Below are 56089 nucleotides of genomic sequence, written 5' to 3'. Positions count from 1 at the left end.
CGGCCGGCGTCGAGCGCCTCGCGCGCCTTGACCACCGGCACGTTGAAGCGGTTCTGCTTGACGATGAACATCTTGACGCCGGCCTCGTCGCAGGCCCGGATCATGTCGTCGGCATCCTGCAGCCGCAGTGCCATCGGCTTCTCGACCACGACATGCTTGCCGGCCCTCGCGCAGGCGATCACATGCGCGGGATGCAGCCCGCTCGGCGTCAAAACCGCAACCGCATCGATATCCTTGCGCGCCAGGAACTCGTCCATGTCGTAATGAGCCGGGACGCCGAACCTGCCGGCAACCACATCGGCGCGCGCGCGAATCGGATCGCAGACCGCGACCAGGCTCGCCCCCGCGATGTGATTGCCACCCAGGAGATCGGAGTGACGCTTGGCGATACGCCCGCATCCGAGCAGGCCAAATCTGATCATCGCAAACTGCTACCATTTGAAAAATATGAGGACCAGCGCGACTATCAAAACTGGCGAAAAGCCAAGCAACATAGATCCCCAAAAATGCAGCTCTTTTCGAGCAGTCGCACGCCCACCCATTGGCTCACTCCAACCTTCACTCAAATACTCGCTCAGAGTTCCCCGCCAAACCAAGACCTACGTGAACTCCGTAATAATACGGGCACTCTTCGCAAAAACTACGAGCTGGTGTTTCAAGCTATATTCAGCAACTATCGAGACGCTATACAGGTTGCTCCAAATAGAAGCCACGACCAAATTACCCCCTTGCATGATTATTGCGCTCATCCTCGCTGCTGCAGTTGTTATCGGACTTCTCGTAGTTTCCTGTTTGATCGCGTATCGAATGGGTGTGCGCGAAGGTCGAGAGAAAGGCCTGTCCGAATCCTACCAACTCTATGGTGGGTTACGGCGCACGGGCGAGGCTCTGCGATCTGAAGATCCCCAAAAAAGTGCCGCCCTTTAAGTCGTTCAGTGCTCGAGTGACGATCGGCTCCACCTTCTACTCTTTGGCTGCAAGTGGGGTTTCTCTACCTGATCCCAGCACAGTGGCCCGATCATCGGATCCGTGGAACCTTCCAAGGCAATGCCTCGCCACTGTTGTGAAGTACCCTCTTGATCGGCTCCAATCAGCCCGTCTGTATGAGGACGATAGACCTCTAGGCCCGCCAAATAGCGACCCGCGGGACGTCTGGTCCAAAGGCCGCGGCCTGTATAAGCTCTGCCGCCTTGAGAACGACACTGCTCCTGTCCTCATGTTTTCATCCAGTAACAATAGCGACCCTAGGACAAACGGGCACAAATATCGCCTAGAGCGACCCCATATTTTAGGAGCATAGTCATGAGGATTTCGACTCGGGCCATCGTAATTGCGGCCCTTGCTCTCAATCTGATTTCGATCGGGTTATCTGAAATTCAACGGAGGCAGCTGATGCAGACAGGCATCGAGGCCACCTTCGAATTGCGCAATATTGAACGGCAACGCTTGGCACAGCAGACGGTTGAATTGGACCGGACATACAAACTGATCAACGAGATCAACACCCGAGTTAGCAATCTCGAAGCCGAAATTCAAAAGGCGAGGTAAAAGGCGGGATAACGTGAACGAATTGATCCTGGCCTCGCTCAACGGCGTAGCCCCTTATGTGATGATTGCTATCGGCGTCGTGCTCGTTTTGACCGGCCTAATCGCCCGATCGCGGCAGAAGCGATTTGAGGTAGACCAAGGCCAAGAAGAGTTGGGGTTGCCAAGACCGCACGTCGCACCACTTCCACATCTGCTTTCACCTGAACGAAAAAAAGAACCGGACGATAGTTGAGGTGCCGGTGTTCTTTAAGTCGTGCAGCGCGCAGGTCACACTCGGTTCGACCTTAACCCGTCTTAAGTCGATGCGACGATCAGTCATCCGAAAGGGTTAAATCGGTGCTGCTGCTGACCTCCCTCCTCATTCCGCTTTTCTGCGCAGCGCTGCTTTGCTTCTGTTCGTACCTGACCTATCGGCTCGGTCTCAGCGAAGGGCGGCAACGCGGCATGTCGGAAGCATATAGCTTCTATGTGTCGGCCGGCGCTCTTAAGGAGGACCAGCCCTCGGACAGGCAGCGCGAGCCTTCGAGCACGCATATCGTGATCGGCTCAATGCTGTTCGCTCTAGCGTCGTGCGCGTTCCTTGCCATGATACCTCCGAAGCCGGTCGATTACAGCTTGCACGGCGTATTCCGACGCTGGCAGGGCCATGCATGGGTTATGGTCGTAAAATACCCGATCCTGCAGCTGCGAGAGGCGAAGCTCTACGAGGACGGGGTTCTGATCGGCCCCGCAAACAGCGATCCGCAGGAAATCTCTGCGAAGGGCCGCGGCCTCTACCGGCTCTACAAGGAAGAGGATGAAAGCGCGCCAATACTGATGTTCTCGACAAGCGACAACAGCGACCCAAACACCAACGGCAGAAAGTATCGGCTCGATTGAGGCGGCCTCAGTTCATCTTGCTGGCCGCTCGGCGCTCTGGCCCAGCAGCTTTTATGGTGACGGCCCGTACACCAAGAGCAGCGCAAACCAGGACTTCGCCGAAGTCCGCAAACTCGCTTTCGGGCCGGCCGAAGTGCGGCAACTCCAGGACATGCGGCGTTCCAGCGCGGTCGAGGGTGACGTCGGCGGCGCGACGGGCGAGGATCAGTCCAACAAGATGGCAAAAACGGTCGACCGCAACGAGAAGCTGCGCGAGACTTAGAACCCGGTGAACGTCGGTAGCGCCCGCCGATTTGATCAAGCGCCCATCATCAGGGCGAAGCTGCTGGAGGAACAGAAAGGGGCGAAAGTACTTCCGCGAAGCCCCAAGAAATACTCTTGGGAACCGATATTTCTGCTAAGTTATTGAAACAACTGGCGCGAGAGACGGGACTCGAACCCGCGGCCTCCGCCGTGACAGGGCGGCGCTCTAACCAACTGAGCTACTCCCGCGGATGCTGATCATCGGACTGATCCGCGCAGGACCGAGGGCATAAAGGCCCGCATCCCGTTAGTCAAGGACGTTCCGGACCCCTGCACGGCACCGCCGATTTTACGCTGTGGGACGCACATTGTCGGCTATTTTCAGGGGAAACGGTGGTGTCAGCAAAGCCCCGAATCAAATAAGGCCTGATACGTCTGGGTTTCCTGTGGCCGGCCCGGCGCTGCCCGTCCCCAGAACTGGCGGCTTTCAGGACTTTTCCGGTCACGTTTTCCCGACGCGAACGGCGCGCCATTCGCGTGAAAGCAGCAATCCAGCCATTCAGCAAAGAGGAGGGCCACACATGGCGAAGAAAGCAGCGACCCCGGCGACGATCACGCTGAAGCACCTGGCGGCGGCCATCGCCGAAGAGCAGGAACTGTCCAAGAAGCAGGCCGAGGCGATCCTGACCGACATGGTCACCCGGATCACCAAGCACCTCAAGAAGGGCGAGCGCATCAGGATCGTCGGCCTCGGTATCCTCCAGGTCCGCAAGCGCGCCGCCCGCATGGGCCGCAACCCGGCGACCGGCGAGCAGATCCAGATCAAGGCGAGCAAGAAGGTCGCCTTCCGCGCCGCCAAGGAGTTGAAGGAAGCGATCTAGCGGCTTTGCTCTCCCTTGATCTCAGCGCCATTCCGGCTCGTGCGCGGCCCCGGAGTGGCGCTTTTCTGTTATAGCTCTGTCTCCTGATGCATCCTGCCTGCGCGAACCAAACCCGCCCGGGCGCATTATTCCCGTCCCCTCTCCTTGCGCGGTCTTCATGCTGGCACCGGCCCTCGACTTCAAGCACACCGTCACCGAGCGCTTCCTGCGCTATGTCGTGATCGACACCCAGTCCGACCCGGATTCCCCCACCACGCCCTCCACCGAGAAGCAGAAGAATCTCGGCCGCCTGCTGGTCGCCGAATTGCAGGCGATGGGGATATCGGACGCGCATCTTGATGCGCACGGCTACGTCTATGCGACGATCCCGGCCAACACCGACAAGGCGGTGCCGGTGATCTGCTTCTGCTCGCACATGGACACCTCGCCGGATTGCACCGGCAAGAACGTCAAGCCGCAAATCGTGAAGGACTACCGCGGCGGCGACATCGTGCTGCCCGCCGACGCCTCGCAGGTGATCCGCGCCGCCGAGCACGAGGCGCTGGCCGACCAGATCGGCAACGACATCGTCACGACCGACGGCACCACCCTGCTCGGCGCCGACAACAAGGCCGGCCTCGCCGAGATCATGGACGCCGCGCATTTCCTGGTCACCAACCCGCAGGTGAAGCACGGCACCATCAAGATCCTGTTCACGCCGGACGAGGAGATCGGCCGCGGCGTCGACAAGGTCGACATCAAGAAGCTGGGCGCCGATTTCGGTTACACCATGGACGGCGAAACCGCGGGCCATATCGAGGACGAGACCTTCTCGGCCGACGGCGCCAGCATCATCATCGAAGGCCTCGCGACCCATCCGGGCTTCGCCAAGGGCAAGATGGAGCACGCGATCAAGATCGCGGCCGCGATCGTCGATCGCCTGCCGAAGGACACCTGCTCGCCGGAGACCACCGAGGGCAAGGAAGGTTTTCTGCATCCGGTCGCGATCTCAGGCGCGCTGGAGACCGCGCGGATCGATTTCATCGTGCGCGATTTCACCGAGGCCGGCCTGAAGCAGAAGGAAACGCTGCTCGAAGCCATCGTGAAGGACGTCATGAAGGGCTATCCGCGCTCGACCTACCGCATGGAGGTCAAGCAGCAATACCGCAACATGAAGGAGGTGATCGATCGCTATCCGCAGATCGTCGCCTATGCGATCGAGGCGATCGAGCGCGCGGGCCTCGTGCCAGTGAAGACCTCGATCCGCGGCGGCACCGACGGCTCGCGGCTGTCGTTCATGGGATTGCCCTGCCCGAACATCTTCGCCGGCGAGCACGCCTTCCACTCGCGGCTCGAATGGGTCAGCCGCCAGGACATGGAGAAGGCCGTGCAGACCATCGTGCATCTGGCGATGATCTGGGAAGAGCGGGCTTGATCAGGCCCGCGCCGTCACGATCCAGATCGCGCCCGGCAGCAGCACGGAATCACCATTGACGAAGGGCGTGAGCGCCTCGCGCATCGAGGCGATCGCGGCCGCGCGCACCTCATCCGGATGTCCCTCCAGCGCGCGGCTGGCCGGTCCGAGCTCGAGCGCGCCCTGGATCGCCGCATCGATACCGCGGCCGGTTGCGACATCGAGCTCGACCTTGCACGGCTCCATCGCAATGCCGGAGAAGCCGGCTTCGCCGAGGATCCGCTTCACCCGGGCCTCCGAGGCAAACGAAAACGGACCGGGATCCTCAGGCCCGAGCTGCGGCAGCTTCGGCACGTGCTTGTAGACCGCGGCAAGTGGCGCCATGAAGAACGGGTTCTCGCGCGGCTCCTGCCAGCAGGCGAAGGCAAGACGGCCAGTCGGCTTCATCGCCTTGTGCAGATTGGCAAAGGATGCCGCCGGATCGGCAAAGAACATCACGCCGAAGCGCGACGCCAACAGATCAAAGTTTTGGGGCGCGAACGGATGGACCGTCGCGTCGGCCAGCGCGAACTCGACCGGCAATCCCTGCGGCGTGCTCTGCCGCGCCCGCGACAGCATCGGCTCCGAGACGTCGACGCCGAGCACGTGGCCATCAGGCGCAACCTTTGCCGCGAGCGCGAAGCTCGAGGCGCCGCTGCCGCAGCCGACATCGACCACGCGCTCGCCGACCTTCGGCGCGGCGCGATCGATCAGGAGGTCGAGCACCGGCTGCAGCACGATGTCCTGCGCGGCCTGCCGTGTGGCCCAGCGCTGCCCGCCCGGCCCGTTCCAATAAGCAATCTGATCGGCGTTTTGCGGATGGCCTGCGTTCATCGGATCAAACCTCGTTGAGGAAGCATCCGGCGATGCTAGCAGCTCTCGCGCGTCGCGGCGCGCAGCATCGGGATGACCTGATAGCTGAATCCGGCATTGGCCTTGGTGACGGGATCGTTGGCGACGATCTCGCCCGGATCGGCATCGTCGGATAGTTGCAGCACGCCAAGCCCCCAGACGCCGGCGGGATCGGCGACCGGTCCGAACACCAGCGCCTTGCCGGCCCGCAGCAGCTCGCCGCAATAGGCGACGTGCGCCTGCATGATGGCGGCCTCCTGCGGCGTCATGTCCTGCGGAAATGTCGGGCGCGGTCCGGTCAATTTGCAAACGTAGTACTTCATCGGCCGGCTCCGCAGACGGGAATCATTTGGCGGCTGCGCTCGCGGGCTTGGCCTGCTTCGGCGCGGCGCTCTTCGCGGCAGCGCCCTTGGGCGCGTCATTGCTGCGCGCAATGCCCCACGGGTCGGTCGGCTTCCGGTCCGGCACGCCGCTCAGCGCACGCTGATAGGCGCGCTGCTGCCGCGCCTCGTTGGCCAGATCCGCCGGTGATTTCTCGACCTCTTCGCGATAGCGCTGGACGTGATCGTCCTGCGCGAGTGCCGGTCCGGCAATCATGGTGAGAAGAAAAATCGCGACGAGTTTGCGCATGCATCAAGTTCCCGGTTAGGCGGCGAGATTAGCATCGCAGCAGCGTCAGCATCAAACCCGCACCGCATCGCGCCGGCAGGAACCCGCTCTCGGACGAAAGCGTGACTTTCGGCATCTTTCCCCCGGTCGGAGATCAAATAGCGTTTGCGCACCAGCGCGGAGCAAGCGCGATCCCGGCCACCCCACAACTACCCCAAGGCCGGGATCGCGCCCTCTTCCCGCGCGCATGGAGGCCGAGCCATGGCCTTGCTACGTAGAGCTCATCAGCCCGAGGCCGCCCTTGCAACTCGTGAAACACCGCGCCATCGTCATCCTGCGCGAGTACGTGCAAATGGAAGCTGAGCTGGTCGGAAGGGCCGTGGCCCTCACCGATGGCACTGCCGGGACTGTCGAGGACGTGTTTCTGGACGAGTCTCATGGGCTGCGCATATCGATCAAGGGTCATATCGGGAAGTGGCCGATCTCGACAATCAGGATGCTGCAACCATAGGCCAGTACCAGAGCGATGGAGCCGGTCCGCCTACGCTCTTCGAGCTTCGGCGCGACAGCCTTCGCCCTGCGGTACCGAACAAGCGGATGAATTCGTGCTCAAAGGCTGGCTTGCCAAGCCGTAGCCCGCGAGGTGCGAAGGCTGGTGGGCGGTGAGAGGATCGAACTCCCGACCAATGGTGTGTAAAACCAGTGCTCTACCGCTGAGCTAACCGCCCTGCCTGCGGCGCCTCTTTAGCCTCGCCCGCCCCTGAGGTGCAAGGCCGCTTCAATCCTTTTCAATCCATGGGCCGTGCCGGCAATCCCTTGAGATCGTTGATCCAGGGTGCGGCCGAGCGGCACCAGAGCTGGCGTCGCGGGGTCAATTGGCCGCGCTGGCGGATGCTGCCCCAGCGGATGCCCCAGTCGTCGGGGCCGCCACCCTCGCCGCTCGTGAACAACGGCGAGCCGCAATCGGCGCAAAAATGCTGGAAGCGGATCCGGCCGTTATCGCCCCGCTTGCCGTACACCTTTGGCTGACGCCCGGTGAGCTGGACCTGCTCGGCGGCGCAGATCACCGTGACGCGAAAGGGCGAGCCGGTCAGCGCCTGGCAGTCCGTGCAATGGCAGATCGACACAAGCTCGGGGTCGATCTCGGCCCGATAGGTCACCGCCCCGCAATGGCATTGGCCGTCGATCCGCATCCGCGTTCTCCCAATTCCGTCAGACAAAGTCACTCGCCGGAGCCGGGTTCCCCCCTCTCCCGCCCCGGCCTGCGGCCTGCCACGCCGGAACGCAATTCTGGTATCCCGGATCGGCCTTGTTTGGGATACCAAATCGGGATACGCCGACGACCTGACCCAGGACGGCCCCATGTCACAGATGCTGCAAATCCACGACCAGCTGCGGGAAATGATCCTCTCGCTCGACCTCGGCCCCGGCGAACGGCTGACCGAGCGCTGGCTGGAGAGCCGGTTCGAGGGATCGCGCACCCCGATCCGCGCCGCGCTGGTGCGGCTCGAAGGCGAAGAGCTGGTCCGCCGCGACGGCCGCAACTGGATCGTCGCGCCGATCGACCTCGGTGAGCTCGAAGCGCTGGCCGAATTCCGGATCCCGCTGGAGACGACCGCCGTCCGTCTCGCCTGCGCGCGCGCGAACGCGGCCGATATCGCCGCGGTCGAAGAGATGCTCGATGCCTGCCAGTCCGGCGCGCCGCGCGAGGAGTGGCACCGCGTCGGCACTGATTTCCATGTCGAGATCGCGCGGCTGTCCGGCAACCCCTTCATCGTCAAGGCGATCAAGGGCGCCATGACCCGGCTGTCGCGGGCGCGCTGGCTCGAAGTGTGGACCGAACCGTCGCGCGAGCAGGCCTGGCGCGAGCACCGCCGCATCCTCGGCTTCATCAAGGCCAATGATCCGGAGGCCGCCGCGCGCGAAGCCGCCGATCACATCAAATACACCCGCGATCGCCTGCTGCGTTCGCTGAACGAGGATCGCCGCGGCCTGCGCGCGCGCGGCTTCGCCGTCATCGGGCTGCGCTGACATGGATATGGAAATCGATCGCGAGGCCCTGCTCGACGCGGGCCCCTGGAAGCGCAACCTGATCGTCTGCGTGTTCGGGTCCTTCACGACCATCGTCGGCATGACGCTGCTGCTGCCGTTCCTGCCGCTCTATGTCGAGCAGCTCGGCGTCAGCGACCACGCCGCCATCGTGCAATGGTCGGGCATAGCCTATGGCGCGACCTTCTTCAGCGCGGCGCTGACCGCGCCGCTGTGGGGCCGGCTCGCCGATCGCTACGGCCGCAAGCTGATGCTGATCCGTGCCAGCCTCGGCATGGCGATTGCGATGTCGCTGATCGGCATGGCGCATAACGTCTACGAGCTGGTCGGCTTGCGGCTGCTGACCGGCCTGCTCGGCGGCTACGCCTCGGGCTCGACCGTGCTGGTCGCGGCGCAGACGCCGAAGGCGCGGTCCGGCTGGGCGATCGGCGTGCTGTCCGCCGGCATCATGGCCGGCAGCCTGGTCGGCCCCTTGATCGGCGGCGTGCTGCCGAACCTGATCGGCATCCGCGCCACCTTCTTCCTGATCGGCGGCGTCATCTTCTTCACCTTCCTCGGCACCACCTTCCTGATCCGCGAGGAGCCGCGTCCGAAGGCGGCCCGAGGCAGCAAATCGCGCGGCGGCTGGGCGCTGGTTCCGGACAAGCGCCCTGTGATCGCGATGTGGGGAACCGGCCTGCTGCTGATGATCGCCAACATGTCGATCGAGCCGATCATCACGGTCTACGTCGCGCAACTGGTCGAGGCGCCGCAGGTGACGTTCGTCGCCGGCCTCGTGATGTCGGCGGCGGCGTTCGGCAGCCTGTTGTCGTCGTCGCATCTCGGCAAGCTCGCCGATCGCGTCGGCCACTGGCGGATCATCACCATCTGCCTGGCGGCCTCGGCAGCGCTTCTGATCCCGCAGGCCTTCGTGGTCAGCGGCTGGCAGCTGATCCTGCTGCGCTTCCTGATGGGACTCGCGCTCGGCGGCCTCCTGCCCTGCATCGCCAGCGTGATCCGCCACAACGTGCCCGACGGCGTCACCGGCAGCATGCTCGGCTACTCGATCTCCGCGCAATATGCCGGCCAGGTGATCGGCCCGCTCGCCGGCGGATTCATCGGCGGCCATATCGGCATGCGCGCAGTGTTCATCGGCACCAGCGTGCTGATGGCGCTCGGCGCGCTCGGCAATTTCGTCGTCGAGAAGAAAGAGTAGTAGCGGCCGTCTCGTGGCCGGCCCACTGCTCAAACAAAAACGGCGCCCGAAGGCGCCGTTTTCTATTTCGACTGGAGCTCGCGTCAGTGCGCCGTCAGGCCGCCGGAGGCTTCGTCCGAAGCGTCGGGCTTGACGTCGACCTTGCTGGTCTCCTCTTCCCAGACGATCGGCGCGGGCACGCGGACCAGCGCCTTGGCGACGACCTCATCCAGCCGCGAGACCGGGATGATCTCCATGCCGCCCTTGATCGCATCGGAGATCTCCGTGAGATCCTTGGCGTTGTCCTCCGGGATCAGCACCGTCCTGATGCCGCCACGCGCGGCAGCCAGCAGCTTCTCCTTCAGACCGCCGATCGGCAGCACGCGACCGCGCAGCGTAATCTCGCCGGTCATCGCGACATCGTGGCGGACCGGGATGCCGGTCATGACCGAGATGATCGCGGTGGCCATCGCGACACCGGCGGACGGACCGTCCTTCGGGGTTGCACCCTCCGGCACGTGAACGTGGATGTCGCGCCGGTCGAACAGCGGCGGCTCGATGCCGTAGTTGATCGCCCGCGAGCGGACATAGGACGCCGCCGCCGAGATCGACTCCTTCATCACGTCGCGCAGGTTGCCCGTCACCGTCATCTTGCCCTTGCCGGGCATCATGACGCCTTCGATGGTCAACAGCTCGCCGCCGACATCGGTCCAGGCCAGACCCGTGACGATGCCGACCTGGTCCTCGCTGTCGATCTCGCCGAAGCGATATTTCGGCACGCCGAGGAACTCTTCGATGTTCGCCTCGGTGACCTTCACCGACTTCTTCTTGGAGATCATCAGCTCCTTCACCGCCTTGCGGGCGAGTGTGGAAAGCTCACGCTCCAGGTTACGCACGCCCGCTTCGCGGGTGTAGCGGCGGATCATCAAGAGCAGGGCCGCGTCGTCGATCGACCATTCCTTGGAGTCCAGACCGTGCTTGGAGAGCGCGCTCGGGATCAGATGCTTGCGCGCGATCTCGACCTTCTCGTTCTCGGTGTAGCCGGCGATCCGGATGATCTCCATGCGGTCCATCAGCGGGCCCGGAATATTCAGCGTATTCGCGGTCGTGATGAACATCACGTTGGACAGGTCGTAGTCGACCTCCAGATAGTGGTCGTTGAAGGTCGAGTTCTGCTCGGGGTCCAGAACCTCGAGCAGCGCCGACGACGGATCGCCGCGGAAATCGGCGCCCATCTTGTCGATCTCGTCCAGCAGGAACAGCGGGTTCGAGGTCTTCGCCTTGCGCATCGACTGGATGATCTTGCCGGGCATCGAGCCGATATAGGTGCGGCGGTGACCGCGGATCTCGGCCTCGTCACGCACGCCGCCGAGCGACACGCGCACGAACTCGCGCCCCGTAGCCTTGGCGATCGACTTGCCGAGCGAGGTCTTGCCGACGCCGGGAGGCCCGACCAGGCACAGGATCGGTCCGGTCAGCTTGTTGGCGCGCGACTGCACCGCGAGATACTCGACGATGCGGTCCTTGACCTTCTCGAGCCCGTAGTGATCGGAGTCCAGCACCGCCTGCGCGGCCTCGAGATCCTTCTTGACCTTGGACTTCTTGCCCCACGGGATCGACAGCAGCCAATCCAGATAGTTGCGCACGACGGTCGCTTCCGCGGACATCGGCGACATCTGGCGCAGCTTCTTCAGCTCGTGCTGGGCCTTCTCGCGCGCTTCCTTGGAAAGCTTGGTCTTGGAGATCTTCTCCTCCAGATCGGCCAGCTCGTCGCGACCTTCGTCGTCGCCGAGCTCCTTCTGGATCGCCTTCATCTGCTCGTTCAGGTAATACTCGCGCTGGGTCTTCTCCATCTGGCGCTTGACGCGCGAGCGAATGCGCTTCTCGACCTGCAGCACCGAGATCTCGCTCTCCATCAGGCCGAGCACCTTCTCCAGGCGCTGCGTGACGGACAACGTCTCCAGGATGCCCTGCCGATCGGCGATCTTGACCGCGAGATGCGACGCGACGGTGTCGCCGAGCTTGGCGAAATCGGTGATCGCCTGGACCACGCCGACGACTTCGGCGGAGATCTTCTTGTTCAGCTTCACATAGCTTTCGAAGTCGGACACCACCGAGCGCGCCAGTGCCTCGGCTTCGACCGAGTTGGCGTCAGTGTCGCCGAGCGCGACCGCGGTCGCCTCGTAATATTCGCTGCGATCGGAATATTTCTCGACCCGCGCGCGCTCGAGGCCCTCGACCAGCACCTTCACGGTGCCGTCGGGCAGTTTCAGGAGCTGCAGGACGCTGGCGAGCGTACCGGTCTCGTAAATTGAATCGGGAGCCGGATCGTCGTCGGACGCGTTCTTCTGCGTCGCGAGCATGATCAGCGCGTCGCTCTTCATCACCTCTTCGAGCGCGCGGATTGATTTCTCGCGACCGACGAACAGCGGCACGATCATGTGCGGGAAGACGACGATGTCGCGGAGCGGCAGCACCGGATAGGAGTGGCGTTCGCCGTGGACAATCGTTGGCCGGGGTTTTGAGGTCGTCATGGCCTTATCCTTTTGTTTTGCCCCCTTGCTCGCAGCCCGCCTGCTTGCGCAACCGCCACAAGGTGCCTTGGTGACCCGGAATCAGATTGCCGTCGGCAACGCATATTCCGCGTCGTGAAGCAACGAATCTCAACGCGTGAGATCCCTCACCGATAGCATTAGGTGGCTATCATGCAGGGGGGTGTCAAGTCTGAGAAGTGCCCGGAAATTCAGGCTAAACAGGCATTTACTGCAATGCCGCAGCGCCGCTTGTAATGCGCCGCAACGGCCGCCGGATCGTCCGGCAGCCGCGCGATTTTTCCGCATCAAGACGTGTGCCGTCAGGCGCTCGCGCTGGTCTCGACAGCGCGGTCGGAACGATCCGCATAAATGTAGAGCGGGCGCGCCGTTCCCTCGACCACTTCGCGCGAGATCACGACTTCCTCGACGCCTTCCAGGCCCGGAAGGTCGAACATCGTCTCGAGCAGGATGCTCTCCAGGATCGAGCGCAGGCCGCGCGCACCGGTCTTGCGCTCGATCGCCTTGCGGGCGACCGCGCCAAGCGCCTCGTCGGCGAAGGTCAGCTCGATGTTCTCCATCTCGAACAGCCGCTGGTACTGCTTCACCAGTGCGTTCTTCGGATCGGTCAGGATCTTCTTCAGCGAGGTCTCGTCGAGGTCTTCCAGCGTCGCGACGACCGGCAGACGGCCGACGAATTCCGGGATCAGGCCATACTTCAGCAGGTCTTCCGGCTCGACGTGACGGAAGATCTCACCGGTACGGCGGTCCTCCGGCGCGAGCACCTGCGCCGCGAAGCCGATCGAGGTCGAGCGGCCGCGCGCGGAGATGATCTTCTCGAGGCCCGAGAACGCACCGCCGCAGATGAACAGGATGTTGGTGGTATCCACCTGCAGGAACTCCTGCTGCGGATGCTTGCGGCCGCCCTGCGGCGGGACCGAGGCCACCGTGCCTTCCATGATCTTCAGCAGCGCCTGCTGGACGCCCTCGCCCGACACATCGCGGGTGATCGAGGGATTGTCCGACTTGCGGCTGATCTTGTCGATTTCGTCGATGTAGACGATGCCGCGCTGCGCACGCTCGACGTTGTAGTCGGCGGCCTGTAGCAGCTTCAGGATGATGTTCTCGACGTCCTCGCCGACATAGCCGGCTTCGGTCAGCGTCGTCGCATCGGCCATGGTGAACGGAACATCAAGGATGCGCGCCAGCGTCTGCGCCAGCAGCGTCTTGCCCGAGCCGGTCGGACCGATCAGCAGGATGTTCGACTTCGCGAGCTCGACGTCGTTGTGCTTGGTCTGATGGTTAAGCCGCTTGTAGTGGTTGTGGACGGCGACAGACAGCACCTTCTTGGCATGGCTCTGGCCGATCACGTAGTCGTCCAAAACCTTGCAGATTTCCTTCGGCGTGGGGATGCCGTCGCGCGACTTCACCAGCGAGGACTTGTTCTCCTCGCGAATGATGTCCATGCACAGTTCGACACACTCGTCGCAAATGAAGACAGTCGGTCCGGCAATCAGCTTGCGAACTTCATGCTGGCTCTTGCCGCAGAACGAGCAGTATAGCGTGTTCTTGGCGTCGCTCGTGCCGACCTTACTCATTCATTATCTCCGTCCGCCGTTCGATCTTGTTTGCCAGATCGACCCAATCCGGCACAAAACCGGGGTCTTGGGTAGATAGAGCAAATTCCGTACCAAAAAAGACCCTACGCAATACTGACCATTGCAATCACGGTTTATTCGAATCTCCGCGATCATAGCCGATGCATTACAGCCAACCATGCTGGCATCCGACTATCAAGAATTCGCTAATCGGATGGCAGGCTCAAGACCGTGACAATACCGTGATTTTCCACGACCGCACGTGGAATACACGTCGAAATCCACGGAACGTTGCGGGATTACCACGCCGGCCAATGAGCACGAAAGAGGAACTTTCCGCTCTCGCCCATGCACTTGCGGGGTACTCCGCCGCCCCCTGCTTTGCCGGTTATGTGAGGCGTCAATGTGGTGGTCACACCGACGCCTCGGGATCTCTACCAGGATCAGGCGGCCTTCACGGAGGCCGGATCATCGGGACGCTTATCGATCACCTTGTCGACGAGGCCGAACGCCTTGGCGTCCTCGGCGGTGAGGAACTTGTCGCGCTCGAGCGCGTCCTCGATCGCCTTGTAGGTCTGGCCGGTGTGCTTCACGTAGATCTCGTTGAGGCGCTTCTTGAGATTCAGGATCTCCTGCGCGTGCAGCATGATGTCGGTAGCCTGGCCCTGGAAGCCACCGGAGGGCTGGTGCACCATGATGCGGGAATTCGGAAGCGTGAAGCGCATGTCCTTCTCGCCGGCTGCCAGCAGCAGCGAGCCCATCGAGGCCGCCTGCCCCGTGCACAGCGTCGACACCGGCGGACGGATGAACTGCATCGTGTCGTAGATCGCAAGGCCCGACGTCACCACGCCGCCCGGCGAGTTGATGTACATCGAGATTTCCTTCTTCGGATTCTCGGCCTCGAGGAACAAGAGCTGCGCGACGATCAGCGTCGACATGCCGTCTTCCACCGGACCGGTGACGAAGATGATGCGCTCTTTCAACAGGCGCGAGAAAATGTCGTAGGCGCGTTCGCCGCGATTGGTCTGCTCGACGACCATCGGCACGAGGTTCATGTAGGTTTCAACGGGATCGCGCATGAAAGAACCCAGGGGTTAGGGGTGATGCAGAACTGACTTAAGGCTTAACCCAGATATGGGCCAATTTCCGACCGACAAGACCGGGCAGTTGGCCGCACTACCCATCTGGGCAGGTCGCAAAAGTTCAAGCTGATTCGCGTCGACACGCCTAGCGACGGGACCCGTCGCGAGGCGCGCTTTCGCGGTTCATCATTAACGCGAGGTGCCGGAATTAGGCGGCAGTTTTCTCGGCGTCTTCATCCTTGAACAGCTCCTCCTTGCTGACCTTCTTCTCGGTCACATTGGCGAGCTCGAGCACGAAGTCGACGACCTTGTCCTCGTAGATCGGGGCGCGGAGCTGCGCCAGCGCCTGGGCGTTGCTGCGGTAGTAGTCCCAGACTTCCTTCTCGCGGCCGGGCGTCTGGCGCGCGCGCTCGATCACGGCGCGCGACACCTCGTCGTCGGTCACGGTGATCTTGTTCTTCTCACCGATCTCCGACAGCACCAGGCCGAGGCGGACGCGGCGGTCGGCGATCTTCTGGTACTCTTCCTTGGCCGCTTCCTCGGTGGTGTTCTCGTCGGCGAAGGTCTTGCCGGACGAGTCCATCTCGGCCTTGATCGAGTTCCACATCAGATTGAACTCTTCGGCGACCAGCGACGGCGGCGCCTCGAATTTGTGGCTCTCGTCGAGGCGGTCGAGCAGCGCGCGCTTGACCTTCTGGCGCGCCGCGCCGGCGAACTCGGCCGTCAGGCGCTCTCGCATCAGCTCCTTCAGCTTGTCGAGCGATTCGAGGCCGAGCGTCTTGGCGAACTCCTCGTCGACCGTGACCTCCCCGGGCGCCTCGATCAGGGTCGCGGTGGTCTCGAACTCGGCCGGCTGGCCGGCGAGCTTTTCGTTGAGGTAGTTCTTCGGGAACGGCACCTTCAGCGTGCGGGTCTCGCCCGAGCCGATGCCGATCAGCTGCTCCTCGAAGCCCGGAATGAACTGGCCGGCGCCGAGCACGACCTGGATGCCCTCGCCGGTGCCGCCCTCGAAGGCTTCACCGTTGATGGTGCCCTTGAAGCTGATGGTGACGCGATCGCCCTTCTCCGCCTTGGCGCCCTCGGCCTTGGCGTTGTACGGGCGGCTGCCTTCGGCGATCCGCTTGATCGCATCGTCGACGTCGGCGTCGGAGACCTCGACCACCGGCTTCTCGACGGAGAACGACTTGAAATCGGCGAGCTGGATCGGCGGCACGACTTCGATCGCGACCGTGTAGGTCAGGTCGGTCTTGCCCGACAGCAATTCCTCGACCTCGGCCTTCTCGGTCGGCATGGTGATCTTCGGCTCGCCGGCGAGGCGGAAGCCGCGATCTTCGAAGATCTGCCGGTTGGTGTCGCTGATGGTCTGGTCGATGGTCTCGGCCATCACCGAGCGGCCGTAGATCTTCTTCAGATGCGCCACCGGCACCTTGCCGGGACGGAAGCCGTTGAGACGGACCTTGTCCTTGAGGTCGACCAGCTTGGCGCCCGCCTTGGCATCGAGATCGGATGCCGGAACGCTGATCTTGAATTCGTGCTTCAGTCCCTCGTTGAGGGTCTCGGTGACCTGCATGGTATCAATCTTCTTCCGCTTTTGCCGCGGCTTGAAGCGCCGCGGCAGTGTTCAATCTGTGCGACGCTTAAGCCTTGCGGCCTGACGCCTGTGGGTTCGGCGAACCCTCGTCCCCATCGGGGCCCAAGGTTCTCCAAGAATTCGTCATGCAAACGCTGTAAGCGCTTGGTGCGGGCGGAGGGACTCGAACCCCCACAACTTTCGTCACTGGAACCTAAATCCAGCGCGTCTACCAGTTCCGCCACGCCCGCGCGAAAAGCATCCAGTCCGGCCGCGATGCCGCGGGCGGCCGGGCTTATAACATGCGCCCACCGGTTCGCAGCAAAAAAATGGCCATTGGAGAGCCCGCCCTGCGACCGATCGCGACTGGACAGGTACGTTCTAAAATGGTCCGCATCGGCCGGATGGCAAGTCCCGCAACACGTCCCGAATTTTCGCTCACCCGGCGTCACCTGGTCGCCGTCCTCGGCGCCACGGCACTTTGCCCGGCATGGCCTGCTACCGGCTCGGCACAGGGCCGCACCGCGGTCGCGCTGCAGGCCAAAACCGACCGCATCGCGCTGCGTCCGGACGGTCCGGAAACCCCGGTCTGGTCGCTCGGCAGCGGCGAGCTCCGCTTCAAGCGCGGCGAGGTTCTGGATGTAACCTTTGGCAACGAGCTGCCGGTCATGGCCGCGCTCGATTGCCGCGGGGTCGATGGCGTCCCGGCGGCAGAGCCGCTGGCCTCCCGGGCGCCCGTCGCCACCGGGGCAAAGGATACTTTTCAGCTGCCGCTTCGCCATGCCGGCACCTTCCTGTGCGAACCACTGTTCGGCGACGGCGGCGCGGCGCCGACGCGGCCGCGCCCGCTGATCGTCGCCGGAGCTTCCCCGGTCGCGGTCGATCGCGACGAGGTTTTGTTGATCGAGGAATGGCGCCTGCGGCCGGACGGAACCGCGATCCCGCCCGGCGGCGATCCCAAAGATTCAACGTCGATTCATACAATTAACGGCAAAACCTCATACGATGTCTCGGCACCGGCCAATACCCGGCTCAGACTCCGCTTCATCAACGGCAGCCAACGCAGCGTGCTGGCGGTGAAGCTGGAGAACCTGGACGTCCGGGTGATGGCGATCGACGGTCGGCCGGCCGAACCGTTTTCGGCCCGCAACGGTGCGCTTGTACTAGCTCCCGGCAGCCGCACGGACGTATTTGTCGACGCGGCCGGGCCTGCCGGAACCAGCTTCCCCATCCTGCTGCACGACGGCAAGCAGGCCCACCCGGTCGGCAAGCTCATTGTCTCGACCGAACCACCGGTCCGGCCGGCGCCGTTCCCGCCTGCCCCGCCGCTGCCCGGCAACGACATGCCGGCCGCGCTCGATCTCAAGAGCGCCGCGCGATTCGATCTCACGCTCGGCACGCCCACCGATTGGTTCCGCCCGGCGGAGTTCAGGCCGTCGGCCGCGCCGGCGTTTCAGGCCAGGACCGGCCGGCCGGTGGTGCTGGCGCTGACCAACCGCGGCGCGATCGCCAGCGTCTTTCGCCTGCACGGCCACCACTTCCGTCTGCTCGATCGGCTCGACGACGGCTGGAAGCCGTTCTGGCTCGACACGCTCGCGGTTGAGCCCGGCCAGACCCAGCGCATCGCCTTCCTCGCCGAATACCCCGGCCGCTATCTGATCGAGCAGGTCGCAGCCGATTGGGCCGCTCCGCGGCTCGTCCGATGGTACAGTGTCCAATAACAGCAAGAGGAAACGTTCATGGGCCAGACAGTTGCAGCGATCCGCGGAGTGAAGGCGCGAAGCGTCGTGGTGCCGCTCAAGCGTCCGGTGAAGAACGCCTTCGGGGTGATCGATTCCGGCCCGCTGGTCCTGATTGATGTCGAGACCGATCAAGGCGTTACCGGCCGAACCTACATCTTCGCCTACAGCAAGCTCACACTTAACCCGCTTTGCTATCTGATCGAGGAGATCGGCCGTGAGCTGGTCGGCAGGCCGGTTGCGCCGTTCGATCTGATGAAGACGATGGACGCCAAATTCAGGCTGCTCGGCTGGCAGGGGCTGGTCGGCATGGCGGTGTCCGGCCTCGACATGGCCTATTGGGACGTGCTCGGCCAGATCGCCGGTCGGCCGCTGGTCGAGCTGCTCGGCGGCTCGGCAAAGCCGATCCGAGCCTATGACAGCTACGGCGTGGTCGATCCGGTGGCTGACGAGCGCGCGCTGCGCCGCTCGCTCGACCAGGGTTTTCGCGGCATCAAGATCAAGGGCGGCGACGGCGATGCCGCCAATGACGAGCGCGTCGTCAAGGGCGTGCGCGCCCTGCTCGGCCCCGACGTCGCGCTGATGATCGACTTCAATCAGTCGCTCGATCCGGCCGAAGCGACCCGCCGCATCGCCCGGCTCGCCCCCTACAATCTGCACTGGATCGAGGAGCCCGTGCCACAGGAAAGCCTGTCCGGCCACGCCAAGGTCCGCGAGACCTCGCCGACGCCGATCCAGGCCGGCGAGAACTGGTGGTTTCCGCGTGGCTTCGCCGAGGCGATCGCCGCCGGCGCATCCGACTTCATCATGCCCGACGTGATGAAGGTCGGCGGCGTCACCGGCTGGATGCAGGTCGCGGGACAGGCCGACGCCGCCTCGATCCCGATGTCGAGCCATCTGTTCGGCGAGGTCAGCGCGCATCTGCTGGCGGTGACGCCGACCGCGCACTGGCTCGAATTCCTCGACTTCGCCGGCGCAATCCTCACAAGGCCCGCCGAGATCATCGACGGCGCCGTGACCGCGCGCGGTCCGGGGCTCGGCATCGAGTGGAACAAAGCGGCGATCGCGAAATATCTCGCCAGCTAGCAAGCAATGGGTGGCGCGCTGCGTGCACTTCACCTTTGCGACGCATTGATATAGGCCAACGGGACATCGGAGCGCCCATGTCCACCACCAACAAGCTGACGCTCAAATTCCGCTGTCCGGCGGAGCTCGAGGGACTGATCCCGCGGCCCATCCCGGCGGCGCAGGGCGTTCCCGACTGGCTCAAGGCGATGCCGGCGACGGCGTTCTCCTCCATCAACCTGCACGACGACGACACCATCAAGCGCTGCCCGCCGTTCGTGGACGCGATGACCTGCGGATTCCTGCTGCCGCTGGTCTGCGATCTCAAGATCGAGGACGGCGAGATCACCTGGGACCACGACCTGCCGCCGGGAGGCAATCCCGAATTCCCGCGCTCGCCGATCGGATTTCACGATCCCGGTCAGGTCACCGGTACACCCCTGTTCGAAGAAGACCGCTTCTTTCTCAAATTCCACAATTTGTGGACCGTCGAAGCCCCGGAAGGCTACGCGGTCTACTTCACGCATCCCGTCAACCGGTTCGACCTGCCGTTCACCACGCTCACGGGCCTGGTCAATTCCGATCTCTATACCGACAATTGGGTGCACTTTCCGGCATACTGGCACGACAGGAATTTCAACGGCGTCCTGCCCAAGGGAACTCCGATCGCGCAATGCATTCCGGTGAAGCGCGACAGCTGGACCGCACAGGCGTCGCCGTTCACCACGGAAGAAGCCAAGCGCGTCGGCGAATTCCGCGGCGAGCTCAAGCGAGAGCGCAACCTCTACCGCAGAAAGTTCAGGGCCTAGATCATGATGCGTTTCCACGGAATCGCATCATGATCTCATCTCTTTGTTAGAGCATGATCTTTTCGGAAAACCGGTATCCACTTTTCCGGATCATGCTCTAGAGTACGACGAGATATCGTCCGCCGCGCTCAGCCTGCGTCATCACCGAGGAATTTCGCAGCCGCGCGCTGGGAGAAGAAGAAGCGGCCGTGCGACCCCGCGGCCATGACGGATGCCGCGCGTCCCAAGAGTTGGGGCTGCCCCCGGACGACGGCGCGCAGGGCCGACTCGGCTGCGCCGCGCTCACCCCTGTTCGAACAGGGATGTCGCGAGATGGGCACGGGTCAAGCGGTCGTCCGGATACAGCGCAAGCGCGCGGCGCAATGCATCCGCGGCCGCGGCGTAGTCACCGTGAAGGATCAGGACTCGTCCGAGGTCGCTGAGCACGTCCGGACGTTCCGGTGCAGCACGATGCGCGGCAGTCAGGATGCTCACCGCCCGCTCGATCTGGCTGGCATCACGCAACAGGCGTCCCAAATCGTACTTCAGGTCGACGCTGTCAGGGGCCAGCGCAAGGGCGGCCTCGATCGTGCTGATCGCCGCATCGTGCTCGCCGGTCTTGGCGAGCTGCCCGGCGAGTTCCCGAAAGGAAGGCAGGTACGGCGGCCGGCGCGCTGCTGTACGGCGAAGCTGCGCCATCCCCTCCGGCACGCGACCCGCGCCACACAGCAACGCGCCAAGAAAGGTTTCAACCTCGCCGTCCTCGCCGCGTCGCGCAACCCGCTCGAGCGGCGCGATCGCCTCGTCGCCCCGCTTCTGTCCCATCAGCGCATGCGCCAGCAGCAGCGCGGCGTGTCGGTCCGTGCGGTTCGATTTCAGGATATTGGTCGCGATCTGCTCGGCCTGAGCAAACTGCTGCGCCCGCAACGCCAATGCGCCTTGTTGCAGCGCCTGAGCAAGGAAATTGTTCTGCCTGCCACTCACGAGCGAGATTCACGGTGCCGAGGGAAGCATTGGGCTTTAGCCCGCATCTCCCCGCGCGTCCACCGAAAGTCTGGCGAAAATCACATGGACGCCCGGCCGACCTTCTCGCCTACCCGTCCGTTGCTGTATGATCGGGGGCAACCCGACACCGGGCGGACTCAGATCGGAGAACAGGGATGGCACAGTGTATCGTCATCGTTCAATTCGACCTTCCGAAGCGAACTGAGGAACAGGCCATCAGGAGCGGCATGGGCACCGCGCCTGTCTATCGAATGCTCGCGGCAAAAGGGTTGATCCGCAAAGACTACCTCAACGGCGAGGCCGGCACCGGCGGCGTCTATCTGTGGGAGACTCGAGAGGCGGCCGAGGCGTGGTTTACCGAGGCCAAGATAGCCGAGCTCGCCGACCGGTTCGGAGTCCGGCCGCGGCTGACCTGGTACGATACGCACGTCACCGTCGACAATCTCAAGGGCGAGACTCGGGTGAACCAAACCCTGATCTCTGCAGCGGAATGAACGGGCCAGAGCCATCTGCCGAAGGTCCGCACCTGATCGCAGTGCGGGCCCTCGACGTGGCGAACGCCGTTCGGTCTCTTTCGCGGCCGGGGTTCGCCTTGGCCTGCCTCATCGGATCGTGCCTCGCCGGACCTGCATTCGGCAAGGACAGCGATAGCGACGCCACGAATACGGCAAACGCTTCGCCGAACATCTATCTCGATTTGCGAACCAGCTACGCAACGGTGCCGGCCGGCGCCTTACCGATCGGCTTCGGCAGCTCGGCGCTGCTGACCGCGCTGCAATCGCTGGCGCTGACGAACGGCACTTTCCTGTCGTCCCGGCAATCCCTCGCCGTCGATCTTCCGATGACGGTGGATGTCACCGACAAGGTCTCGCTCTACGCCGGTGTTTCCGGCACGTCGACCTACGCTCAGACGCAGGGCTGGTCGTCCTTCGACGTCACCAGCTGGAACATCGGTTTCCAGGCAGAGCTCTACAGCCAGAATGGCGGCTCGATTCCGACCCTCACCTGGCAATCCACGATCACGCAGTCGATCCCCAACGGGCCGACCGGAACAACGACATTCAACAATATCTTCGAATTCGGCTACGCCTTCGACAAGGACGAAACACGCGGGCTGCTGGCCGGCATCCAGGATACCCGGGTCGAGGTCGCGACCGCGCTCGCCCGCATTGATCCGAGCATCATCGGCTATGTCGGCGGCTATTATCAGTGGCCCAACAACTGGAAATTCACCGGCCGCGTCGGGATTCAGCATTTCGGCGGCGCGCAGATCCTCAATCTCCCGCCGGTTCAGTCCTTCACCGAGCCGATTTTGCGGCTCGATCTCGATCGGATGGACGACAACGACAATCGGTTGTTCGGGGTCACGGCCGAGATATTGTGGGTGCCCAAGCCGTCCTACCAGCTGACGCTGAGGACGCCGCTTTACTTCGTGCGCAATTCGACGCCGTCGCCATAGCCCTGCGCGGCTGGCAGCGCATCGTCGAGCGCCGACGATGCACGCGCGCGGCAGCGTCCATGTCGGCAAGGGCGAGCCGCCTAATACTCAATCCCGAACTCGTCGTAGACACGGCGGAATACGGCCGGCAACACCTCGGTGAGATCCTCGGCGATCAGGCCGGGCCCTGCCTCTCCGGCCGCCTCGCCGTGCAACCAGACGCCGATGCTGGCGGCCTCGAAGGCCGCGACACCCTGCGCCAGGAAGCCTGCGATGATGCCGGCGAGCACATCGCCGGCGCCGGCGGTGGCAAGCCAAGGCGGCGCATTGGCAGCGATGGTGGCGCGGCCGTCGGGCGAGGCTATCACCGTATCGGCGCCCTTCAGCAGCACCACCGCGCCGGAGCGCTCGGCCGCGGCGCGGACGCGCTCGAGCTTGGAGCGGCCGGGATGCTTGTTGGAGATGTCGCTGAACAGCCGCGGAAACTCGCCCTCATGCGGGGTCAGCACCACCTGCTGGCCGTCGCTTGACTTGATCGCCTCGAACAGCCGGTCCGGCGAGCCGGCAAAACTCGTCAGCGCATCGGCGTCGAGCACCAGGTGGCGCTGCGCCGACAGCGCGGTGTGCACGAAGTCGCGGGTCCGCGCGCTGACGCCGGCACCGGGGCCGATCACGCAGGCATTGAGGCGCTTGTCGCCGAACAGTTCGGCGAACTGGATCGGGTTGTCGACCGCGCGCACCATCACCGCGGTCAGCGCCGCCGCGTTGACGGCGAGCGCATCGCGCGGCGAGGCCAGCGTCACCAGGCCGGCGCCGGCACGCAGCGCCGCGCGCGCCGCAAGCCGCGCCGCGCCGGTCGAGGCGACATCGCCCGACACCACGACGGCATGCCCCCTCGCATATTTGTGGCCGTCGATCCGCGGCACCGGAAACGACCAGCGCCAGGCCTGCGGCACGTTCTCCGCGGTCAGCGGCTTGATCTCGTCGAGCACCTGCGCATCGATCCCGATGTCGGCGACGCGGACCCGGCCGCAATGCATCCGGCCCGGCAGCAGCAGATGCGCGGGCTTCTTGCGGAAGAACGTGACGGTTTCGGTCGCCTGCACGGCCGCGCCCATCACGGCACCCGTGGTGCCGTTGATGCCGCTCGGCAGGTCGACCGCCAGCACCGGCGCACCGTTGGCGTTGATCGCCGCGATCATCTCCAGCGGATCGCCCTTCACGGGCCGATTGAGGCCCGCGCCGAACAACGCGTCGATGATCAGCGCCGGCTTGCCGAGTGCCTGCGGGTTGAACGGCAGCACCGGATATTTCCAGCCCTTGGCCGCCAGTGCCGCGTCGCCCTGCAGGCTGTCGCGCTCGCAGAGCAGGATCACCGAGACCTCGCGGCCGCGCGCGGCAAGCTCGGCGGCGGCGACAAAGCCGTCGCCGCCATTGTTGCCGCGGCCGGCGACCACGACGATCGGCCCCTCCTCGACCAGGTCCATCGCGGCTTCAGCGACGGCCTGGCCGGCACTCATCATCAACGCAAAGCCCGGGGTGCCGGCTGCGATGGTCAGCCGGTCGGCGCGCTCCATCTCGGTGGTGGTCAGAACGTCCATGCCGAATCCTCAATCGCTTCGCCTTTTCGAGAGGCAATTCCTGTGGCGTTCACAGGGCTTCTCACAACCGAATGCATACGCATTGATCTATTTGCCTATTTGTTAGGCTCGGATATCATGGCCCATCGGGTTCGATATCAACCGATTGCCCTTAAAAGGCTGATAACGTTCCGAAATCGGCGACCTTAACAACTTGGCATAGACCCTGCTTTTGAGGAAGCCGCGCGCAAGGCCGCTTCATGCGACCATTGCGCGTATTTCCGCCCACAAGCCGGAAAGCTTAAAACCAACCTGACTGCGCCCCACGCGCATCGAACTCGACCCTGCAATCTGCAATGCCCGGGAGGCGCTCAGTGAAGAAGATTGAAGCCATCATCAAGCCCTTCAAGCTCGACGAGGTGAAAGAGGCGCTCCAGGAAGTCGGACTGCAAGGCATCACCGTGACCGAGGCCAAGGGATTTGGCCGCCAGAAGGGCCACGCCGAGCTCTATCGCGGTGCGGAATACATCGTCGACTTCCTGCCCAAGGTGAAGATCGAGATCGTGATCGGCGACGAGCTGGTCGAGAAAGCGATCGACGCGATCCGCCGCGCGGCCCAGACCGGGCGGATCGGCGACGGCAAGATCTTCGTCTCCAACATCGAGGAAGCCATCCGCATCCGGACCGGCGAATCCGGGCTGGACGCTATTTAAGGGCGGTGCTATCCGGAATTTCTGACGGCAAAAGAGAAAAAAGGCTGCTTCGGCGGCCTGATTTCGTTTGAGCAGTCACACGAACCCGCCAAAAGCGGGAATAACGTCGCTCACCGCTGGAAACCGACCCGCACATCCATAAGGGGTATTCATGAAGACCGCCAAAGACGTCCTGAAGATGATCAAGGACAACGACGTCAAATACGTCGACCTGCGCTTCACCGATCCGCGCGGCAAATGGCAGCACGTGACCTTCGACGTCGGCATGATCGAAGAGGACACCTTTGCCGAAGGCCAGATGTTCGACGGCTCGTCGATCGCCGGCTGGAAGGCGATCAATGAATCCGACATGTGCCTGATGCCCGATCCGGTGACCGCGACGATCGATCCGTTCTTCGCCGAGACCACCATGGTCATCACCTGCGACGTGCTCGAGCCGACCACCGGCGAACCCTACAACCGCGATCCCCGCGGCATCGCCAAGAAGGCCGAGGCGATGGTGAAGTCGATGGGCGTGGGCGACACCGTGTTCGTCGGCCCCGAGGCCGAGTTCTTCGTGTTCGACGACGTGCGCTACTCGGCCGACCCCTACAACACCGGCTTCCGCCTCGACTCCTCCGAGCTGCCGATCAACTCCTCGACCGAGTATGAAGGCGGCAACCTCGGCCACCGCATCCGCACCAAGGCCGGCTACTTCCCGGTGCCGCCGCAGGACTCGGTGCAGGACATGCGCTCCGAGATGCTCGGCGCGATGGCCAAGATGGGCGTCAAGGTCGAAAAGCACCACCACGAGGTCGCCTCCGCCCAGCACGAGCTCGGCATGAAGTTCGACACGCTGACGCTGATGGCCGACCAGATGCAGATCTACAAGTACTGCATCCACCAGGTCGCGCACATCTACGGCAAGACCGCCACCTTCATGCCGAAGCCGGTCTATGGCGACAACGGCTCGGGCATGCACGTCCACCAGTCGATCTGGAAGGAGGGCAAGCCGACCTTCGCCGGCAACAAATACGCCGATCTGTCGGAGACCTGCCTGCACTACATCGGCGGCATCATCAAGCACGCCAAGGCGATCAACGCCTTCACCAACCCGTCGACCAATTCCTACAAGCGTCTGGTCCCGGGCTATGAGGCGCCGGTGCTGCTCGCCTACTCCGCGCGCAACCGCTCGGCATCCTGCCGGATTCCCTACACGGCGAACCCGAAGGCCAAGCGCGTCGAGGTCCGTTTCCCCGACCCGATGGCCAACCCCTATCTCGGCTTCGCCGCGATGCTGATGGCCGGCCTCGACGGCATCAAGAACAAGATCGATCCGGGTCCGGCGATGGACAAGGACCTCTACGATCTTCCGAAGGAAGAGCTGAAGCAGATCCCGACCGTCTGCGGCAGCTTGCGCGAAGCGCTCGAGAGCCTCGACAAGGATCGCGCCTTCCTCAAGAACGGCGGCGTTTTCGACGACGACTTCATCGACGCCTATATCGAGCTGAAGATGACCGAGGTCGCCCGTTTCGAAATGACCCCGCACCCGGTCGAGTTCGAGATGTACTACTCGCTGTAAGCGTTACGGCACCGAGAAAGGCGAAAGGCGCTTCCATTGGAAGCGCCTTTTGTTTTGAACGGTGCGTAGGATGGGTAGAGCGAAGCGAAACCCATCAATTGTATCCGCGCGGCACGATGATGGGTTTCGCTTCGCTCCACCCATCCTACGGTTCTGCGCACCTACCTTCGCGGCTTGCGATCATTCGACACCCTGCTCGCAAATCCCTGGGCCGCCGCGATCAGCGTCTCGATCGCGCGTGACGACCGCCCCTTGTTGGGCTTCGCCAGCTCCTGCAACAGCACGCCGTCGATACCGGCCAGCATGAAGCGGGCGACGTCGGCGCATCCCGCCGCATCGAGCTCGCCGGTTCGCACCGCCACGCCCTGCAGGATGTCCTGATAGACCTTGATGTAGGCGTCGTACTGATAGGCCGCGAGTCCGGCCGCGTCGTCACGGCGCAGCGCATAGAGCGTGAGTTCGTACTGCACGATCTGCAGCTCGAGCGTTCGCGTCAGATAGCGCCAGCCGGCGCGCAGGGATTCGCGGATGCAGCTCGCGATATCGGCTGTGTCGCCGGTTTCCTCGCGCAGCGCCGCGGTCGTCTCGTCGATCAGATGTTCGAGCACCGCGAGCAGCAGCGCGCTCTTGCTCTCGAAATGATAGTGCAGCGTGGCGAGGCGGACGCCGGCGCCGGCCGCGATGTCGCGCGTCGTCGTCGCCGCGACACCGCCGGTGCCGAGCGCCTGCAAGGCGCCCTCGATGATCTGGCGCCGCGTCCGTTCGCCCTTGGCACCGACCGCCTCACGTCCTGCAATTGCCATCCGTTTCTCCAATGCGCTCAACGATTGCTTATCCCGTGCCGCACAAATTTGCATATTGCACAAAATTGGTCATTTGACCAATTTTGACTCCTGTGTTTATCCTTGCGGCAATGAGCACCGGATTAACCGGGGACAACAATCGTCGAGAGGAACGGGAACATGACCGCAGCAGCTACTCGCAACAACGACACGCTGACCCGTCACGTCGTCTACCCCTTCGCCAATGCCAACTTCCTCGCCGAGAACCCGCCAATCTGCATCGAGGGCGGCGAAGGTGTCTATGTCTCGGACGGCCATGGCGGCCGCTATCTCGACGGACAGGCCGGGCTCTGGAACGTCAATGTCGGGCATGGCCGCCCTGAGATCAAACAGGCGATCATCGAGCAGCTCGATCGTCTCAGCTTCTATTCGACCTTCGGCAACACCACCAACAGTCCGTCGGTCGCGCTCGCCGACGAGCTCTGCCGGCTGGCTGCGCCGGAAGGCATGGTGCGCGCGTTCTTCTCGTCCGGCGGCTCGGAAGCCAACGAGGCCGCGATCAAGCTCGCCAAGCAATATTGGCGGCTCGCCGGCCAGCCGCTGCGCACCAAGATCATTTCGCTGCGCGGCGCCTATCACGGCGTGACATTGGGCGCGCTGTCGGCCGGCGGCGTCAACGTCTACAAGGAGCAGTTCACGCCGCTGCTGCCGGGCTTCTTCCAGGTTGAGACGCCGCACGTCTATCGCAACCCGTTCACGTCGGACCCGGAGGCGCTCGGCCGGCTCTGCGCCGAATTGCTCGAGCGCGAGATCGTCTATCAGGGGCCGGACAGCGTCGCCGCCTTCATGGCCGAACCGGTGCAGGGCGCCGGCGGCGTGATCGTGCCGCCTGCGAATTTCTGGCCGCTGCTGCGCGAGGTCTGCGACCGCCACGGCGTGCTCCTGATTGCCGACGAAGTCGTCACCGGATTCGGCCGCTCGGGGAGCATGTTCGGCAGCCGGGCCTGGGGCGTCAAACCCGACATCATGGTGTTCGCCAAGGGGATCAACAGCGGTTACATCCCGCTCGGTGCCACCTTGATCAACGCGAAGGTCGCAGCCGCCTTCCAGTCCGACGACAAGTCGCAATTCACGCCGCGCGCCTTCATGCACGGCAACACCTATGCCGGCCATCCCCTCGCCTGCGCCGCCGCGATCGCCAATTTGCGCATCGTCGAACAGGAGGAACTGCCGGCCAATGCCGGCAAGGTCGGCGCTTATCTGCTGGCACGGTTGAAGGACATCCAGAAGCGTCATCCGAATATGGGCGACGTACGCGGCAAGGGACTGATGCTCGGCATCGAGCTGGTCGCCGATCCCGCGACCAAGCGGCCGTTCGATCTGGCGGAGAATTTCGGCCAGCGCATCTGGGAGCGCTGCGTCGCCAAGGGCGTCCTGATCCGCAACCTCGCCGACACGTTCATCATCTCCCCGCCCCTGACCTTCACCACCGAACACGCCGACAAGATCGCGGATACGTTCGACGAGGCAATCAGCGCAGTGGAATAGATCGACACGAGGCGAGCGCGACAGGCACAAGGGATCGTTCGCATGGCTACTGGGTTCGTCTGCCATGAACTTTACATGTGGCACAACACCGGCAACTGGGCCCAGGTGTTTCCGCCGGGACTGACGATCCAGCCCGGAACCCATGCGGAGAATCCGGAGACCAAGCGTCGCTTCCGCAATTTGGTCGAGGTCAGCGGCCTGCTCGATCATCTCGTGCAGATCAAGCCGCGCCCGGCGACGGTGGCCGAGCTCGCCCGCGTCCATACGCCAGAGCATATCGCCCATATCAAGCGCCTCAGCGACGCCGGCGGCGGCGATGCCAGCCAACTGACGCCGCTGGGTGCCGGCAGCTACGAGATCGCATTGCTTGCAACAGGCGGCGCCATTGCCGCGGGCGAAGCGGTCGCGTCGGGCGCGGTCGAGACCGCCTATGCGTTGGTCCGCCCGCCGGGACATCATGCCCGGCCCGACCTCGGCATGGGGTTCTGCCTATTCGCCAACGCCAGCATCGCGATCCGGCATTTGCAGGCCACCGGCCAGGTCGCGCGCGTCGCCGTGGTCGACTGGGATGTCCATCACGGCAACGGCACCCAGGCGGTGTTCTACCAAGATCCCAGCGTGCTGACGATCTCGCTGCACCAGGACAACCTGTTCCCGCCCGACTCCGGCTCGCTTGCCGAGAACGGTGACGGCGCAGGCGACGGCTACAACATCAATGTCCCGCTGCCGCCCGGTTCCGGCATCGGCGCCTATCGCTCAGCGTTCGAACGCGTCGTGCTGCCTGCGCTGCATCGCTTCGCACCCGACATGATCGTGGTGGCATCCGGCTTCGATGCATCGGGCGTCGACCCGCTCGGCCGCATGATGCTGTCGTCCGCGGCGTATCGCGAGATGACGCGCATGCTGCGCACTGCTGCCAAGACGTTGTGCAACGGCCGCATCCTGATGACGCACGAAGGCGGCTACTCCGAAATGTACGCTCCCTATTGCGGGCTCGCGGTGCTCGAGGAGTTGTCCGGCATCAAGACCGATATCGCGGATCCCTGGGAGCCGTTGATGGCCGCGTGGGGCGGCAACGAATTGCAACCGCATCAGGCCGCGGTGATTGACGCGGCTGCCGCGCTCGTCAACCGGCTACCGGCTGCGCGCTAACAATGGGATTGATTGCCGGATGCCATGGCACGGTTCGTGCAGTAACCGCTGCAACAGCCGCGGCCGTGCATTCCTGCTTTGAGAGGAAGGCGTCGGATAGTCCGCGCCGGAGACGAAGGGTACTGACGATCATGCTTGACCGACGTTCACTTCTCGGCGGCGTTGCCGCCGGCGCAGGTTCAATTGCAATGCTGGCGAGCTTGAACAGTGGCGCGCGCGCCGCGGGCGGCCCGGTCAAGGTAGGATCGGCGTTGCCGATGTCCGGCTTTGCCGCCGCTGACGGCATCGAGTTCAAGAACGGCCTCACGCTCGCCGCCGAAGAGATCAACGCCGCCGGCGGCATCCTGGGACGTCCGATCCAGATTGCGATCGAGGACACTAAGGAGATGGGCGCCGATATCGTCACCCAGGCGATGCAACGCCTGATCGATCGCCACTCGGCCAGCGCGATCATCAACGGCTACAATGTCGGCACCAACATGGTCGAGATGGACGTCGCCGCCGACAACGACGTGATCTTCGTGCACTACAACACGCTGATCTCGCACAACACGAAATTTCTCAGCGATCCGCAGCGCTACTACTCCTGCTTCCAGGGTGATCCGCCCGAGTTCTACTACGGCCCCGGCTTCCTGCTGTTCCTGAAATCGCTGATCGACAGCAAGCAGTGGAACCCGCCGAACAAGAAGATCGCGATCATCCCCTCGGCCAACGAATATTCGATCGTGATCGCCAACGCGATCCGCGACCGCGTCAAGGAATTCGGCTTCGAGCTCGGTCTTTACGAAACCGTGCCCTTCCCGACCAACCAATGGGGCCCGACGCTCGCCAAGCTGCGCCAGGACCCGCCGGCCGCGATCGCGGTGACGCACTTCCTGCCGCAGGATCTGGCGCAGTTCATGACCCAGTTCCTGCCCGAGCCGACCCAGAGCCTGGTCTACATGCAATACGGGCCGTCGCTTCCGGCGTTCCGCGAGATCGGCAAGGAAGCCGTCAACGGCGTGATCTATTCCACCGTGATCGGCTGCCTGCCGGACGAATTCGCCGCGGCCTATCGCAAGACCTATCGCGAGAAGTTCGGCGCCAATGCCGCCTTCATCACGGGCTCGCAGACCTATGACGGGCTGTGGCACTACGCACTGTCGGCCGCGATCGCCGGCGGCGCCAGCGAGCCCAGCAACAAGGAGCAGACCCGCAAGATCTCTGAAGCGATGAAGCGGCTGATCTATCGCGGCGTCAACGGCATCTACCACGCCGATCCGAAGGGCCAGTCTGCCTTCTGCTATCCGACCCAGATCAAGGATCCGTCGCTCGGCATGGCGCACCAGTTCCTGCAACACCAGGACTACCGCACCGATCCCAAGCTGATCGCGCCCGCGCTCTACGCGACGGACACCATGAAGCTGCCGCCGTGGATCAAGGCGTAAAGGCTGACGCGGTGACCTCCCCGGACCAGACGAACGCCCCGCTGCTCGTCTGCGAGGACGTGACCAAGACCTTCGGGTCGCTCCGCGCCGTGGATGGTCTGTCCTTGAGTGTTCGCCCCGGCGAAGTGGTCGGGCTCGGCGGACCGAACGGCGCCGGCAAGACGACGTTCTTCGACGTCGTCACCGCCGTCACTGACATCACCGAGGGCCGCATCCTGTTTGCGGGGCGCGATATCACCGGACTTGCGGCGCATGAAGTGTGCCGCGCCGGCATCGCCCGCACCTTTCAGCTCAACGCGGCGTTCGACAGCCTTTCGGTGCAGGAGAATATCGAGGTCGCCGCGCATTTCGGCGACAGCAATCGCCGCTTCCCGGGCTTTGCGGTCAGCCGGGCCGCCCGGCAACGCGCCGCCGCAGCACTCGATCTCGTCGGTATCGCCGGCCGGCAGCGCATCGCGCGCGACCTGCCGGTGCTCGACCGCAAGCTTCTGATGATCGCGGGCGCGGTTGCGACCTCCCCGCAACTGCTGCTGCTCGACGAACCGGTCGGCGGCCTCAGCCCATCGGAAGTCGATCGCATCGCCGACGTCGTCAGGCGGCTGTCGGCATCGGGCATCGCGATCCTGCTGATCGAGCACGTCATGCGCTTCCTGCTCTCGCTGTCGACGCGCGTGGTGATCATGCACCACGGCAAAGCGATCTTCGAAGGCGCGCCCTCGGCGGTCGCCGATGACCAGACCGTGGTCGAGACCTACCTGGGCAAGGCCGCGACCAGCCGGCTGAAGGCCTTCTTCGTCAAGCAGCCGGAGCTCAGTGCCCATGGCTGAACCGTCCAATTCCCCCGGCCTCGTCGTCAACGGGCTCGTGACCGGCTACGACGGCCGTAATGTGCTGACCGGCGTGTCGCTGTCGCTCGATCCGGGCGAGCTCGTCACCGTCGTCGGCCCGAACGGGCACGGCAAGACCACGTTGCTGCGCGCGATATCCGGCCTGCTGCCGGTGCGCAAGGGCTCGGTGTCGTTGCACGGCCGCATTATCTCCGGCCAGCCGGCGCATCGGGTCGCGGCCAGCGGCGTGATCCATGTGCCGCAGGGCGATCTGTTGTTTGCCGGCATGAGCGTGCTCGAGAACCTGCTGATGGGCGCCTATCTGGATTCCGACCAGGCAGCGGTGGCACGGCGGCTCGATGAGGTCTTCACGCTGCTGCCGAAGCTCGCCGAGCGGCAGACCCAGATCGCGGCCAGCCTGTCCGGCGGCGAGCGGCGCATGGTCGGCATCGGCCGCGGATTGATGATGAAGGGCACGGTGATGCTGATCGACGAACCGTCGCTCGGCCTCGCCCCGATCATCATCGAGCAGATCTACGAGGTGATCGGGCGGTTGAAGGCCAGCGGCCGCACCATCCTGCTGGTCGAGGAGAACCCGGCGCGCGTCGCCGACATCGCCGACCGCATTCACCTGCTCGACAACGGTGCCTTCGTCTGGTCGGGCGAACCATCCGTCCTGTTGCAGCGCGACGAGCTGCTCGCAACCTATCTCGGAGGCTGATCGCGTGGAGATCATAGGACCCGTCATCGTCTCCGGGATCACCACCGGCGCGCTGTACGCGCTGGCGACGCTCGGCCTGTCGCTGGTCTGGGGTTCGCTCGGCATGCTGAACATGGCGCACGGCACGCTGCTGACGCTCGGCGGCTACGCCGCATTCACCGCCGCCAGCCAGCTTGGCTTGCCGGTGCCGCTTGCGGTGCTTGCCGCCGCCGCGGTCGGCGGCGTGATCGGCGCACTGATCTTCATGCTGGTCGCCTACCCGCTGTCGCGCCGCAGCCCGGAGACCTTCGAGACCACCATCATGATCGCGACCTTCGGCGTCGCGCTCACGCTCGAGAATGCCGTGCTGCGGCTCTATGGCGGCCAGCCGCTGGGACAGCCGCTCTCGGTCGGCGGCTCGATCAATCTCGGCGGCTTCGTGCTGCCCTGGCAAAACCTCGTCATCATCGTCAGCGCCATCGCGCTGATGGGGGCCACCGCGCTGTTCCTGACCCGAACCAGGACCGGCCGCGCCATTCGCGCCACTGCGCAGAATCCCGATGCCGCCAAGCTGATGGGCGTGCCGGTGGCGCGGGTCTATCTCCAGGTCCTGATCCTGTCCGGCATGCTCGCCGGCGTCTGCGGCGTGCTGGTGTCGTCAATCACCCAGCTCTCGCCCTCACTCGGCGCCGATCCGATGCTGAAGGCCTTCATCATGTGCGTGGTGGCCGGGCTCGGCAACCTGCCCGGCGCGATCATCACCTCATTCGGCCTCGCCATCGTCGAGGCACTGGTCCAGTTCCTGGCCGGCGCGCGCTGGGGTTTTCCGGCGCTGCTGGCCATCGTGATCCTGGTGCTGATCCGCCGGCCCGGCGGGCTGTTCGGCCGGGTCGAAGTGCGGCGTCTGTGAGGCCGATGTGAAACGCAGTGATCTCGCCCACCTCCTGATCGGTCTCGTCGTTCTCGCTGCGGCGGTTGCGCTGCCGTTCTATGTCGACAGCCGCTACGTGATCGGCCAGATCACGCTCGGCCTGTTCTATGCGATCGTCGCTTCGCAGTGGAACCTGCTGTTCGGCTTCTCGGGCGTGTTCTCGCTGGCGCAGATGGCGCTGTTCGGCTTCGGCGGCTACGCCACCGCGATGCTGTGTTTCTATTTCGGTCTCAACGTCTGGGCCGCGATGCCGCTCGCGGCCATCGCGACCGTGCTGTTCAGCCTGGTGATCGGTGCGGCGTGCCTGCGCCTCAGCGGCGCCTATACCGCACTGCTGACGCTCGCGGTCGCGCAGGTGATGTATCTGTTGATCGTCACCGACACCGACTGCTTCGTGATGGTCGGCACCCAGTGCCGGCAACTGACCGGCGGCGCGGTCGGCTTCGCGCGCTTCGGCGATCTCGGCACCCGCGCGATGTTCAAGGCCAAGTTCCTGGTCGCGGACTACGCGCTGGTGGTGGCGCTGTTCGCGATCACGATGCTGTTCACCTGGGCGATCATCCGCGGCCCGATCGGGCTTGCCTTCCGCGCGCTGCGCGACAATCCCGGCTGCGCCATGGCCCGCGGCATCAGCCGCTTCCAGATGCAATTGCTGGTGTTCGGCCTGTCGGCGTTCTTCACCGGGCTCGCCGGCGGGCTCTATGCCGCGCATTTCAATGCGATCGGCCCCGGCGTGCTGTCGTTCTCGCAGCTGTTCTTCATCATCGCGATGGTGGTGGTGGGCGGCATCGGCCGGCTGTGGGGGCCGCTGGTCGGCGCCATCGTGCTGGTCGCCGCCGACGAGGCGATGCGCGAGATCGGCGAATTCCGCTCGCTCGGGCTCGGCATCATCATCGCCGCCGTGATGGTGCTGATGCCGAACGGCTTGATCGGCCTGTTTGAGAGCATCTGGGACCGCTTGCGCCGGCTGCGCTCGCGCAGTCCCGCGATGACGGCAGAAATATCCGGCGACACGCCGGCGTGACCGATGGAGTGACAGATGTACGATACGATCATCGTGGGCGCAGGTTCGGCCGGCTGTGTGCTGGCCAATCGGTTGTCCGCCGACCCCGCTCGCAAGGTGCTGGTGCTGGAAGCGGGTCGCGCCGCTCCCTTGGCATCGGACATCCCGTCGGACTGGCCGACAATGTTCAACACCGCAGTCGATTGGGGGTTCTACACTGAGCCCCAGGCCGGTTGCCGCGGCCGCCGGGTGTTTTGGCCGCGCGGCAAGATGGTCGGCGGCTCCGGTGCGATGAATGCAATGATCTACATCCGCGGCCTGCCGTCAGACTATGACGGCTGGGAAAAGGCCGGCTGCACCGGCTGGGGCTGGCGCAACGTGCTGCCTGACTTCATCGCCTTCGAGAACAATGCCGACTTCACCGACAGCCCGCTGCACGGCACCAAGGGCCCACTGTATGTCGCCCATGTTCCCTTCGTCGATCCCCATGAGGAGCTCTGGCTGGAAGCGGCGAAGGCCGCCGGTCATGCGCACAATCGCGACTTCAACGGCGCGAGCCAGGAAGGCGCCGGCTTCTTCCAGTTCGTGATCAAGCAGGGCGAGCGGTTCGGCACCGGCAAGGCCTATCTGCGCCCGGCGCTGGAGCGCGCCAATCTGACGGTCAAGACCGGCGTGCGCGTGATCCGCGTGATCGTCGAGAAGGGCCGCGCCACCGGCGTCGACTATCTCGAGAACGGCCAGCTCAAGACCGCACATGCGGCGAGCGATGTCGTGATGTCGTCAGGCGCGATCGGCTCCGCACAGCAATTGCTGCTGTCGGGCGTCGGCCCTGCCGATGAACTGAAGGCCGTCGGCGTCACGCCGGTGCACGATTTGCCCGGCGTCGGCAAGGACCTTCAGGACCACATCAACATTCCCATCACCTTCTACACCAAGGAGAAGATCGGCGTCGGCGCCTGGACCGACGAGAGCCTGGAAGCCAGCCTGAAGGAATGGCAGGACAGCCGCAGCGGTCCCCGCTCCTCGCCCTGGGTCGCCGCCGGCGCCCATGTCCGCAGCCGCCCCGGTGTCGAGCCCGATTTGCAGCTCTATGGCGCCATCAGCCCGCACCGCGACTACGTGCGCTTCCTGTCCTCGAAGCCGGGCATCACGCTGCATTCGACCTTGCAGCGGCCGAACAGCCGCGGCGAGCTGACGCTGCGCTCGGCCGATCCGCTGGAATACCCCGCGATCGATCCGCGCTATTTCTCGTCCGATCCAAGCGGCAGCGACATCGCAACGCTGATCGAAGGCGTAAAGATCAACCGCCGCATCGCGGCGCAGTCGCCGCTCAAGGAGCTGATCGAGGGCGAGATCACGCCGAGCGCGGAGGCGACCAGCGACGCAGACATCGCCGACTACATCCGCGGCCATTGCACGACGCTGTACCATGCGTCCTCGACCTGCCGCATGGGCAATGACGGGATGGCGGTGGTGGATCCTACAACCTTCAAGGTGCATGGCCTCGAAGGCCTTCGCGTCGCCGACGCCTCCGTGATCCCGATCATGATCTCGGGCAACATCCAGACGCCGACGATCCTGATCGCCGAACGCGCCGCCGCCGCGATCGCCGCCTGACCTATCTGCGCCCATCTTCCCGATCGCGCGTACAAAAGGCGCTTCCGGCGGAAGCGCCTTTTGTCGTCGTCGCGGCCGTTACACCTTCACTTTCGCAATCCGCCGCCCGCCGGCGTCAAGCGGCCCGAAATTGCCCGCGATCATGTCCGGTGACGGGATCATGCCGCCGAGCGACCAGCTCGCCGGCTCGCCCTCCTCGATCTTGACCCAGACGTTGCGGCGGAACTCGGGGTTGCCCTGGCCCTCGATCTCGACCATGAGATCGGTGACGCGCTCGAGCATCGCGCGCTTCTGCGCGACGTCAAAGATGCCGCGGACGGTAGAAATGGTGACGTAAGGCATGGTCTCTCTCCAATTGCTGAGGTTGTGACAGCGCCACGAAGATGGACCGGCGGTGGCGCAATCAGGCAGTGGCCGATAAGACAGAGATCGGGCAATATCTGCCATCGCCGATCGTGCCGATCGGGTAGGATGACGGCAGATTCGGAGGTCCCATGAAGCTTGCGATCCTTGCGCTGGAAGGCTGTATGCAATCGGCGGTCGCCGGCATCGCCGACATCCTCACCCTTGCCAACCATGTGATGCAGCTACGCGGCGGCAAGGCGCGCTTCAGCTGGCAAACCCTGTCGCTCGACGGCAAGGCGGTGCGCGCCGGCGGCGGCAAGCTGCTCGCCGTCGATGGCGCCATCGGCAAGCGGATGGCCTGCGATGCGATCATCGTGCCAGGCAGCCTGGTCGACCATCTGACCGCCGAGCGCCTGCAACCGCAATACGACCGCGCCGGCGCCTGGCTGCGCCGGCAACACGCGGGCGGCCGGCTGATCGGCGCGTTCTGCAGCGGCGTGCTGCTGCTCGCCAATGCCGGCCTGCTCGACGGCCGCCGTGCCACCATCACCTGGTGGCTGCAGAGCGAGCTGCGCCGCCGCCATCCCAAGGTCGACCTCGCCGGCGATGCCGTCATCACCCAGGCCGACCGCCTGGTTTGCGCCGCCGGCCCGATGTCGTGGGTCGATCTGCTGCTGCGGCTGATCGAGCTGGTCGAAGGAGCAGAGGTCGCAAAGGTCTGCGCCGACTATGCCGTGATCGACACCGCGCAGCGCACCCAGGCGATCTTCATGCCGCTCGGCTACATGTTCGGGCAGGACCCGCTGCTGATCAAGGCGGACATGCTGGTGCGCCGCGCCGGCAAGGCGCCGGTCACGGTGCGCAGCCTCGCGCATGCGCTGGGCCTGAGCGAGCGCACCCTGAACCGCCGCTTCCGCGAATTGACCCACGAGCCGCCGCAGGCCTTCATCATGCGACGCCGCGTCGAACATGCCCGCACGCTCTTGGAGACCACGGCGCAACCGATCAAGGCGATCGCCCGCGCCACCGGCTACGAGGACGAGAGCAGCTTTCGCAAGGCCTTCCGCAAGCTGACGCTGCTGTCGCCCCAGGCCTATCGCGCGCAGCGCGTGATGCGTGCGGCGTAGCCACGGAGTTTCCCGGAAGATTACGGTCAGCAACACTGACAAACTGCGCGACGTGATGCGACGCGGCACGCACGCTTTGACGTTCGGAATCGACAATGATCGGTGCCGGGTGTTCACTCAGCGGCAAGGCCCCGAAAGCGGTCGCGATACAACAGACACGCTCATTTTGCATTTGGGAGAAACGAAATGTCTTTCGTCGCTCGACGAATGGCGGCGCTTTCGACCGCCATCACTATTATCGCTGTCTGTTCCGGCAGCGCATTTGCCCAGAAGAAATATGACACCGGCGCAACCGATACCGAAATCAAGATCGGCAACATCATGCCGTACAGCGGGCCGGCATCCGCCTATGGCACCAGCGGCCGAGCTCAGGCGGCCTATTTCCGCAAGATCAATGCCGAAGGCGGCATCAATGGCCGCAAGATCAATTTCATCTCCTATGATGACGGCTACAGCCCGCCGAAAACGGTCGAGCAGGCGCGCAAGCTGGTCGAGGGCGACGAGGTCTTGCTGATCTTCGCCGCGCTCGGCACCGCGTCCAACGGTGCCATTCAGAAATACATGAACACGAAGAAGGTGCCGCAGCTGTTCATTCAGACCGGTGCCACCAAATGGAATGATCCGCAGAACTTTCCGTGGACCATGGGCTGGCAGCCCAGCTATCAAAGCGAGGGACGGATCTACGCCAAGCACATATTAAAGGAAAAGCCGAACGGCAGGATCGCCGTGCTCTACCAGAACGACGATTACGGCAAGGACTATCTCAAGGGCCTCAAGGACGGCCTTGGCGACAAGGCGGCATCGATGATCGTTGTCGAGGATGCGTATGAGGTCGCCGAGCCGACCATCGACACGCACATCGTCAAGATGAAATCGATGAATGCCGATGTGTTCGTCGACATCGCCACGCCGAAATTCGCGGCGCAGGCCATCAAGAAGGTAGCCGAGATCGGCTGGAAGCCGTTGCACATCCTCAATTCGGTCGGCTCTTCCCTCGGCGCCGTGATCCAGCCTGCCGGCTTCGAGAACGCGCAAGGCATCATCTCGGTCGCCTATCTGATGGATCCGCTCGATCCGCAATGGAAGGACGACCCCGGCATGAAGGCGTTCGACGAATATCTCGCCAAATACTTCCCCGAAGGCAACCGGGCCGATGGCCTCGTGGTGACGGGTTACAATGCCGCCCAGACGCTGGTTCAGGTGCTGAAGCAGTGCGGCGACGATCTCACGCGCGCGAACGTGATGAAGCAGGCGGCGAACCTCAGGGCTTTCCGCACCAACAACCTGCTGCCGGGAATCACCATGAACACCAGCCCGATCGATTTCGCGCCGATCAAGCAGATGCAGCTCAGACGGCTCAAGGGCGAGCGATGGGAGTTGTTCGGGCCCATGCTCAGCGCGGAAGTCGGAGGTTAGCCGACCGCAGGCCCACCCGCATCGTTGCCCCGGCATCCGCCGGGACGACGAGGTGATTGACGTCTATACGCGAAACAGCTTCGCGTACCTTGCCTTGATCTCCTCGCTCTGCGCCTGCACCTGGGCCGGATCGGCTTTCAGCATCTTCAGTTTGTCGAGCGGCACGTGGCCGGCCTTCTCCTTCACCTTGCCGTGGAACGAGCGGTGCGCGAACTCGTCGGCCAGCATCTGCTGGGTCTCGGCGCTGAACAAGTAGCTCTGGAACAGCCGTGCCGCATTCGGGTTCGGCGCGTTCTTGAAGATGCCGCTCGGCACGATGATCAGCGGCGCGCCCTCGGCCGGATAGACCACCTCGACCGGCTTGCCCTGGTCCTTGGCCAGCACGAGATTGTAGTCGTTGCCGTCGGCCATCACGGCGCGCTCGCCGAGCAGGATCTTCTTCGGCGGATCGGCGGCCGACTGCACCTGCATCACCCGCTGCTGCGAAAGCTTTTCCAGATACGGCCAGCCGAGGTCGCGCGCCAGGACGAAGGTCGCGGTCATGATCGCGCCCGAATAGCCCGGGTGGCCCTTGACGATCTTGCCGCGCCATTTGGGATCGAGCAAATCGGCGTAGCTCTTCGGCGCCTCCTCGCGCTTGACCTGCTCGGTGTTGTAGCCGATCACCTCGAACCAGGCGCAGGACGTCGCCGACGTGCCGTCGGGATCGATCTGGTCGGCGGGAAAATTCCTGGCGACCTCTTCCGGCAGATAGGCCGCGAGCCAGTCGTTCTTCTTCCAGTCGAGATAATGCGCGGGATCGGTCGAATTGGCGACGTCGACGGCATGGATGCCGCTGCCCTGCTCCTGCGCGATGCGCTGGAAGATCCGCTCGGCACCGGAACGTTCGACGCGGACGCTGATCCCGGGATATTTCTGCTCGAGTCGCGCGCGAGCCGTTCGGCGGTGTTCAATTCCAGCGCGCTGTAGAACGAGATCTTGCCTTCCTTCTTGGCCGCCGCGATCAGCTCCGGCGTCACCGCTTCCGCCGGCGGCGCCGCCGCCCGCAACGGTTCGGCGAACACCATGCCGGCCGCGGTCGCGGCCGTCACCTTGAGCCAGTCGCGTCTCGACCATTTGCGGTCCTGCATTCCATGCTCCCCAAAATCGGGCCGTTGACCGGCCGCGCCTTTGTTGCAGGAGCATAGCAGCCTGGGCGTCCTACGTCTTCTCCGGCGGGTTCTCGCGCAGGAAGCGTTCGAGATCGGGCTGCACGGAGTAAGGCTGCGGAACCGGATCGCCCTGGAAGTCGACCTGAAGATCGAGACAGCGCCGCAGCATCCGCGCCAGCTCGCTTCGCCGATACGGCTTGGTCAACAGCGGGATGCCGTGACCGCTGCGGCCCTGCTGTGCCGGCAGCACGCCGTCGCTGTAACCCGAGGTGAACAGCACCCGCAGCGCCGGCCGCCCGACCATCAGCCAATCGGCGAGTTGCCGGCCGTTCATGCTGCCGGGCATCACGATGTCGGTGAACAAGAGATCGAACGCGGTGCCGTGATTGACGATCTCGAGCGCGGCGTCCGCATTCGCGGCCACCAGCACCTTGTAGCCGAGGCTCTCGAGCTGCTCGGTGACGTAGGCGCGAATCGTGGGATCGTCCTCCACGCACAGGATGGTCTCGCTGCCGCCCCTGACCGGCTGATCGTCCTCCTCGGCTGGGCGCGGTGCGACGCCATCGGCCTTGGGCAGATAGATCCTGAAGATCGCGCCGCGTCCCGGCTCGCTCTTGACCTCGATCCCGCCGCCGCTCTGCTTGACGAAGCCGAACACCATGCTGAGCCCGAGCCCGGTGCCCTGCCCGACCTCCTTGGTGGAGAAGAACGGATCGAAGATCTTCTCCAGATGCGACGGCGAAATCCCGGTGCCGGTGTCGCTCACCTCGATCACCAGATGGTCGCCGGCGCGCTCGACGCCGTGCGCCACGGCATCGGGAACGCCGAGCTGGACGTTGCGGGTCGTGAACGTCAGCGTGCCGCCCTCGGGCATCGCATCGCGGGCATTGATGGCGAGATTGACCAGCGCAGCACCTAGCTGGCTGCGGTCGACAAAGGCGAGCCAGGCGCCGCGGCTAAGCTCGGTCCTGATCTCGGTCTGCGAGCCGAGCGTCTGCGATAGCAACCGCACCACCTCGCCGATCAGGTCGTTGACGTCGGTCTCGGCGGGCTGCAGCGGCTGCTTGCGCGCGAAGGCCAACAAGCTCGTGGTCAGCTGTGCGCCGCGATCGGCGGCATCGCTGATCAGCTTGGCGATCGCGGCAAGCTGCGGGTTGTCCTTGACGCCGTCGGCAAGGATCTCGACCGTGCCGGTGATCACGGTCAGCATGTTGTTGAAGTCGTGCGCGATGCCGCCGGTCAACCGCCCGAGCGATTCGGTTCGCTGCGCCTGGATCAACTGCTCCTCGGCGATCCGACGCTGGGTGATGTCGCGCACGAAGGCATTGATGACGTAACCGTCGCCGCGCCTCAGCGCATTGAGCGACACCTCGACGAAGAACCGGTGTCCGTCGCGGTGCACGGATTCGGACTCGTACCGCATTCCCATGCCGCCGCCGGCGGTCTCCTGCAGGAATCGGGCGATCCGCTGCCGGTGCGCATCCCGAAGCTGCTCCGGAAACACCAGTTCCACCACCCGGCAGCCGACTGCCTCGGAGCGCGTCCAGCCGGTCAGCACCTCGGCCTGCGGGCTCCAGTCGAGCACGATGCCGTCCTGATCGGTCTGGACGAAGGCGTCGAGCGCGGTCCTGATGATGGCCTGCGCCATCTGCTCGCTGTCGACCAGCGCCTGATGCGCCCGGCGTTGCGCGGTCACATCGTGCAGCACCGCCACCGCGCCGCGCAGCTTGCCGGCGTCGTCGCGCAAGGGCCTGGCGTTGGCGACGATGCAGACCTCCGGATCCGGCGACAAGGGCCTGACGATCAGCTCGAAATCGTCGACGTCATCGCCGCGCAACGCGCGCGCCACCGGTGTGTCCGAGATCGGCATCACGGTCGTACCGTCGGGAAAATAGTTCTGGAAGCTGCGAACCCCGGTCAGGGTGTCGAAGCCGGGCTCGACCTTGTACAGCCGCCGCGCCGCGGCGTTGGCGATCACGACCACCCCATGCTGCTCGACGACCACCACCGGATCGCGGATGCTCTCGATGGTCTTCTCCAGCAGGTTCTGCCTGCTGCCCAATTGCGCCGACAACTCGGCAAGCGTCGCGGCGAGCCGCGCGGCCTCGGGATTGCCATCGGGGCGGATCGGCGCCGGCTCGCCACGCGACAGCGTCTCCGCCGCCCGTGTCATCTGGGCGAGCGGCTCGGACGTTGACCTCGCAATCCCCTCAGCACTCATCAATACCACCGCAACCACGCCACCCGCGAGCCGGATGCCCGGTCAGGTGACGCCATGGATGAAGCCCAGCGCAAGCAGCAGCACGACGACCGGAAGCATCATCCCGGCCGCCAGACGGCCCGACAAATCCCGACCAACTCATCGCGAGCCGCTGCACCGGAAATTGGAAAAGGAAAACAGTGTCAGAAAAGACGTTCGCGCCGGGGCAATATCGGGTGGCTTACCCCTTTGCTTAGCCGAGTCCGGCCCGCCAATCCGCCACTTTCGTGTCCGTATAAGTACGGAGAAAACCCGCAAGCATGCGCGCATGCCGGATCCATCGGTTCAAGCACGGGGCGGATCGGGTCGATTGAGGGGATTTTCGCGTGGTCCGCCGGCCCTGCTCAGGCGACGGCGGAGACCTTCACCAGCTTGCCGGAGCGAACCTCAGCCGGCCTCCTCCAATGCGCGTCAACCCCGAAGTCACAAAAAGCGGCGCGCTCGATCAACGCCGCCTGAACTCCGATCGCCGCATGAGTGCCCGCGGCGATGTCGCGGAGCCGATCAGGCGAGTCCGAGTTCTTGCAGGAGAGCGTTGCGATCGGCATCGAGCTCTGGCGCAGGCCGATAGTCTGCGAATTGTTCGCCGGCGAACCGGATGGGACAGGCAGCGGTTTTCAACACCATGCCCCCGGAAGCCTCCAACGGGACGAACATGTCGCGCGCATTGAGCTGCGGATCACGCAGTACGCCGGCGATGTCGTTCATCGGTCCGCAGGGAATTCCGGCTTGCGTCAGGATGGGGAGCCATTCCTCGGCGGTTCTGGCTGCCAGCGCCTCTTCGATCCGCTCGGCGAGAGCACGATGATGTTCGCATCGCGACGAATTGGAGAGGAATCGCGGATCGGCTTTGACGTCCTGCATCTGCAGCACATCGCAAAGATCTCTGAACTTCCGGTCGTTGCCGGCGGCGATGATGAGATGCCCGACCTTGCTCTTGAAGACGCCAAATGGCGTGATAGAGGGGTGCCTCGAGCCGATGGGCCCAGGAAAGACTTGCTCGACTTGATAGCGGACAAGGGCATTCTCGAGCAGAGAGATCTGCGTATCGAGCATGGAAATATCGACGTGCTTACCGCGACCGGTGCGGGCGCGCTCGATCAACGCCGCCTGAACTCCGATCACCGCATGAGTGCCCGCGGCGATGTCGCCGATCGATACTCCGACGCGCGTCGGCGGGCCTCCCTCCTCGCCCGTCAAGCTCATGACACCGCCCATGGCCTGAACGACCATGTCGTAAGCCGGCAGTTCGCGGTAGGGCCCGGTCTGACCAAAGCCCGATATCGACGCCAGAACCAGCCGGGGAAAGCGCGAGCTGAGCGCCTCCCAGCCGTAGCCGAAACGGTCCATGGTACCGGGCGTAAAATTTTCCGCGAGGACATCGGCGTCCAGCAATAGTCGCTCGAATATCGCGCGGTCGGCAGCATCCTTGAGGTTCAGCGCGATCGATTCCTTGCTTCGATTGATCGAGAAGAAATAGCCTGAACTCGGCAAGCCATCGGCGTTCGAGATGAAGGGGCCGATGTGCCGCGCGTCGTCGCCGATGCCCGGCATCTCGACCTTGATGACCCGCGCGCCGAGATCCGCGAGCATCATGGTGCAATACGGTCCGGCCAACACGCGGGTGAGATCGATCACGATCAGTCCAGCGAGTGGCCCCTTTGACCGCGGCTTCAGCGCGGACGCCGGTGGTGAGTGAGGTCCGGTCATCGGCCGTCCAGGTCGGCGCCGAAGCGCGGGGGGCGCTTTTCGGCGAAAGCCGCGCTGCCCTCGCGCAGCTCGGCGCCCACGAGGCTGTCGCGGTAACGCTGATCGGCAGCAGCACGATCGAACGAGTTTCTGGCGATCTCGTTGATGGCGCGTTTCATGCCCCGCATGGCGGCCGGCGCATTGGCAGCGAGAACAGAGGCGAGCTCCTTCACGCGCGCATCGAGGCTGCCCGCAGGAACGGCTTCATCCAGATAGCCGATGCGCAGCATCTCGGCTGCGTCCAGTTTCAGGCCAGTGAGGAACAGCTTCTTTGTCGCCGCTACGCCGAGGCGCGACGCAAAGCGCATGAGACCGCTGCTGTAATAGTGAAGGCCGAGGCGCGCGGCCGGCATGAACATCTCGCAACTATCTACGCCGATCCTGAAATCGCAGGCGAGCGCAAGATCGGTCGCGCCGCCATAGACTCCGCCGTTAAGTCTGCAGATGGTCGGTATCGTCAGCGTTTCGAGCTGATCGACGACGTTCTCAAAACCGGAAGCATGAACATCTTCCTTGGACGACACTCGCACAGCGATGTCTCCGAGGTCGTATCCGGCGCTGAACGCGCGTCCCTCACCGGTCAGGATGAGAACTCTCGCACCTGCCGTCGCAATGCTGGCGAAGTGGCCCGACAACACGGCGAGATCGGCTGCGGTGATCTTGTTCATCTGCCGCGGGCGATTGAGCTGGATCGTCGCGGTAGGCCCATCCGTCTTCAGCAAAGGGGCGCCGCTCAAATCCACGGAAGTCGTCATCAGCGTTTCCTGTTGTCTTCGTTCTTTGCCCGGATTATATGTATTTCTTTAAAAGGTCTACGTATACATAAAGGCGTGAGCGTATACATAAGGGCAGCCAATGCGGGTTCGCGTCTCCGATGAGCTTTGTCGCCGGATCGAAAGCGATATCGCCGAGGGACGGCTTCTCCCGGGCGACAAGCTGGACGAGCAGAGCCTCGCCAGACGCTTTTCGGTCTCGCGCACGCCGGCGCGGGAAGCGCTGCTTCGCTTGGCCAATGAGGGTCTCGTCAAGTTCAGGTCGCGCCAAGGCGCAACCGTCGCGAGCATGACACCCCAGCGGGCGATCGGCATGGTGGAAATTCTCACTGCGCTCGAAGCGGAGGCTGCAGGTCTCGCGGCGCGCAGAATGACTGTCGCCGAACGAGCCGGCCTGCGTGAGATACACGAGCAGTGCGCACAAGCCGTGCACACCAGCAACACGGCGCGCTACGTCGAACTCAACACCGCATTTCACCAAGCCATCTACGCTGGCGCACGCAACACGCCCTTGGCCGATCTCGTGACTGAAACTCGCCTTCGGATGCGGTTCTTCCGGCATCAGAGCTTGTCGCGACCGGCTCGCCTGGCGGCATCATTCGGCGAGCACGCTCTGATCGTCAGGGCGATTGAAACAGGGAGCGAAAGCGAAGCACAGCAATCGATGCGCGCTCACATCATCGTCGGAGGCAACCTCTTTGCCGACATGGTCGCTTCCATCAAGTCCGAGTGACGGTCCCGCGCCCCGCGCCTAGCTCGAAACTATCGAATATCTTCTCTGTCGATGCAGATGAAGTACGGAACGCTCGCGAACACCGGAATCCAGGTATCCCGAATTACGTGGGGTGTTCGAGCACGGTAAGCGAGGAATTTCGGTTACCGCCTCTGCATCGACGGGCAGTGTCCCCTTGCGCGCGTGCCACTGAGTTGCCACGTCGCAAGCCGCAACCTCCTTCGTCATTCCGGGGCTCGCGAAGCGAGAACCCGGAATCCATCGGGCCGCATCACGTGTGGTGAAATGGATTCCGGGCTCTCGCGGAGCCTGTCATCGGGCCGCGCTTTGCGCGGACCCGTTGGCGCGCCCCGGAATGACGAGGCGGAGAAAGCGGCGGGCCCATACATCTGAGTTGCCCGACGGCGCAAGCCCCCTCGATGAAAATATTTCGCTTTATCCGAAGCGCAACTCGGTGTATGAATCTCCCGTCTCGCCCGGCACGAGGGGCGCTTCGCGGTCGTCACGAACGCGGGTCGAGATGCGGTGGACGCCGATTGCGCAGTCGACGAACGTGCATGAGGCGGACGGCGAAATCGTGCAGGCCTGACGCCCTAGCGGTAGGTGTCTCTTCCGATTGCGCAAATGCGCGTCGCGAAGACGGTGACAACAAAGCCAAGTCTCGCCGGGGAGAGCACGTATAAGCCGTAAGCCATCGCGCAGGGAAAGCCGGATTGCTCCGGTTACACCTGTGGTCCTACCCCCGAGCTTTCTACCCCATTGCTCGGGGCCCATGGGTGCGATCGGCACCCGGCTTTCCCTGCGCCCTCACCAACGGAGAGGGCGGAAAGAAAGAGCAAAGCTCGGACCAAAGATGTCGCGAGAACGCGGACGTATGACCAAGTCAGTCCCGTCATCCCCGCGCAAAGGCAAAGCCTTTCATCCTTCGAGACGCCGCTTCGCGGCTCCTCCAGCGACAAAGGCAAAGCCTTTGCGCCGAGATGACGGGATTAAAGTAGTGACAAGCCGATATGCCGCCCTACGCCGCCCGCCGCCGCTCGCGCAGCGCGTCGCCGAACGCCTCGAACAGGGCGCGGTTGATCGGGTTGCGCTGCGGATCGTATTCGGCGTGCCACTGCACGCCGAGCGCAAACCCCGGCGCGTCCGCAATGCGGATCGCCTCGATGGTGCCGTCCTCGGCAATGCCCTCGATCACGACGCGCTTGCCGGGCTCGAGGATGCCCTGGCCGTGCAGCGAATTGACCCGGATGGTGTCGCGGCCAAGGATTTTTGCGAAGGTGCCCCCCGGCGTCAGCGCGACGTCGTGACGGTCGGCGAACACCACCGTCGGATCGGGATGGATCTCGCCGTTCTCGAGCCGCGGCATGCGGTGGTTCATGCGGCCCGGAATTTCGCGGATCTCGGGATGCAGCGAGCCGCCGAACGCGACATTCATCTCCTGCAGGCCGCGGCAGATGCCGAAGATCGGCACGCCGCGCGCGACGCAGGCCTCCGACAGCGCCAGCGCCACGTCATCGCGATGGATGTCGTAGGGCTCGTGGGCGGCGCAAGGCTCGGTGTTGAAGCGGGTCGGATGGACGTTGGCGCGGGCTCCGGTCAGCACGACCCCATCGACCACGTCGAGCAAGGCGCCGACGTCGGTGATTTCGGGGCTGCCCGCGAACATCAGCGGCACCGCACCCGAGACCTCGGCAACCGCGCGCAGGTTGCGCTCCCCGACCATCTGGACTGTGAAACGATTTTCGATGCGATGGGCGTTTCCGATCACGCCGACCACGGGCCGTCTCATTATTGGGGTCTCGCGCAATGATTCTTCTAAGTTTGCGTCGTTGCGGAGAGGATCATGCCTTCGAGTTCCCGCCGGATCAACCGTCTATTCCTGCACAGGGGGGCTTGCAGTCCTGCACAGATTGGCGCCCCGGCGGGCCGAACTCCGGCCGGACGCCCGGCAGATCGTCCCCGTCACGACGGGGCGTCAGCGGCAAACCGGCATGGCCGGCCCAGCTTGATCCCGGTGGGATTTTCGCCAAAGACTGCTCCGGACACCGTCCGTGAAGGGGGAATCACCCGTGACTGACTCGGCTGACAATCGCCTGCAGGCCCGCAACGACCTGGCGTGGGCGATCGCCGTCGGCGGCATCGGCATCGTGCTGTTCGCCGCCCTGCTGCTGTTCGCCTGGCAGTTCGCCGCGACGCTGTTCCTGCTGTTCGCGGGCATGCTGCTCGGGGTCGGCCTCAATGCCATGACCACCCTGCTCGGCCGGCTGACCGGGCTGCCGCACGCGCTGCGGCTTGCGATGGTCTGCCTGGCGATGGCGGGACTGTTGTCCGGCATTGTGTTCCTCGGCGGCACCACCATCGCACAGCAGGCCACGGTTCTGAGCAACACGATCAAATCGCAGCTCGGCAGCGTCAAGGAATTCCTCGAGCAGCACGGCGTCGATACCAGCTATCTCGATTTCACCAATGCCGCCGGCGAGGCCAAGGGCGAAGGCACCGCGGTGGCGACGACGACCCCGGCGGCGTCCCAGTCCCATGGCATCCCCGGCGCCGGCGCGCTGGCCTCGAGCGGCGGCGCCATCATCAGTCAGACGCTGAAGGTCCTGCTCGGCACCGTCAGCGTCGTCGGCAACTTCTTCATCGTGCTGTTCCTCGGGCTCGCCTTCGCGGCACAGCCCGGCATCTACCGCGCCGGGCTGTTGTTCATCGCGCCGGCCAAATACCGCGCGCAGGCGACCATTATCGTCGACCGCATCGGCGAGACGCTGGAGCGGTGGCTGATCGCCCAGATCATCACCATGGCGGCGGTCTTCCTGGTCACCTGGATCGGGCTTGCCATCATCGGGATTCCGAGCTCGTTCATCCTGGGCATCCAGGCCGGCCTGCTCGCCTTCATCCCGACAGTCGGCGCCATCCTCGGCGGGCTGATCGTGGTGCTGGCGAGCCTGGCGACCGGCTGGATCGCGGCGCTGTCGGCCTTCGTCCTGTTCCTCGGCGTGCACGCGCTGGAAAGCTACGTGCTGACCCCGATCATCCAGCGCCAGGCGCTCGACATTCCGCCGGCCACACTGTTCGCGTTCCAGATCCTGCTCGGGGTCGTGTTCGGCGTCTGGGGTCTGGCGCTGGCGCTGCCGCTGATGGCGATCGCCAAGGTGATGATCGATCACTTCAAGGCAGAGGATCAGGCACCTGCCAAAGCCGCCTAAATCGGCCTCAGGTGGTCAGCACGACCGGTTGTTACCGCACCTAGACCCGCACGGTCGCGGGCTTCTGCCGCGCCGCTGCGGGCAGGCCCGCCGTCTTGCGCCGCCAGTTCTCCAGCGACAGCGGCAGCTCCTCCGCCGCCTCGACGCGGTTGCGGCCGCCGCGCTTGGCCTGATAGAGCGCGGTGTCGGCCGAGGCCAGCAGCACCTCGAGCTCGGTTCCGGCGGGACCACCGGCGACGCCGATGCTGACGGTGGTTTCGACCGCGCCTTCCTCGCAGCTGATGTTGCTGTTCGCGAAGGCTTCGCGCACGCGCTCGGCGACCAGGACGCCCTCCTCCAGCGAGCACGGCAGCAGCGCCGCGAATTCCTCGCCGCCGATCCGGCCCGACAGATCGCTGATCCTGAGATTGTTGACCACGACGGCGGAGAACAGTTTCAGGATCTCGTCGCCTGCGGGATGGCCGAAGCGGTCGTTGATCGACTTGAAGTGATCGAGGTCGAAGATCATCACCGTGACCGGCCGGCCGGCGACGGCCTCGCGCTCGATGACCCGCATGCAGGCCTCGGTGAAGCCGCGGCGATTGAGCATGCCGCTCAACGGATCGATCGACGCCGCCGTCTTGTGCACGGCCACCGCGCGGTCCGACACCATCATGAAGATCACGAACACCGTGCCGATCGCGTACAGCACGAGTTCGATCGAGAACAACGTGACCCAGAAGCTGGAGACGACATTCTGGCCGTTCAGGCGCAGCAGGTCGCCGACCAGGATCGGCAGCATCAGGACGCAGCCATGGGCGACCGGGATCGCGATCGCAATCCAGCGCCGCTGCATCGCACGACGGCGCTCGCTCCACAGTTCGGAAGCGGTGAGCGCCGCGTAGATCGCGACGATCGCGGCGCCGATCGTCAGGCGCATCGCCGGATCCTGCACCGTCGTCACCGCGCCGATCCACGCGATCGGGCCGAGCAGCAGGCCCGGCAGATTGGCCTTGCGGCCGTGGAAAATCCGCGCGGCGTTCCAGACCATGCCGCAGGCGGCTAAGCCGATCGCATTGAGGCCCAGCAGGACCATCGGATCGAGCATCGCGCTGCCGACCGTCCACAGCGCGACCGAGGCCGCGCCGAGCAGATAGGCGGTGCCCCACCATTTCAGCGCGGGAATGTTCTCCTGCCTGCCGAACAACCACAGCATGGCGCCGAGCATGCCCGCGACCATGGTGGCGAACAAATAGAGCGTCGATGGATCAAACGACATAAACTCACCCCAGCCCGGTGTGATGCAACGTTCGCAGGCGCAATTAATACGGTGATGCAGCGCCAGTGCGAGATCGCACGCTAGAAGGCCCGAGTTCCAATTTCGTTTGCACGCACACGCAAGTTTTCATGAAAAACTGCGTCAATTCGCGTTGAAGCGCGCGGCATTGAACGCAGCAAAAAGGGCGCCTCGCGGCGCCCTCTGCAACTCGATGCTCGCGGCAATTGCCGCGAATTTTACAGCTCGAATTAGCGCTTCGAGAACTGGAAGGACTTGCGGGCCTTCGCCTTGCCGTACTTCTTGCGCTCGACCGAACGCGAGTCGCGGGTCAGGAAGCCGCCCTTCTTGAGGACGCTGCGCAGCTCGGGCTCGAAGTTGGTCAGCGCCTTCGAAATGCCGTGGCGGACCGCACCGGCCTGGCCGGACAGACCGCCGCCGGCGACGGTGCAGATCACGTCGTACTGGCCGTTGCGGGCGGCAGCGACCAGCGGCTGCTGGATCATCATGCGCAGCACCGGGCGGGCGAAGTAGACTTCGAACTCGCGGGTGTTGACCGAGATCTTGCCCGAGCCCGGCTTGACCCAGACGCGGGCGACCGCGTCCTTGCGCTTGCCGGTGGCGTAGGCGCGGTTGAACTTGTCGACCTTCTTGACGTACTTCGGCGCGTCGGGCGCGGCCGGCTTGACCTGCGAGAGCTGGTCGAGGGACTGCAACGTGTCGGACATTATGCGGCCCTCGTGTTCTTGCGGTTCAGGGAAGCGATATCGACCTTCTCGGGGCTCTGGGCCTCATGAGGATGCTCGGCACCCGGATAGACGCGCAGATTGCCCATCTGCATGCGGCCGAGCGGACCGCGCGGGATCATGCGCTCGATCGCCTTCTCGACGACGCGCTCGGGGAAGCGACCCTCGAGGATCTGCTTCGCGGTGCGCTCCTTGATGCCACCGATGAAGCCGGTGTGCTTGTAATAGGTCTTCTGGTCGCGCTTGCGGCCGGTCAGCACCACATGCGCGGCGTTGACGATGATGACGTTGTCGCCGCAATCGACATGCGGGGTGTAGGTGGGCAGGTGTTTGCCGCGCAGGCGCATCGCGACGAGCGTGGCCAGACGACCGACGACCAGACCCTTGGCGTCGATCACGACCCACTTCTTCGTCACTTCGGCGGGCTTGGCCGAGAACGTGCTCATGTGTGAAATCCGTGAAAAAGAAATCGGCGCCGTATGCGCCGAACTGGGTCGGTTTCTAGAGAAGCCGCGGGCGCGCGTCAACGCCGACGCAAAGGAATTACGTCAGCAAAAACAGTAGCTTGTAAATATGGTGTAATAATACCGTAAAAAAGCCTATTGATTTGGAATGGAATAGGTCGCCGTGACATGGGCAATCGGATCGGGCGAGGTGCCGGACAACAGGTTCACCTCGCCGACCGCAAGCCGCTTGCCGAGCTTGAACAGCTTGGCGACCGCAAGTACGTCCTGCCCCGGCTGGCCCTTGCGCAGGAAGTTGATGTTGAGGTTGGTGGTGACTGCAAGGCCGATCGGTCCGATCGCCGACAGCAGCACCACATACATCGCGAAATCCGCCAGCCCCATCAGCGTCGGCCCCGACACCGTGCCGCCCGGCCGCAGCATGCGCTCGCTGAAGGCCTGGCGCAGCAGCGCCGTCTCGCCATCGGCGCTCTCGATCCTGATGTCGTCGTAGGCGAACGCCTGCGGAAATTCCCTGCGCAGGAACTCCTCCAGTTCAGCCACGCTCATTTTCGCAATCGCCATGCAGTCCCTGCCCTCGCGTCTGCCTGCCTGTTACATTAAGTTGTCATACAGACCAAAGTGGAATTTCACCATGTCCGCCCAAGCCGCCCGCGCGAAAGCGCCGCAACATCAGCCGATCCTGCTGCGCGACACCGTCGGCAGTATCGCGCTACTGACGCTCAATCGGCCGGCGGCGCGCAACAGCCTGTCCGAAGGCCTGATCGGCGAACTCCACGCCGCGCTGAACGAGATCGGCGGTGACAAGCGCATCCGCGCCGTCGTGCTCGCCGCCAACGGCCCGGCGTTCTGCGCCGGCCACGACCTCAAGGAGCTCACCGCGCGGCGCACCGATGCCGACCGCGGCCGCGCCTATTTCGCTCAGATCATGAACGCCTGCAGCGCGATGATGCAGGCGATCGTGCATCTGCCGAAGCCGGTGGTGGCATCGGTCCAGGGCATCGCGACCGCGGCCGGCTGCCAGCTCGTCGCCAGCTGCGACCTCGCGGTCGCTTCCGAGGCGGCGGCGTTTGCGACGCCGGGTGTCGATATCGGGCTGTTCTGCTCGACGCCGATGGTGGCGCTGTCGCGCAACGTGCCGCGCAAGCAGGCGATGGAGATGCTGCTGACCGGTGAGCCGGTCTCCGCGGCAACGGCGCAAAGCATCGGCCTCGTCAACCGCGTGGTGCCGGCAGGCACCGAACGCGACGCCGCGATCGCGCTGGCCGAGAAGGTCGCGCTGAAATCGGCCTACACCGTCAAACTCGGCAAGGAGGCGTTCTACCGCCAGGCCGAGATGAACCTCGCGGACGCCTATCGCTTCGCCGCCGAGGTGATGACCGAGAACATGATGGCGCGCGACGCCGAGGAAGGCATCGGCGCCTTCATCGAGAAGCGCGATCCGAGGTGGCAGGATAAGTGACGACCGCAGGTCGTCATTCCGGGGCGATGCGAAGCATCGAGCCCGGAATCTCGAGATTCCGGGTCTGGTGCTAACGCACCATCCCGGAATGACAAAGCGGAAGAAAAATGAACCACGACGCCTACGACGACAACTACATCCGCAGCATCCTGAACAGCGTCAAATCGATCGCGATGGTCGGCGCCTCGCCGGTCAATGTGCGGCCGAGCTATTTCGCCTTCAAATATCTGGCGCAGCGCGGCTACGACATGATCCCGGTCAACCCCGGCCATGTCGGCAAGACGCTGATGGGCAAGCCGTTCGTCGCCTCGCTTGCGGACATCGATCGCCCGATCGACATGATCGACATCTTCCGCAATTCGAGCCACATCATGCCCGTCGTCGACGAAGCGTTGAAATTGTCGCCGCCGCCGAGGGTGATCTGGATGCAGCTCGGCGCGCGCGACGATGCCGCGGCCGAAAAGGCGGAAGCCGCGGGCCTCAAGGTGGTGATGAATCGCTGCCCGAAGATCGAGTATGGCCGGCTGTCGTCGGAGATCTCCTGGATGGGCGTCAACTCGCGGACGCTGAGTTCCAAGCGTGCACCGATCCCGACGCAGGGCATGCGGCTGTCGCTCAACCGCACGAGCTTTGGCGGCGGCCAGACTGCGGCATCCGACCGCGCGGCGAAAAACAAGACCGAGACGACCTGAACATCGCGGCGGAATGATCGTTCCGCTCGGCCGGTATGGCGCCGGATGCCTTTCCAGCAAATGGCGGCGTCCCGAACGCGCTTGACGGCGGGCAGCGCCACCATCAGCATGCCGCGCATTTTCGACCAGGCCACAACAGGACACCAAGAATGACCGATCGCCTTCCGGGATTTTCCACCCTCGCCGTGCACGCCGGCGCACAGCCTGATCCCACCACCGGCGCGCGGGCGACGCCGATCTACCAGACCACGTCATTCGTGTTCAACGATGCCGATCACGCCGCGTCGCTGTTCGGTCTGCAGGCCTTCGGCAACATCTATACCCGCATCGGCAACCCGACCAACGCCGTGCTCGAGGAACGCGTCGCAGCGCTCGAGGGCGGCACCGCGGCACTCGCGGTCGCCTCCGGTCACGCGGCGCAGCTCGTGGTGCTGCAGCAGCTGCTCAGGCCCGGCGACGAAATCATCGCCGCGCGAAAACTCTATGGCGGCTCGATCAACCAGTTCACCCACGCCTTCAAGGCGTTCGGCTGGAACGTGGCCTGGGCCGATCCCGACGAGATCGAAAGTTTCGAGCGCGCGGTGACGCCGCACACCAAGGCGATCTTCATCGAGTCGATCGCCAACCCTGCCGGCAGCATCACCGATATCGAGGCGATCGCCGCCGTCGCGCGCAAGGCCGGCGTACCGCTTATCGTCGACAACACGCTCGCCTCGCCCTATCTGATCAAGCCGATCGACCATGGTGCCGACGTCGTCGTGCACTCCCTGACCAAGTTCCTCGGCGGCCACGGCAACTCGCTCGGCGGCATCATCGTCGACGCCGGCACCTTCGATTGGTCGAAGGACAACAAGTACCCGATGCTGAGCGAGCCGCGCCCGGAATATCACGGCATCCGGATCCAGGAGACCTTCGGCAATTTCGCCTTCGCAATCGCCTGCCGCGTGCTCGGCCTGCGCGACCTCGGTCCCGCACTGTCGCCGTTCAACGCCTTCATGATCCTGACCGGCATCGAGACGCTGCCGCTGCGCATGCAGAAGCACTGCGACAACGCCAAGGCGGTGGCGGAATTCCTCTCCACCCACCCCGCCGTGTCGGCGGTGAATTATGCCGGCCTGCCCGGTGACAAATACAATGCCCTGCAACGCAAATATGCGCCGAAGGGCGCCGGCGCGGTGTTCACCTTCAGCCTCAAGGGCGGCTACGATGCGGGCGTCAATCTGGTGTCGAATCTGAAACTGTTCTCACATCTCGCCAATGTCGGCGACACTCGCTCGCTGGTGATCCACCCGGCCTCCACCACCCACAGCCAGCTCGACGACGCCGCCAAGGTGAAGTCCGGCGCGGCGCCCGACGTGGTGCGGCTCTCGATCGGCATCGAGGACAAGGAAGACCTGATCGCCGACCTCGACCAGGCCCTGCGCGCCTAAATCCAGCAGAAATGCCCGAGCGGTGCGCCGCATCGCTCCGGCAATCATGCCCAAACAACAGTTCTCTCGTTAACGCTTAATCCCGACAGGTCTCTCGTTAACGCTCAATCCGGCATAAAGGCAGTGATAGGCTCCGGATGATTCGGGAGACCATGGATGCTGCGCTGGATATTGCCGCTCGCGATCGCGCTGTTTGCGATATCGCCTGCTGACGCCGCCGACGGCCCTGTCGTCGCCAAGAGCCCAACCGTCAAGGCAGCACGCCAATTGCCGGCCGGCCTGCCGCGGCGGCACTACGCCTACCACACCACCATCACAGGGCCGACCTATGTGCGGCGCGGACGCCAGCTCGTGGTCGTCGAGCCCGCGGTGATCCCGCTCAATTCGGAGCCTTACATCCCGTATATGCCGGGTGAACCGCTGCTGCCGGGATCGTCGTCACTGCCCGGCTATTACGGCAACTGGCATTCCTACAACTATTACGGCCCCTATTACGGCGGCGCCTATGTGACCTACTGGGACCGCCTGCCCTACGCCTGCGGCGTCTACGGCTATTGCTAGCCCGGGACGAACGCGTGGCCAGATCGCCGCAGAAGAAAACCAGCACACCGGCTTCCGGAAACGCCGTCACCGCCGACCTTGTCGCGGTGCTGGTCGCCGTCACCGACGGCACGCCCAGGATCATGACCATCGCCGGCGGTGCCGCGCTGCCGAGCGGCCCGTTCGAGTTCACCCACCGCTCACTGCAGACCGCGCTGCGGGCCTGGGTCGAGGCGCAGACCGGCCATCCGCTCGGCTATGTCGAGCAGCTCTATACCTTTGCCGACCGCGGCCGCTCCGGCGACGCCAAGGGGCCGCACAGCGTCTCGATCAGCTATCTCGGCCTGACCCGCGAGGACCGGGTCGGCGAAGGTTTCGAGGCGCATTGGTCGGGCTGGTACGACTACTTCCCCTGG

Annotated in this window: 55 protein-coding genes and 3 tRNA genes (2 of these 58 running past the window's edge); 32 read left to right on the top strand and 26 right to left on the bottom strand. The window is 64.3% G+C overall.

What is annotated here, in order from left to right; all coding sequences use genetic code 11:
- A protein-coding gene (locus ACVIW0_RS17720; RefSeq protein ID WP_461353472.1) for a Gfo/Idh/MocA family protein crosses the window boundary here: on the bottom strand, positions 1-422 show its beginning. It extends 661 nt beyond the left edge of the window; the window shows 422 of its 1083 coding nt (coding positions 1-422); the start codon lies at positions 420-422; its stop codon lies off the left edge, out of view.
- Between the two features lie 880 nt (positions 423-1302).
- Here ACVIW0_RS17720 and ACVIW0_RS17715 point away from each other — a divergent pair.
- The 3 genes from ACVIW0_RS17715 to ACVIW0_RS17705 all read left to right on the top strand — a co-directional run bounded on the left by ACVIW0_RS17715 (position 1303) and on the right by ACVIW0_RS17705 (position 2427).
- A complete protein-coding gene (locus tag ACVIW0_RS17715; protein ID WP_461353471.1) occupies positions 1303-1548 on the top strand; it encodes a hypothetical protein in 246 nt (81 codons plus the stop codon).
- 13 nt (positions 1549-1561) lie between these two features.
- A complete protein-coding gene (locus ACVIW0_RS17710; protein WP_461353470.1) occupies positions 1562-1780 on the top strand; it encodes a hypothetical protein in 219 nt (72 codons plus the stop codon).
- Positions 1781-1884: 104 nt separating this feature from the next.
- Entirely contained in the window at positions 1885-2427 is a 543-nt protein-coding gene (locus ACVIW0_RS17705; RefSeq protein ID WP_461353469.1) for a hypothetical protein, read from the top strand.
- Positions 2428-2434: 7 nt separating this feature from the next.
- On the opposite strand, the gene ACVIW0_RS17700 is transcribed toward ACVIW0_RS17705, so the two are convergent.
- Entirely contained in the window at positions 2435-2728 is a 294-nt protein-coding gene (locus ACVIW0_RS17700; protein ID WP_461353468.1) for a hypothetical protein, read from the bottom strand.
- A gap of 114 nt (positions 2729-2842) precedes the next feature.
- Positions 2843-2919: transfer RNA gene (locus tag ACVIW0_RS17695), tRNA-Asp, on the bottom strand.
- Positions 2920-3227: 308 nt separating this feature from the next.
- On the opposite strand from ACVIW0_RS17695, the gene ACVIW0_RS17690 reads away from it, so the two are divergent.
- On the top strand, positions 3228-3551 hold the full coding sequence (locus ACVIW0_RS17690; protein ID WP_349629985.1) for an HU family DNA-binding protein: 324 nt from the start codon (positions 3228-3230) through the stop codon (positions 3549-3551).
- Positions 3552-3708: 157 nt separating this feature from the next.
- Positions 3709-4965, top strand: coding sequence for a peptidase T (pepT, locus tag ACVIW0_RS17685; RefSeq protein ID WP_461353467.1), 1257 nt, complete (start codon positions 3709-3711; stop codon positions 4963-4965).
- On the opposite strand, the gene ACVIW0_RS17680 is transcribed toward pepT, so the two are convergent.
- The 3 genes from ACVIW0_RS17680 to ACVIW0_RS17670 are packed head-to-tail and all read right to left on the bottom strand — an operon-like array spanning position 4966 to position 6465.
- Positions 4966-5817 (bottom strand): class I SAM-dependent methyltransferase, encoded by an 852-nt coding sequence (locus ACVIW0_RS17680; protein WP_461353466.1) that lies wholly within the window; start codon positions 5815-5817, stop codon positions 4966-4968.
- 35 nt (positions 5818-5852) lie between these two features.
- Positions 5853-6158 carry a YciI family protein gene (locus tag ACVIW0_RS17675; protein ID WP_461353465.1) on the bottom strand — a complete coding sequence of 102 codons (306 nt, stop codon included), beginning with the start codon at positions 6156-6158 and terminating at the stop codon, positions 5853-5855.
- Positions 6159-6180: 22 nt separating this feature from the next.
- The gene (locus ACVIW0_RS17670; protein WP_461353464.1) at positions 6181-6465 is read right to left on the bottom strand and encodes a hypothetical protein; all 285 of its coding nucleotides are present in this window, start codon (positions 6463-6465) and stop codon (positions 6181-6183) included.
- Between the two features lie 280 nt (positions 6466-6745).
- Between ACVIW0_RS17670 and ACVIW0_RS17665 the strand changes: the two genes are divergently transcribed.
- Complete coding sequence (locus tag ACVIW0_RS17665; protein WP_461353463.1) at positions 6746-6955, top strand: PRC-barrel domain containing protein; 210 nt, start codon at positions 6746-6748, stop codon at positions 6953-6955.
- 142 nt (positions 6956-7097) lie between these two features.
- Here ACVIW0_RS17665 and ACVIW0_RS17660 read toward each other — a convergent pair.
- Positions 7098-7172: transfer RNA gene (locus ACVIW0_RS17660), tRNA-Val, on the bottom strand.
- A gap of 60 nt (positions 7173-7232) precedes the next feature.
- Positions 7233-7637 carry a GFA family protein gene (locus tag ACVIW0_RS17655; protein WP_461353462.1) on the bottom strand — a complete coding sequence of 135 codons (405 nt, stop codon included), beginning with the start codon at positions 7635-7637 and terminating at the stop codon, positions 7233-7235.
- A 169-nt stretch (positions 7638-7806) separates the two neighbouring features.
- Here ACVIW0_RS17655 and ACVIW0_RS17650 point away from each other — a divergent pair, with 169 nt between their 5' ends.
- Positions 7807-8475 (top strand): GntR family transcriptional regulator, encoded by a 669-nt coding sequence (locus tag ACVIW0_RS17650; protein ID WP_461353461.1) that lies wholly within the window; start codon positions 7807-7809, stop codon positions 8473-8475.
- 1 nt (position 8476) lies between these two features.
- Entirely contained in the window at positions 8477-9688 is a 1212-nt protein-coding gene (locus ACVIW0_RS17645) for an MFS transporter (protein WP_461353460.1), read from the top strand.
- 83 nt (positions 9689-9771) lie between these two features.
- Here the strand turns inward: ACVIW0_RS17645 and lon are convergent, their stop codons facing one another.
- The 5 genes from lon to ACVIW0_RS17620 all read right to left on the bottom strand — a co-directional run bounded on the left by lon (position 9772) and on the right by ACVIW0_RS17620 (position 16699).
- Entirely contained in the window at positions 9772-12201 is a 2430-nt protein-coding gene (gene lon / locus ACVIW0_RS17640; protein ID WP_461353459.1) for an endopeptidase La, read from the bottom strand.
- A 320-nt stretch (positions 12202-12521) separates the two neighbouring features.
- Positions 12522-13796, bottom strand: coding sequence for an ATP-dependent Clp protease ATP-binding subunit ClpX (gene clpX, locus ACVIW0_RS17635; RefSeq protein ID WP_461353458.1), 1275 nt, complete (start codon positions 13794-13796; stop codon positions 12522-12524).
- Between the two features lie 443 nt (positions 13797-14239).
- Positions 14240-14875, bottom strand: a complete 636-nt coding sequence (locus ACVIW0_RS17630; protein WP_461353457.1) for an ATP-dependent Clp protease proteolytic subunit — start codon at positions 14873-14875, stop codon at positions 14240-14242.
- 211 nt (positions 14876-15086) lie between these two features.
- The gene (gene tig / locus ACVIW0_RS17625; protein WP_461353456.1) at positions 15087-16448 is read right to left on the bottom strand and encodes a trigger factor; all 1362 of its coding nucleotides are present in this window, start codon (positions 16446-16448) and stop codon (positions 15087-15089) included.
- A gap of 166 nt (positions 16449-16614) precedes the next feature.
- Positions 16615-16699: transfer RNA gene (locus ACVIW0_RS17620), tRNA-Leu, on the bottom strand.
- A gap of 135 nt (positions 16700-16834) precedes the next feature.
- Between ACVIW0_RS17620 and ACVIW0_RS17615 the strand changes: the two genes are divergently transcribed.
- The 3 genes from ACVIW0_RS17615 (at position 16835) to ACVIW0_RS17605 (ending at position 20061) form a co-directional block, all read left to right on the top strand.
- The gene (locus tag ACVIW0_RS17615; RefSeq protein ID WP_461357357.1) at positions 16835-18169 is read left to right on the top strand and encodes a multicopper oxidase family protein; all 1335 of its coding nucleotides are present in this window, start codon (positions 16835-16837) and stop codon (positions 18167-18169) included.
- Between the two features lie 18 nt (positions 18170-18187).
- Complete coding sequence (locus ACVIW0_RS17610) at positions 18188-19273, top strand: enolase C-terminal domain-like protein (protein WP_461353455.1); 1086 nt, start codon at positions 18188-18190, stop codon at positions 19271-19273.
- A gap of 77 nt (positions 19274-19350) precedes the next feature.
- On the top strand, positions 19351-20061 hold the full coding sequence (locus ACVIW0_RS17605) for a hypothetical protein (RefSeq protein WP_461353454.1): 711 nt from the start codon (positions 19351-19353) through the stop codon (positions 20059-20061).
- A gap of 282 nt (positions 20062-20343) precedes the next feature.
- Here ACVIW0_RS17605 and ACVIW0_RS17600 read toward each other — a convergent pair whose 3' ends face one another.
- Complete coding sequence (locus ACVIW0_RS17600) at positions 20344-21024, bottom strand: tetratricopeptide repeat protein (protein ID WP_461353453.1); 681 nt, start codon at positions 21022-21024, stop codon at positions 20344-20346.
- A 176-nt stretch (positions 21025-21200) separates the two neighbouring features.
- Here ACVIW0_RS17600 and ACVIW0_RS17595 point away from each other — a divergent pair, with 176 nt between their 5' ends.
- Together ACVIW0_RS17595 and ACVIW0_RS17590 are read left to right on the top strand one after the other, a co-directional pair.
- Positions 21201-21539, top strand: a complete 339-nt coding sequence (locus tag ACVIW0_RS17595; protein WP_461353452.1) for a monooxygenase — start codon at positions 21201-21203, stop codon at positions 21537-21539.
- A gap of 98 nt (positions 21540-21637) precedes the next feature.
- The gene (locus ACVIW0_RS17590) at positions 21638-22504 is read left to right on the top strand and encodes a hypothetical protein (RefSeq protein ID WP_461353451.1); all 867 of its coding nucleotides are present in this window, start codon (positions 21638-21640) and stop codon (positions 22502-22504) included.
- An 80-nt stretch (positions 22505-22584) separates the two neighbouring features.
- Here the strand turns inward: ACVIW0_RS17590 and ACVIW0_RS17585 are convergent, their stop codons facing one another.
- A complete protein-coding gene (locus ACVIW0_RS17585) occupies positions 22585-24084 on the bottom strand; it encodes an NAD(P)H-hydrate dehydratase (protein ID WP_461353450.1) in 1500 nt (499 codons plus the stop codon).
- 353 nt (positions 24085-24437) lie between these two features.
- Here ACVIW0_RS17585 and ACVIW0_RS17580 point away from each other — a divergent pair, with 353 nt between their 5' ends.
- Together ACVIW0_RS17580 and glnA are read left to right on the top strand one after the other, a co-directional pair.
- Entirely contained in the window at positions 24438-24776 is a 339-nt protein-coding gene (locus tag ACVIW0_RS17580; RefSeq protein ID WP_044542445.1) for a P-II family nitrogen regulator, read from the top strand.
- Between the two features lie 151 nt (positions 24777-24927).
- Positions 24928-26337, top strand: a complete 1410-nt coding sequence (gene glnA, locus ACVIW0_RS17575) for a type I glutamate--ammonia ligase (RefSeq protein ID WP_461353449.1) — start codon at positions 24928-24930, stop codon at positions 26335-26337.
- A gap of 161 nt (positions 26338-26498) precedes the next feature.
- Here glnA and ACVIW0_RS17570 read toward each other — a convergent pair whose 3' ends face one another.
- Positions 26499-27140, bottom strand: coding sequence for a TetR/AcrR family transcriptional regulator (locus tag ACVIW0_RS17570; protein WP_461353448.1), 642 nt, complete (start codon positions 27138-27140; stop codon positions 26499-26501).
- A gap of 159 nt (positions 27141-27299) precedes the next feature.
- Between ACVIW0_RS17570 and ACVIW0_RS17565 the strand changes: the two genes are divergently transcribed.
- From ACVIW0_RS17565 to ACVIW0_RS17530, 8 genes are all read left to right on the top strand, one after another.
- Positions 27300-28667, top strand: coding sequence for an aminotransferase class III-fold pyridoxal phosphate-dependent enzyme (locus tag ACVIW0_RS17565; protein WP_461353447.1), 1368 nt, complete (start codon positions 27300-27302; stop codon positions 28665-28667).
- A gap of 42 nt (positions 28668-28709) precedes the next feature.
- Entirely contained in the window at positions 28710-29819 is a 1110-nt protein-coding gene (locus ACVIW0_RS17560) for a class II histone deacetylase (RefSeq protein ID WP_461353446.1), read from the top strand.
- A gap of 188 nt (positions 29820-30007) precedes the next feature.
- The gene (locus ACVIW0_RS17555) at positions 30008-31246 is read left to right on the top strand and encodes an ABC transporter substrate-binding protein (protein ID WP_461353445.1); all 1239 of its coding nucleotides are present in this window, start codon (positions 30008-30010) and stop codon (positions 31244-31246) included.
- Positions 31231-32073, top strand: a complete 843-nt coding sequence (locus tag ACVIW0_RS17550) for an ABC transporter ATP-binding protein (RefSeq protein WP_461353444.1) — start codon at positions 31231-31233, stop codon at positions 32071-32073. The genes ACVIW0_RS17555 and ACVIW0_RS17550 overlap by 16 nt, the downstream gene beginning before the upstream one ends.
- Positions 32066-32794, top strand: coding sequence for an ABC transporter ATP-binding protein (locus tag ACVIW0_RS17545; protein ID WP_461353443.1), 729 nt, complete (start codon positions 32066-32068; stop codon positions 32792-32794). The genes ACVIW0_RS17550 and ACVIW0_RS17545 overlap by 8 nt, the downstream gene beginning before the upstream one ends.
- 4 nt (positions 32795-32798) lie before the next feature.
- A complete protein-coding gene (locus tag ACVIW0_RS17540; protein ID WP_461353442.1) occupies positions 32799-33683 on the top strand; it encodes a branched-chain amino acid ABC transporter permease in 885 nt (294 codons plus the stop codon).
- 7 nt (positions 33684-33690) lie between these two features.
- A complete protein-coding gene (locus tag ACVIW0_RS17535) occupies positions 33691-34728 on the top strand; it encodes a branched-chain amino acid ABC transporter permease (protein ID WP_461353441.1) in 1038 nt (345 codons plus the stop codon).
- A 15-nt stretch (positions 34729-34743) separates the two neighbouring features.
- Entirely contained in the window at positions 34744-36324 is a 1581-nt protein-coding gene (locus ACVIW0_RS17530) for a GMC family oxidoreductase (protein WP_461353440.1), read from the top strand.
- 78 nt (positions 36325-36402) lie between these two features.
- Here ACVIW0_RS17530 and ACVIW0_RS17525 read toward each other — a convergent pair whose 3' ends face one another.
- The gene (locus tag ACVIW0_RS17525; protein ID WP_461348336.1) at positions 36403-36666 is read right to left on the bottom strand and encodes a tautomerase family protein; all 264 of its coding nucleotides are present in this window, start codon (positions 36664-36666) and stop codon (positions 36403-36405) included.
- 152 nt (positions 36667-36818) lie between these two features.
- Here ACVIW0_RS17525 and ACVIW0_RS17520 point away from each other — a divergent pair, with 152 nt between their 5' ends.
- Positions 36819-37796 (top strand): GlxA family transcriptional regulator, encoded by a 978-nt coding sequence (locus ACVIW0_RS17520; protein ID WP_461353439.1) that lies wholly within the window; start codon positions 36819-36821, stop codon positions 37794-37796.
- A 186-nt stretch (positions 37797-37982) separates the two neighbouring features.
- Positions 37983-39212: an ABC transporter substrate-binding protein gene (locus tag ACVIW0_RS17515; protein WP_461353438.1), complete on the top strand. Its 1230-nt coding sequence runs from the start codon at positions 37983-37985 to the stop codon at positions 39210-39212.
- 63 nt (positions 39213-39275) lie between these two features.
- Here ACVIW0_RS17515 and ACVIW0_RS17510 read toward each other — a convergent pair whose 3' ends face one another.
- The 4 genes from ACVIW0_RS17510 to ACVIW0_RS17495 all read right to left on the bottom strand — a co-directional run bounded on the left by ACVIW0_RS17510 (position 39276) and on the right by ACVIW0_RS17495 (position 45127).
- Positions 39276-40328, bottom strand: a complete 1053-nt coding sequence (locus tag ACVIW0_RS17510; RefSeq protein WP_461353437.1) for an ABC transporter substrate-binding protein — start codon at positions 40326-40328, stop codon at positions 39276-39278.
- Between the two features lie 84 nt (positions 40329-40412).
- Complete coding sequence (locus ACVIW0_RS17505; protein WP_461353436.1) at positions 40413-42584, bottom strand: hybrid sensor histidine kinase/response regulator; 2172 nt, start codon at positions 42582-42584, stop codon at positions 40413-40415.
- Positions 42585-43127: 543 nt separating this feature from the next.
- Positions 43128-44333, bottom strand: coding sequence for a CaiB/BaiF CoA transferase family protein (locus ACVIW0_RS17500; RefSeq protein WP_461353435.1), 1206 nt, complete (start codon positions 44331-44333; stop codon positions 43128-43130).
- Entirely contained in the window at positions 44330-45127 is a 798-nt protein-coding gene (locus ACVIW0_RS17495; protein ID WP_461353434.1) for an enoyl-CoA hydratase/isomerase family protein, read from the bottom strand. Before ACVIW0_RS17495 ends, ACVIW0_RS17500 begins: the two co-directional genes overlap by 4 nt.
- A gap of 100 nt (positions 45128-45227) precedes the next feature.
- Between ACVIW0_RS17495 and ACVIW0_RS17490 the strand changes: the two genes are divergently transcribed.
- Positions 45228-45878 carry a GntR family transcriptional regulator gene (locus ACVIW0_RS17490; RefSeq protein WP_461353433.1) on the top strand — a complete coding sequence of 217 codons (651 nt, stop codon included), beginning with the start codon at positions 45228-45230 and terminating at the stop codon, positions 45876-45878.
- A 1018-nt stretch (positions 45879-46896) separates the two neighbouring features.
- Here ACVIW0_RS17490 and ACVIW0_RS17485 read toward each other — a convergent pair.
- On the bottom strand, positions 46897-47667 hold the full coding sequence (locus ACVIW0_RS17485) for a gamma-glutamyl-gamma-aminobutyrate hydrolase family protein (protein WP_461353432.1): 771 nt from the start codon (positions 47665-47667) through the stop codon (positions 46897-46899).
- A 280-nt stretch (positions 47668-47947) separates the two neighbouring features.
- On the opposite strand from ACVIW0_RS17485, the gene ACVIW0_RS17480 reads away from it, so the two are divergent.
- Positions 47948-49084: an AI-2E family transporter gene (locus tag ACVIW0_RS17480; protein WP_461353431.1), complete on the top strand. Its 1137-nt coding sequence runs from the start codon at positions 47948-47950 to the stop codon at positions 49082-49084.
- Positions 49085-49124: 40 nt separating this feature from the next.
- Here the strand turns inward: ACVIW0_RS17480 and ACVIW0_RS17475 are convergent, their stop codons facing one another.
- The 4 genes from ACVIW0_RS17475 to ACVIW0_RS17460 form a co-directional block, all read right to left on the bottom strand.
- Positions 49125-50342, bottom strand: a complete 1218-nt coding sequence (locus ACVIW0_RS17475) for a GGDEF domain-containing protein (RefSeq protein ID WP_461353430.1) — start codon at positions 50340-50342, stop codon at positions 49125-49127.
- Positions 50343-50590: 248 nt separating this feature from the next.
- On the bottom strand, positions 50591-51067 hold the full coding sequence (gene rpsI / locus ACVIW0_RS17470; RefSeq protein ID WP_212013477.1) for a 30S ribosomal protein S9: 477 nt from the start codon (positions 51065-51067) through the stop codon (positions 50591-50593).
- Positions 51067-51531, bottom strand: a complete 465-nt coding sequence (gene rplM, locus ACVIW0_RS17465; RefSeq protein ID WP_021079117.1) for a 50S ribosomal protein L13 — start codon at positions 51529-51531, stop codon at positions 51067-51069. The genes rpsI and rplM overlap by 1 nt, the downstream gene beginning before the upstream one ends.
- Positions 51532-51684: 153 nt before the next feature.
- Positions 51685-52113 carry a PaaI family thioesterase gene (locus ACVIW0_RS17460; RefSeq protein WP_461353429.1) on the bottom strand — a complete coding sequence of 143 codons (429 nt, stop codon included), beginning with the start codon at positions 52111-52113 and terminating at the stop codon, positions 51685-51687.
- 70 nt (positions 52114-52183) lie between these two features.
- On the opposite strand from ACVIW0_RS17460, the gene ACVIW0_RS17455 reads away from it, so the two are divergent.
- The 5 genes from ACVIW0_RS17455 to ACVIW0_RS17435 all read left to right on the top strand — a co-directional run.
- Positions 52184-53011 carry an enoyl-CoA hydratase gene (locus ACVIW0_RS17455; protein ID WP_461353428.1) on the top strand — a complete coding sequence of 276 codons (828 nt, stop codon included), beginning with the start codon at positions 52184-52186 and terminating at the stop codon, positions 53009-53011.
- 107 nt (positions 53012-53118) lie between these two features.
- Entirely contained in the window at positions 53119-53703 is a 585-nt protein-coding gene (locus ACVIW0_RS17450; RefSeq protein WP_461353427.1) for a CoA-binding protein, read from the top strand.
- A gap of 149 nt (positions 53704-53852) precedes the next feature.
- Positions 53853-55133 carry an O-acetylhomoserine aminocarboxypropyltransferase gene (locus ACVIW0_RS17445; RefSeq protein ID WP_461353426.1) on the top strand — a complete coding sequence of 427 codons (1281 nt, stop codon included), beginning with the start codon at positions 53853-53855 and terminating at the stop codon, positions 55131-55133.
- 156 nt (positions 55134-55289) lie between these two features.
- Positions 55290-55694 carry a hypothetical protein gene (locus ACVIW0_RS17440; RefSeq protein ID WP_461353425.1) on the top strand — a complete coding sequence of 135 codons (405 nt, stop codon included), beginning with the start codon at positions 55290-55292 and terminating at the stop codon, positions 55692-55694.
- Positions 55695-55708: 14 nt separating this feature from the next.
- A protein-coding gene (locus ACVIW0_RS17435) for an NUDIX hydrolase (RefSeq protein ID WP_461353424.1) crosses the window boundary here: on the top strand, positions 55709-56089 show its 5' portion. 573 nt of this gene lie beyond the right edge of the window; the window shows 381 of its 954 coding nt (coding positions 1-381); it begins with the start codon at positions 55709-55711; the stop codon falls past the right edge of the window.

Source organism: Bradyrhizobium sp. USDA 4454, assembly GCF_054822705.1.
Note: the sequence above shows the minus strand (reverse complement) of the source record. Positions and strands in the feature narration are given on the sequence as shown.

What these genes read in the sequence shown, in the direction of transcription:
- ACVIW0_RS17715 (WP_461353471.1), top strand. Translation starts at nt 1,303, where the DNA reads ATGAGGATTTCGACTCGGGCCATCGTAATTGCGGCCCTTGCTCTCAAT.
- pepT (WP_461353467.1), top strand. Translation starts at nt 3,709, where the DNA reads ATGCTGGCACCGGCCCTCGACTTCAAGCACACCGTCACCGAGCGCTTC.
- ACVIW0_RS17680 (WP_461353466.1), bottom strand. Translation starts at nt 5,817, where the DNA reads ATGAACGCAGGCCATCCGCAAAACGCCGATCAGATTGCTTATTGGAAC.
- ACVIW0_RS17675 (WP_461353465.1), bottom strand. Translation starts at nt 6,158, where the DNA reads ATGAAGTACTACGTTTGCAAATTGACCGGACCGCGCCCGACATTTCCG.
- ACVIW0_RS17670 (WP_461353464.1), bottom strand. Translation starts at nt 6,465, where the DNA reads ATGCGCAAACTCGTCGCGATTTTTCTTCTCACCATGATTGCCGGACCG.
- ACVIW0_RS17655 (WP_461353462.1), bottom strand. Translation starts at nt 7,637, where the DNA reads ATGCGGATCGACGGCCAATGCCATTGCGGGGCGGTGACCTATCGGGCC.
- ACVIW0_RS17650 (WP_461353461.1), top strand. Translation starts at nt 7,807, where the DNA reads ATGTCACAGATGCTGCAAATCCACGACCAGCTGCGGGAAATGATCCTC.
- ACVIW0_RS17645 (WP_461353460.1), top strand. Translation starts at nt 8,477, where the DNA reads ATGGATATGGAAATCGATCGCGAGGCCCTGCTCGACGCGGGCCCCTGG.
- lon (WP_461353459.1), bottom strand. Translation starts at nt 12,201, where the DNA reads ATGACGACCTCAAAACCCCGGCCAACGATTGTCCACGGCGAACGCCAC.
- clpX (WP_461353458.1), bottom strand. Translation starts at nt 13,796, where the DNA reads ATGAGTAAGGTCGGCACGAGCGACGCCAAGAACACGCTATACTGCTCG.
- ACVIW0_RS17630 (WP_461353457.1), bottom strand. Translation starts at nt 14,875, where the DNA reads ATGCGCGATCCCGTTGAAACCTACATGAACCTCGTGCCGATGGTCGTC.
- tig (WP_461353456.1), bottom strand. Translation starts at nt 16,448, where the DNA reads ATGCAGGTCACCGAGACCCTCAACGAGGGACTGAAGCACGAATTCAAG.
- ACVIW0_RS17615 (WP_461357357.1), top strand. Translation starts at nt 16,835, where the DNA reads ATGGTCCGCATCGGCCGGATGGCAAGTCCCGCAACACGTCCCGAATTT.
- ACVIW0_RS17610 (WP_461353455.1), top strand. Translation starts at nt 18,188, where the DNA reads ATGGGCCAGACAGTTGCAGCGATCCGCGGAGTGAAGGCGCGAAGCGTC.
- ACVIW0_RS17605 (WP_461353454.1), top strand. Translation starts at nt 19,351, where the DNA reads ATGTCCACCACCAACAAGCTGACGCTCAAATTCCGCTGTCCGGCGGAG.
- ACVIW0_RS17595 (WP_461353452.1), top strand. Translation starts at nt 21,201, where the DNA reads ATGGCACAGTGTATCGTCATCGTTCAATTCGACCTTCCGAAGCGAACT.
- ACVIW0_RS17585 (WP_461353450.1), bottom strand. Translation starts at nt 24,084, where the DNA reads ATGGACGTTCTGACCACCACCGAGATGGAGCGCGCCGACCGGCTGACC.
- glnA (WP_461353449.1), top strand. Translation starts at nt 24,928, where the DNA reads ATGAAGACCGCCAAAGACGTCCTGAAGATGATCAAGGACAACGACGTC.
- ACVIW0_RS17570 (WP_461353448.1), bottom strand. Translation starts at nt 27,140, where the DNA reads ATGGCAATTGCAGGACGTGAGGCGGTCGGTGCCAAGGGCGAACGGACG.
- ACVIW0_RS17565 (WP_461353447.1), top strand. Translation starts at nt 27,300, where the DNA reads ATGACCGCAGCAGCTACTCGCAACAACGACACGCTGACCCGTCACGTC.
- ACVIW0_RS17560 (WP_461353446.1), top strand. Translation starts at nt 28,710, where the DNA reads ATGGCTACTGGGTTCGTCTGCCATGAACTTTACATGTGGCACAACACC.
- ACVIW0_RS17555 (WP_461353445.1), top strand. Translation starts at nt 30,008, where the DNA reads ATGCTGGCGAGCTTGAACAGTGGCGCGCGCGCCGCGGGCGGCCCGGTC.
- ACVIW0_RS17545 (WP_461353443.1), top strand. Translation starts at nt 32,066, where the DNA reads ATGGCTGAACCGTCCAATTCCCCCGGCCTCGTCGTCAACGGGCTCGTG.
- ACVIW0_RS17530 (WP_461353440.1), top strand. Translation starts at nt 34,744, where the DNA reads ATGTACGATACGATCATCGTGGGCGCAGGTTCGGCCGGCTGTGTGCTG.
- ACVIW0_RS17525 (WP_461348336.1), bottom strand. Translation starts at nt 36,666, where the DNA reads ATGCCTTACGTCACCATTTCTACCGTCCGCGGCATCTTTGACGTCGCG.
- ACVIW0_RS17520 (WP_461353439.1), top strand. Translation starts at nt 36,819, where the DNA reads ATGAAGCTTGCGATCCTTGCGCTGGAAGGCTGTATGCAATCGGCGGTC.
- ACVIW0_RS17515 (WP_461353438.1), top strand. Translation starts at nt 37,983, where the DNA reads ATGTCTTTCGTCGCTCGACGAATGGCGGCGCTTTCGACCGCCATCACT.
- ACVIW0_RS17510 (WP_461353437.1), bottom strand. Translation starts at nt 40,328, where the DNA reads ATGGTCGAGACGCGACTGGCTCAAGGTGACGGCCGCGACCGCGGCCGG.
- ACVIW0_RS17505 (WP_461353436.1), bottom strand. Translation starts at nt 42,584, where the DNA reads ATGAGTGCTGAGGGGATTGCGAGGTCAACGTCCGAGCCGCTCGCCCAG.
- ACVIW0_RS17500 (WP_461353435.1), bottom strand. Translation starts at nt 44,333, where the DNA reads ATGACCGGACCTCACTCACCACCGGCGTCCGCGCTGAAGCCGCGGTCA.
- ACVIW0_RS17495 (WP_461353434.1), bottom strand. Translation starts at nt 45,127, where the DNA reads ATGACGACTTCCGTGGATTTGAGCGGCGCCCCTTTGCTGAAGACGGAT.
- ACVIW0_RS17490 (WP_461353433.1), top strand. Translation starts at nt 45,228, where the DNA reads ATGCGGGTTCGCGTCTCCGATGAGCTTTGTCGCCGGATCGAAAGCGAT.
- ACVIW0_RS17485 (WP_461353432.1), bottom strand. Translation starts at nt 47,667, where the DNA reads ATGAGACGGCCCGTGGTCGGCGTGATCGGAAACGCCCATCGCATCGAA.
- ACVIW0_RS17475 (WP_461353430.1), bottom strand. Translation starts at nt 50,342, where the DNA reads ATGTCGTTTGATCCATCGACGCTCTATTTGTTCGCCACCATGGTCGCG.
- rpsI (WP_212013477.1), bottom strand. Translation starts at nt 51,067, where the DNA reads ATGTCCGACACGTTGCAGTCCCTCGACCAGCTCTCGCAGGTCAAGCCG.
- rplM (WP_021079117.1), bottom strand. Translation starts at nt 51,531, where the DNA reads ATGAGCACGTTCTCGGCCAAGCCCGCCGAAGTGACGAAGAAGTGGGTC.
- ACVIW0_RS17460 (WP_461353429.1), bottom strand. Translation starts at nt 52,113, where the DNA reads ATGGCGATTGCGAAAATGAGCGTGGCTGAACTGGAGGAGTTCCTGCGC.
- ACVIW0_RS17455 (WP_461353428.1), top strand. Translation starts at nt 52,184, where the DNA reads ATGTCCGCCCAAGCCGCCCGCGCGAAAGCGCCGCAACATCAGCCGATC.
- ACVIW0_RS17450 (WP_461353427.1), top strand. Translation starts at nt 53,119, where the DNA reads ATGAACCACGACGCCTACGACGACAACTACATCCGCAGCATCCTGAAC.
- ACVIW0_RS17445 (WP_461353426.1), top strand. Translation starts at nt 53,853, where the DNA reads ATGACCGATCGCCTTCCGGGATTTTCCACCCTCGCCGTGCACGCCGGC.
- ACVIW0_RS17440 (WP_461353425.1), top strand. Translation starts at nt 55,290, where the DNA reads ATGCTGCGCTGGATATTGCCGCTCGCGATCGCGCTGTTTGCGATATCG.